The organism is Streptomyces megasporus (genome assembly GCF_000718985.1).
GTDB classification, from domain to species: Bacteria; Actinomycetota; Actinomycetes; order Streptomycetales; family Streptomycetaceae; genus Streptomyces; species Streptomyces megasporus.
The window spans coordinates 1-57,671 of sequence record NZ_JODL01000021.1; the positions used below are offsets into that span (position 1 = coordinate 1).

Here is a 57,671-nt window from a genome sequence, read left to right on the forward strand (position 1 = left end):
CTTCCCTTCGCTGTTCCCGACTCTATCAGAACCCTTTTCGGTTTCCGAATCCCCGGTCGGCGGGGTCCTGCCTTTTCCTGCACGCCGTTTCCGGCGCGGCCCTCACCGTAGCGGATTTCCCCGCCGGCTCCTAATCGAGCCGCTCCGGAAACGCATTACGGCATGCCGTAATCCACCCCGGAAGGGTTGTCACACGAGTGAGTGGTCGCCGCAGGACGCGGCAGAAGATTGCCGGGAGAACCGTTCCGGCCCCTGGCAACTCGGAGAACCTTACGGATCGGTCCTCGCGCTGTCAAGCCCGCTGGAGCCGACCGTCAGTCCAGGTCGCTGAGTCGGCCGTCCGCGTCCGGTTGGGCGTCCTCCACCCGGCGCAGGAGGCGTGTCAGCAGCTCTCCCAGGGTGCCACGTTCCTCGCTCGACAGGTCCTGGAGCAGATCCTCCTCGAAGGCGGAGGCCATCCTCATGACCTGGAGCCACTTCTCGCGCCCCTCGTCCGTCAGCTCGACGATGACCCGGACCCGGTTGTTCTCGTCCCGCTCTCGGGTGACCAGGCCGGTGGCGACCATGCGATCCATGCGGTGGGTCACGGCGGCGGGGGTGAGTCCCAGGCGCTTGGCCAGGGCTCCCGGACCGAGCCGGTAGGGCTCGCCCGCCATCACCAGTTGCTTCAGGACCTCCCACTCGGCCTGGTTGAGACCAAGCGTCGCGAGCTGGCGTCCGTACGCGACGCTCATGCGTCGGTCGAGGCGGCTGAGCGCGTTGACGACCTTCTCGACCTGGGGGTCCAGATCACCGTATTCGCGCTGGTAGATGGCGATCTGCTCGTCGAGCGTGGGCTCGCGCGTCCGACCGGGCGAGGGCTGCTCATCAGGCATGGGCCGGAGTATGACACGAAAGACTTCGCGCTGAAGCGTTTCTCTATGTAGTCTTTAGCGTCGAACCTTTACTTCAAAGGGTGTGGAGCGTCACACCCTTTGTTTCTTTGGCAAAACGAGGCTTTGAGGTAGGTGAGTGTGACCTCCGCGACAAACGCAGCACTGCGCCGCATCCAGATGGGCAACGCACTGAGCGCGTTCGGCAACGGCTTCACCGTTCCGTTCCTGTTCATCTACGTGGCACAGGTGCGGGGCCTTGGCGCGAGTACCGCCGGGACGGTGCTGGCGCTGTTCGCCGTGGCCGCGCTGGTCGTGCTGCCCTTCACCGGGCGGGTGGTCGACCGGCGGGGTCCGCTTCCCGTGGCCGTCGCAGGGACGGTCCTCGCCTCCGTCGGCTCGCTCGGCATCGCGCTCTCGACGGGCGTGGCGGCGATCTTCGCGTCCGCCGCCGTGTTCGGCGCGGGCATCGCCGTGATCCAGCCCGCACTCGCCACGATGATCGTGTGGTGCTCCACGACGTCGACGCGGTCGCGCGCCTTCGCCACCCAGTTCTTCCTCAACAACCTCGGCCTCGGCGTCGGCGGTCTGCTGGGCGGGCTGGTCATCGACACGGAACGGCCGGCGTCGTTCCTGCTCCTGTTCGGGATCGAATCGGCGATGTACGTGCTCCTGGGCGTGACCGTCGCGACCGTCCGGCTGCCGAAGGGGCCTCGTGTCGAGGCCGCCGGCCGGGTCGAGAACGGCGCTCCGGAGCCGGGCGGCCGACGGTCGCTGATGTCCGACCGGGCGATGGTGACGCTGTGCGTGCTCGGCTTCATGGTGTTCTTCACCTGCTACGGACAGTTCGAGTCCGGGCTGTCGGCGTACGCCGTCGAGGTCTCGCGGGTCTCCCCCGCGACGCTGGGCGTCGCGCTCGCCTCGAACACGGCCGTGATCGTGCTGGCCCAGTTCGTCGTGTTGAGGGTCGTGGAGCGTCGGCGGCGCAGCCGGGTGATCGCGGTGGTCGGACTGATCTGGGCCGTGGCGTGGCTGGCGGCCGGGGTGTCCGGGCTGGTGGCCGAGCGGCACGCCCTGGCCGTCGCGGCGCTCATCTCCACATACGCGCTGTTCGGCCTGGGTGAGGTGCTCCTGTCGCCGACCGTGGCGCCGCTGGTGGCGGACCTGGCCCCGCCCCGGATGGTGGGTCGGTACAACTCGGCTTTCGCGCTGGTGAAGCAACTGGCCCTGGCGGTCGGCCCGGCGGTGGGCGGCCCGATGGGGGCCACGCTGCACGTGCCCTACATCGTGATGCTGGTGCTGTGCTCGCTCGGCGTCACCGCGCTGGCCCTGCTCCTGGGGAGGCGGCTGACCCCCGCGCAGGACAATCCGCTGCGGAACGTGGTCGTCGCCTCCTCCGTGCCGACCGGGGCGTCGGCCGGGGTGCCGTCCGGCTCCTCCCGGACGGCCGAGGCCGCTCAGACCGCCTGACCCGAGACGGACTCGGGCAGCACGAACTCGCACCACACCGCCTTGCCCCCGCCCGGGGTGCGCCGGGAGCCCCAGGCGGAGGCGATGGTCGCGACGATGGAGATGCCGCGGCCGGTCTCGTCCACGGGTTCCGCTCGGCGGCGACGCGGCAGGTGGTCGTCGCCGTCGGTCACCTCGATGATCAGACGCCGGTTGGTGCGGCGCAGCCGCAGACACATCGGTGGGGTGCCGTGCTGGAGGGAGTTGGCCACCAGCTCGCTGGTGGCCAACACGCCCAGGTCGTGCAAGTCCGAGGGGAAGCGCCAGCTCGTCAGGACGCCGGAGGCGAAGGCGCGGGCCCGTGGGGCGGCCTCGACCCCGCCGAGGAGGTCGAGCGCGGCGTTGTGGAAGAGCTCGGCCTCGTGCCCCGTGCGGACCGGGTGTTGGAGAGCGAGCAGAGCGACGTCGTCGTCGTGCGCGGCGGTGATGCCCAGGGCGCGCTGGAGCCGGTCGCAGATGATTCGCGGGTCGCCGGTGGCCCCGGCGAAGGCCTGTTCCAGGGCTTCGATGCCCTGGTCGATGTCGGCGTCGCGGCGCTCCACCAGGCCGTCGGTGTAGAGGACGGCGGCGGAGCCGGGACCGAAGGAAACCGAGGCCGAGGTGTGCAGCCAACCGCCGGTGCCCAGCGGGGGGCCGGTGGCGGCGTCGGCGCGGTGGACCGTGCCGTCCGGATCGCGGACGAGGATCGGCAGGTGGCCCGCGGAGGCGTACACCAGGTGGCCCTCGTTGGGATCGTGCACGGCGTAGACGCAGGTGGCGATCTGGTTGGGGTCGATCTCGGCGGCGAGCCCGTCCAGGAGTTGGAGCACCTCGTGGGGCGGCAGGTCCAGCCGGGCGTACGCGCGGACGGCCGTGCGCAACTGGCCCATGACGGCGGCCGCCCGCACCCCGCGGCCCATCACGTCCCCGATGACCAGCGCGGTGCGGCCCGCGCCCAGGGTGATGACGTCGTACCAGTCGCCGCCGACCGCCGCGTCCGTGCCGCCCGGGCGGTAGGTGGCGGCCACCCGCAGGTCGTCGGGCTGTTCGAGCTGCTGCGGCAGCAGGCTGCGCTGGAGGGTGACGGCCGCCTCGCGCTGCCGCCGCTCGCTGGCGCGCAGCCGTTCGGCGGCCTCGACCTGGTCCGTCACCTCGGCCGCGAAGACGAGGACGCCGTGTCGCGGTTCGGAACCCGACAGCTCGATGGGCGTGCAGGTGAAGGTGTAGTAGCCCGGGCGCGTGCGGCCGGGGGCGCCGAGGACGCGACGGGACTTGACCGTGCGGGGCCTGCCGCTGCGCAGGACCTGGTCCATCAGCGGGAGCAGACCCAGCTCGGCCAACTCCGGAAGGGCCTCGCGGGCGGGGGCGCCGGGGGTGCGGGGGCCAAAGGCGGCGGTGTAGGCCTCGTTGACGAACGCGACGTGGTGTTCGGGCCCGTGGACGAGGGCGACCAGGGCCGGGAGGTGCCCGAGCAGGTCGTGTGCGGACAGGGCGTCGATGCTGCGTCTCGCCCCGTCGACGGCCGGAGCGGACGAGTCGCCGCGCTCACCGTGCTCGGCGTGCTCGTCCCGGGCCGCCGGGACGGCGCCGGTGGGGGTGGCCGGTGCCTTGCGCTGCCGTCGTACCGCCCGAGCGGCGGTGCGTCGCTGTGTGCCGGGCAACCGAGCGCTCCAGCGCGTGAAGTTCACTGCGTGCGGTCCGATCCGATTCCGATGCGTCTGTTGTGCCTGTGCCTGCTCTGCCTGCCGTGCCCGCCGCCCCCGCTGGTGACTCTTCGCTGACACGAGCCCACCCATGGTCACATGACCAGTGTGGCCGACGGCACCGACATCCGTCAGGGCCCCTCGGGATGGCGGCCGGTGCCCGCGGCGAGCTCGAACTCGGCGCGCGGGTGTTCCAGCGAGCCGAGCGAGACGATCTCACGCTTGAACAGCCCGGCCAGCGTCCACTCCGCGAGGATGCGCGTCTTGCGGTTGACCGTCGGCACCCGGCTCAGGTGGTACGCGCGGTGCAGGAACCAGGCGGGGTAGCCCCTGAGCTTACGGCCGTAGACCTGGGCGACGCCCTTGTGCAGGCCGAGGGAGGCGACGGAACCGGCGTAGGCGTGCCGGTACGCCTTGAGTTCCTCTCCGCGCAACGACGCCACCAGGTTGTCGGCCAACAGGCGGGCCTGACGCACCGCGTGCTGGGCGTTGGGAGCGCACTCGCGGCCCGGTTCTCCCCCGGGGCCCCCGGCTCCGGAGGCGCCCCCCGCCGCCAGGTCCGGGACGGAGGCGGCGTCCCCGGCGGCCCAGGCGTGCTCGACGCCGTCGACGCGCAGGGTCGCGGTGCAGCGCAGCCGGCCGCGTTCGTCGAGGGGGAGGTCGGTCTCGGCGAGGACGGGGTGGGGTTTGACGCCCGCGGTCCACACCAGGGTCCGGCAGGGGTGGCGGGAGCCGTCGCTGAGGTGGGCGACGCGGTTCTCGCAGGAGTCGAGGCGGGTCTCCAGGCGCACGTCGATGTTGCGGCGGCGCAGTTCGCGCACGGCGTAGCGGCCCATCGCCTCGCCGACCTCGGGGAGGATGCGGTCGGTCGCCTCGACGAGGATCCATTTCTGGTCCGCGGGGCGGATGTTGTGGTAGTAGCGGCAGGCATGGCGGGCCATGTCCTCCAGCTCCGCCAGTGCCTCGACACCCGCGTAGCCGCCGCCGACGAAGACGAAGGTGAGGGCGGCGGCGCGGACGTCGGGGTCACGGGTGGAGGAGGCGATGTCGAGTTGTTCGAGGACGTGGTTGCGCAGCCCGATGGCCTCCTCGACGGTCTTGAAGCCGATGCCGTGGTCGGCGAGGCCGGGGACCGGGAGGGTGCGCGAGACGGAACCGGGGGCGAGGACGAGTTCGTCGTAGGGCACCTCGATGGGGCCGGTGCCCGCGTGCTCGGTGGCGAGGGTCTCGACGGTGGCGACGCGTCGGGCGTGGTCGATGGACGTGGCCTCGCCGGTCACGACCCTGCAGTGGGGCAGCACGCGGCGCAGGGGCACCACGACGTGGCGGGGGGAGATGGAGCCGGCCGCCGCTTCGGGGAGGAAGGGCTGGTACGTCATGTACGGATCGGGACCGAGCACGACGACCTGCACGCCGCCTCGCCCCTCTCGCGCACTCCGCAGCTCCCGTTTCAGGCGCTGCTGGAGGCGCAGGGCGGTGTACATGCCGACGTAGCCGCCGCCGACCACGAGAATGCGCGCGGGTTCCTTCGTCACCTGTCCATGACGCACCCGCGGACGGGCGTTTGTCCACAGGCCCGGGGAATCGTATGACCGGCAAAAGGACCGCTTCCGAGATGTGCGCTCCTCTCGGGGGCGTGGTGTTTTCGCAGCTCATCGGGGGTTTGGTGGCCGCGTGGGAGGGGTGGCGGGGGCGCCGGCGGACGGGTACTCCGATCGAGGGCGGACGTGGCGGAACACCCCCTACTCCCGCGGCTCGGTCGCGACTATGTTCGTAGGGCGTCGGGGCGAAGTGCGACCGTGCCCCGACGGCAAGGGCGGGGGGTCTCCGGGGGGAGACTGCCACTACCGGGGGAATACAACATGCATATTCATGGCATTCAGAGCTCTCGTTGGTCGACCGCCGTCGCGGAGCCGTCCGAGGGCGACGGGTCGGCGCGCACGGTCGACGGCGGGAGCGGGCGCACCGCTCCGCTTCGGGTCGACGCCCAGCGCAATCTGGAGCACGTGTTGCGGGCTGCCCGCGAGGTCTTCGGCGAGTCGGGGTACGGCGCCCCGATGGAGGACGTGGCCCGCCGGGCGCGGGTCGGGGTGGGCACGGTCTACCGGCGTTTTCCCAGCAAGGACGTGTTGGTGCGGCGGATAGCCGAGGAGGAGACCACGCGGTTGACCGAGCAGGCGCGGGCGGCGCTGAGCCAGGAGGAGGAGCCGTGGTCGGCGCTCTCCCGGTTCCTGCGCACCTCGGTGGACTCGGGGGCGGGCCGGCTGCTGCCGCCGCGCATACTCCGGGTCGGCTCGTTCGCCGACGGGCCGGTCGAGACCGCCGGTGTCGCCTCCGGCAGGGCGCGCACGGCGCAGGGCGGTGGGCACGGGCAGCCGGGTCTGCGGCTGGTGGACGACCGGCCCGTGGCGGAGGCCGAGCCCGCGGAACCCGACCCGAAGGGCTCCGCGGAGGACCCGAGCGCCGCCGAACTGCTGGATGTGGTGGGGAGATTGGTGGAGCGCGCTCAGGAGGCGGGTGAGCTGCGGCCGGACGTGACGGTCGCGGACGTGCTGCTGGTGATAGCGACGGCGGCGCCCTCCCTGCCGAACCCGGCGCAACGGGCGGCGGCCTCGGCACGGTTGCTGGACATCCTGCTGGAAGGGCTCAGGCCTCGGGGGCCTCGGGTCGCGAAGCCCGCGGGAGTCTGAGGAGGCGGCGATTCGGTGGCCGTCGCGGAAGCGCGGACGCCGAATCCCGATCCGATGTCAGGGCGATTTTCGGTCATGTTCGAACCGCTGCCGCTCGGCCCCTCGAAAACTCCGTTACCTCACGAGTGCACTCCGTGCGCACCGTTCTGCGATTCATCGCCCCGGATGAGTGATTGAGGCGCACGCCCGGGATCGTGCAGCCGCCGCTGTGTCACGCTGTGCCGGTGTTCGCTGGCAACGGTGTGTACGGGGGTTCTCGCTGTGCGTGTTGATGGACGGGAGGGGGCTGCCGGTTCGGGGGGTTCGGACGAGGCGGGCGGACCGGACAGAGAGGTGCCCGGTGCGTGCGCCCCGCCCTCTGGTCCCACCCGGTCCGATGCCGTTTCCGTGGGGGAGGCGTCGGGGCGGGCGGCCGAGGAGCCGCCGAGCGACACGGAGTTGCTCGCTCGGACGCGCGGTGGGGACGCCGGCGCGTACGAGGAGCTGCGCCGGCGGCACGGTGAAGCGATCCTCCGCTACGCCCGTCACTGCTGCCGGGACGAGACCACCGCGAGAGCCCTGACGGACGAGGTCTTCGCACGGGTCCTGGCGGCCGTGCGTGCCGGCTCGGGGCCCGACACGGCGATGCGCGTCCACCTGCTGGCGACCGTCCGGCGGGTGGCCGCGGTCTGGGGCGGGTCGGCCGGGTGGGAACGGCTGGCCGACGGGTTCGCGGTGTTCGCGGTGGCGGCCGGCTCGTCGGAGAGCGGGGAGTCCTTCGAGTCCGACGCGGATGTGCGGGCCATGCGGAAGGCCGAGCGGTCGACGGTGGTGCGTGCCTTCCGCGGTCTGCCCGAGCGGTGGCAGGTCGTGCTCTGGCACACCGTGGTGGAGGGCGAGTCACCGCGGGAGGTCGCACCGCGGCTGGGCCTGACGCCGGGCGCGACGGCGATGCTGGCCTACCGGGCGCGGGAGGGGCTGCGGCAGGCGTACCTCCAGGCCCACATCAGCCGGTCGCGGGCGGTGACGGGTGACTGCGCGCGCCACGTCGACCGGTTGGGGACGTACGCCCGCGGAGCCCTGCGGGCGCGGATGGACCGTGGGCTGCGCCGGCACGTGGAGCGGTGCGCCGACTGCCGGTCGGCGGCGTTGGGGACCTGGGAGGTCTGCGAGCGGCTGCGCGCCCTGCTGCCGGTGGCGGTCGTCGGCTGGGGCGCGAGGACGTACCCGGCCGGGGAGGCCGGCGCGCCGGGAGCCGAGGGTGCCGCCGCGGACACTCCCGTGGCCGCCGGGGCCTCGGGGACGGCGTCCCTCCCGCTGTCCTTCCCCCTGGTCGGGGGCGCGATGGACACGCCGGAGCCGGCGGTGCCCGGCACCGCCGGCGCGGCCGGGAGCGGTGCCGCGGTGTTCGAGGGGCTGGGGGCCACGGCGAAAGCCGGCGTCACGGCGGGTGTGATGGCCGCCGCCGTGGCCACCGCGCTGACCCTGGCGCTGGTGGCCGACGGTCAGCGGCCCGACGGTCCACGGCCCGGATCGCCGCCGTCGGTGGCGAGTGTGCCCGGCGTGCCCGGGTCCGGGGCGGCGGACGCGAGGGCGGGAGGGTCGGAGCCGCTGGGCGTGCTGTCGTCGGAATCGGCGGGGAGTTCCGGGGGCGGCACACCAGTCCTGCCGCCCGGCGCCGAGTCGGCGCCGGGCCCGCGAGCGGGTTCCTCGTCCCGGCCGGAGACCGGCCCGGGGTCCTCGGGGCCGGGTCCGGAGTCCGGGCCGGGAGCGGAGTCGTCCCTCCCCGGGCCCGCGCCGACCGGCCGGGTGCCGGCGCCGACGGCGTCCCCTAGCCCCTCGACGCCGTCCGCGTCCACCGTCCACCGGCTCGACCGGTTGGCCCGGAACTCGTCCGCCGCGCCCTCCCTGCGCAGCGGTGAGAGCGGCTGGATGTGGCCGCGTTCCGGGCTGCGCATCGGCGGACGGGACCGGGGCCACGGGGTGACGGTGCGCGCCCGTTCCACCCTGACGGTCGGCCTGGGCCGTTCCTGCACGGCGTTCGACGCCCTCGTCGGGGTCGACGACCTGACGGCGGTGCCCGCCGCGGTCCGTTTCTCCGTCTACGGCGACGGCGTTCTGCTGTGGCGGTCGGACGTGGTCCGCCGGGGCGACGCCCCGGTGCCGGTCCACGTCTCCCTCTCCGGCCGCGAGACGCTCCGGTTGGTGGTCGAGCCGCGCACCGCCCTGGACGCGGCGGCGCTGGCGGGTTGGGCGCAGGCGCGGATCACCTGCGGCTGATCCCGCGTGCCGCGTTCCGTCCTCCCGCTCCCCGTCCCCGCGCTCCCCGTCCTCCCGCGCCGTGTGCCGCGTGCCGTCGGCGGGACGGTTCACAGGCTCGGACGATGCGGCACCCCTCCGGCCACCGCGCGCTGTCGCGGCGCCGCCGTGCCCGTCCAGCAGCTTCCGCGGCGGGCCAGCAGGCGGCGCAGCCAGACCTCGGTGGAGACCAGTTCCGCCAGCCCGTCCAGCGGCAGCGGTTCGCCCTCGGCCGCCGCGCGCAGGGCCTTGCGCACGACGCGGGCCTCGATCAGCCCGGCGTCGGCGAGCAGGGGCGCGTCGAAGAGGTCGACGAGTTCGCCGATCCGGGACCGCAGCCCCGTCCGCACGGCCGCCACCTGCGTCGCCTGGGAGGGCGTGCCCCAGCCGGGCGGCAGGTCGTGGATGCCCGCGCCCGCCAGGACGGCCCGCAGGACGGACGCCCGTGCCCCCGGTTGGACGCGCAGGGACTCGGGAAGCGCGCGGCAGGCCCGGACGACCTGGTTGTCCAGGAAGGGCGCGTGCAGTCGCTGGCCGCGGACCTCCGCGGCCTGGTCGAGGACCCGGTGGTCGGCCGCCAACCGGGCGAGCGCGGCCCGCGCCCGTCGTTCGCCCGGACGCGCCCCGGCCTCCGGGGAGGCCGGGCGCAGGGCCGCATGCTCCAGGCGAATCGATACTTCGGCCAATACCTCTCCGGTCAGCCAGCCTGCCGCGGGCCCCGGACGGCACCAGGCGAGGGCGGCGAGCGAGGCGTCCAACACCCCGAGCGTGCCGTCGGGCCCGGCCTCCCACGCGACATCGCGTTCCCGCAGTCGCCGCGCGGCCTCCAACACCCCGTCCCGGTAAGGGGTACGGGCCAGTCTGCGCGCCGCGCGGTAGACGGTGAGCGGGACGAGCACCGCCCGTCCGGCCGTTCCCTCCGCCCGCGCCAGCGCCGTGACCGGCCGCAGCAGGTGGCGGCGGCGCCGGTCGAGCAACAGGTCGGCCAGCCGGGCCGGGTGCGCGTCGAGCGCCTGGCGGGCGCCGTGGCCGGTCAGATGGTCGGCGCTGCCCGCGGCCAGGCGCCGTCGGTGGCGTTCGGCGACGACCAGCGAGGGGCCGGGTTCGTCGGTCAGCGGTCCGTCGAGGAGCGAGCCGCCGTCCGGCCCGGCGTACGGCAGGGCCTCCTCCCCCGCCGCGACGACGACGTGGTGCAGCCGGGGGTTCTCGGCGATGCCGCGGGCGCGTTCCAGTTCGGCCTCGCGGCCCGAACGGGGGTCAAGCGTCAGGTCGTTGAAGGTGACGGCGAGCAGCCGCTCGCCCGCCGACGTCCCCGGTGTGCCGTACACCGTGCCCGGCATCCCCGGCAGTCCGGCAGCCAGCAGCGCGAGCGTCGCCGACGCGCTGCCGCCGGAGAGGTCCGCGCCGACGCCGGGCGCCGGTCCTCTCACCGGCCGGCCCGCGCGGCGCTGGGCGGGTCCCATGCCGGGGATCGGTCCGGGGTCGAGGGTGTCGAGGTCGGGCACGGGCGCGTGGCGCGGACTGGCCAGCCGCACCCGGACGGCCTCCACCAGCGCGTCGCGGACGCCGGCGACCGCGGCGTCCGCGTCCACCGGAGGCGCGGCGACGACGGTGGGCACGGCGGGTTCGTAGCCGGCGATCTCGCGGCTGCGGCCGTCGCGCATGATCAGCGCGTGACCGGGCGGTACGCGGCGCACGCCCGCATAGGGGGTGCCGTCGCCCAGGGCCTCGGGCGCGTCGGGGCAGGCGAGCAGGGCGGCGAGGTGACCGACGTCGAGTTGGGCCTCGATCAGGTCGGCGAGCGGCAGCGCGGCGGTGGCGTAGGCGGTGCCGCCCGCCCACGGGGTGTGGAAGACGGGCCGGGCGCCGGCGAGGTCGGTGGTGACGGTGACGCGGCGGCCGACGCGGACCACGACGGTGTAACTGCCGGGCCAGGCGGTGAGATGGCGCAGGGCACCGCCGCGGGCGGCGTACAGCGCGGTGCGCAGCGCGTCGTCGGAGGCGCCGCAACAGCCCAGGACCGCGAGCTTGTTGCCGCCGTCGACCTCGACCATGCGCACCTCGTCGGGCCGCCAGTCGCCGACGGCCCACAGGGGGTCGGGGCCACCCCACAACTGTCGCGCGCCGACCGGCTGGATGGTGTGCCCGGGACGGGGAACGGCGATGCTCGCGCCGTGTGCGTTGTCTGCGGCCCATCCGACCAACCACCGCATCGCCGCCTCCGCATGGGCCATCAAGCCGTCGTCGGCGATCGCGGATCGCCGCGACCCCCGTCGTGTGCGGACCATGCTGCCACGGGATGGGCGTACAAGAGGCGCACGGGAGCGCGGACGCGCGGACATCGGTGCCGCCTCGCGGCCCCCGACGCCGCCGGCCGAGCCGCCCGCGGCGAACAGCGGCATTCGGCCAAATATCCGCTGTGAGATATGCCGTGCGAAACATCGTCAGCGGTCCGGGAGGTGACGTCACCTCCCGGACCGAACCGCCGTTCGCGGGGAATGGAACGGCGGTATTCCCCCAGCCCACTGTTTCCTGTGCAGTGGGCCGACCCACGCAGCACCCATGGAAGCGCTTCCCCTCCGCACCGCACAGAGCGCACGGACAGGCGCACCGGCACACACCCGGAGCACACGCCAGGGGCGCATGCGCGGCGTACTCCACGGTGGTCCGCGCGCCGTCCACGCGTTGCCGATTGCGCACTCTTGTGCGGAGTCGATTCCCGCCATCCCCGATGCCGCCCCTTAACGGTAGGGATGCGGCGAACTACGCTGGGTTGACGAACGCCCCGCGGGTACGGTGCGGGGCGGCCGTCGGCTGTGTGTCAGGGGTGCGCATGTCCAGGGAGCCACGCGGGCCGAACGAGAAACTCGGCGCCGTTCTCGCCCTCGCGGGGATCAGCAACGCCGGACTCGCCCGCCGGGTCAACGACCTCGGCGCGCAAAGGGGATTGAACCTTCGCTACGACAAGACATCGGTCGCCCGGTGGGTCTCCAAGGGCATGGTGCCGCAGGGTGTCGCCCCCCACCTGATCGCCGCCGCGATCGGCAGCAAGCTGGGCCGCCCCGTCCCCCTGCACGAGATCGGGCTGGCCGACGCCGATCCGGCGCCGGAGGTGGGCCTGGCCTTTCCCCGCGACGTGGGGGCGGCCGTGCGGTCGGCGACCGAGCTGTACCGGCTGGACCCGGCCGGACGGCGGGGCAGCGGCGGCATCTGGCAGTCGTTGGCGGGCTCGTTCTCGGTGAGCGCCTACGCCGTGCCCACCTCGCGCTGGTTGATCAAGCCGGCCGACAGTTCGGTGGCCCGGGACACGGCGGCCCCGACGAAGGCCCGCGAGACGGGCGGGGGGAAGGCGGCCCCGAGCGTGCCCGCGGCGCCGCCCCCGCCCGCCCCGACGTCCCTGCGCGTCGGCCACAGCGACGTGGCCAAGCTCCGCGAGGCGGCGGAGGAGGCCAGGCGGTGGGACTCGAAGTACGGCGGCGGCGACTGGCGTTCGTCGATGGTGCCCGAGTGCCTGCGCGTGGACGCCACCCCGCTGCTGCTGGGTTCCTACAGCGACGAGGTGGGGCGCGCGCTGTTCGGCGCCACCGCCGAACTGACGCGCCTGGCGGGGTGGATGGCCTTCGACACCGGCCAGCAGGAGGCCGCGCAGCGCTACTACATCCAGGCGCTGCGGTTGGCGCGGGCGGCGGCGGACGTGCCGTTGGGCGGGTACGTCCTGGCCTCGATGTCGCTCCAGGCGACGTACCGCGGTTTCGCCGACGAGGGCGTGGATCTCGCGCAGGCCGCGTTGGAGCGCAACCGGGGTCTGGCCACGGCCCGCACCATGAGCTTCTTCCACCTGGTGGAGGCGCGTGCCCATGCCAAGGCGGGCGACTCGGCGGCCTGCGGCATGGCGCTGGCGGCGGCGGAGAGCTGGCTGGAGCGCTCCCGGGACGGCGATCCGGACCCGTCCTGGCTGGACTTCTACTCCTACGACCGGCTCGCCGCCGACGCCGCCGAGTGCTACCGGGACCTGAACGCGCCGCGCCAGGTGCGCCGGTTCACCGAGCAGGCACTGTCGCGCCCCACAGAGGAGTTCGTCCGCTCGCACGGCCTGCGGCTGGTGGTGTCGGCCGTCGCCGAGCTGGAGTCGGGGAACCTGGACGCGGCCTGCGCGGCGGGCACCCGTGCGGTGGAGGTCGCGGGCCGGATCTCCTCGGCGCGGACGAAGGAGTACGTGCGGGACCTGCTGCACCGGCTGGAGCCGTACGGCGACGAGCCGCGCGTGGCGGAACTGCGGGAGCGGGCACGGCCGCTGCTGGCCGCGCCGGCGTGATCCCCGGCGGCGTCCCGGCGTGATCCCCGGCGGGGCCGGGCGGGCCGCGTTCGGGTCCGCGCCGGCCCCGGATCGGTCCGCGGCAGCCGCCGAACGGGTCACACCGTGGGCCGTCCGAGGGTTGTTTGTCGGTGGTCCGGGCCATGATGGAAGGCGTGTCCACTGTCTCCACGGCTCCCTCCATGGTTCCCGCGAGGCGCGCGGCGTACGACTGCGACGTGCTGGTGGTCGGCGGCGGGATCGTCGGCCTGTCGACGGCGTACGCGCTCACCCGCGCCCGGCCCGGCACGCGGGTGGTGGTGCTGGAGAAGGAGCCCGGTCCGGCCCGGCACCAGACCGGCCGCAACAGCGGAGTGATCCACAGCGGCGTCTACTACCGTCCCGGCTCGCTCAAGGCCCGGTTCGCGGTGCGGGGCGCGGCGGAGATGGTGAAGTTCTGTGCGGAGCACGACATTCCGCACCGGGTGACGGGGAAGTTGATCGTCGCCACCGAGCGGGGGGAGCTGCCCCGACTGCACGCGCTGGTGCAGCGCGGCCGGGAGAACGGCATCCCGGTGCGCGAGTTGGGCCCGGCCCAGATCGCCGAGCACGAGCCGCACGTCAACGGGTTGGCGGCCATCCACGTCGCCACCACCGGTGTCTGCGACTTCGGCGCGGTCGCCGCGGAGTTGGCGCGGCTGGCCTGCGACGCCGGCTCGGAGGTCCGCTACGGCGCCGAGGTGACGGTGGTGGACCGCCGTCCCGGAGTGGGCGTGGCCGTCCGGACGGCGACGGGTTCGGTGGTGCGGGCCCGGGTTATGGTCAACTGCGCGGGGCTGCACTGCGACCGCGTGGCGCGGCTCGCCGGGGACGCGCCGCCGGTGCGGATCGTCCCGTTCCGGGGCGAGTACCACGAGCTGTCCCCGGCCCGTGCCGGGTTGGTGCGGGGGCTGGTCTACCCGGTGCCGGACCCGGCGTTCCCGTTCCTGGGCGTCCACCTGACGCGCGGTGTGGACGGCTCGGTCCACATCGGCCCCAACGCCGTGCCGGCCCTGGCCCGTGAGGGCTACCGGTGGGCCACCGTCCGTCCCCGCGACCTGGCCGAGGTGCTGGGCCGGCCCGGCACCTGGCACCTCGCCCGCCGCCACTGGCGGTACGGCGCGGGCGAGTTGCGCCGCTCGTTGTCCAAGGCGGCCTTCACCGAGGCCGTACGCCGTCTGCTGCCGGAGGTGTCCGCCGAGGATCTCGTCCCGGCCCCGGCGGGGGTGCGGGCCCAGGCGGTCGGGCCGGACGGGACGCTGGTGGACGACTTCCTGATCACCGAGGCCCCGCACACCGTCCACGTCCTCAACGCGCCCTCGCCGGCGGCGACGGCCTCCCTGCCGATCGGGCGGGAGGTGGCGGACCGGGCGCTGGCCGCGCTGGACGCGACGCGCTGAGCCCGGCCGGCGGTGCGTCCGTCGGCCCGCCCGCCGGGGAGCGCCCGTCGAAGGAGCGCCCGTCGAAGGGACGGCCGTACACTCGTACCCACTGTGTCCGAGAAAGCGCCAGAGAAGACGATTCCCACGCCCCCCGTCGAGGCGTCCGCCGCGTCGCCGGCCGTGCCGGTCGCCGAACGCCGCCGGGGGAGCATGTTCCCCGACGGCACCGGCCCCTCCGCCAATCCGGCCGGGGAGCGCCACGAGCGCCGCATCCGCAGCTTCCAGCCCCGTCGCAGCCGCGTCACCGCCAACCAGCGGGACGCCCTGGTGCGGCTGTGGCCGAAGTGGGGGGTGGAGATCGACGGCGACCGCACGCTGGATCTCGACGCGCTCTTCGACACCCTCCCGCCGGGGTCGCCCGTGGTCCTGGAGATCGGTTTCGGGATGGGCGAGGCCACCGCGGAGATGGCCGCCGCCGACCCCGGCACCGGCATCCTCGCCGCCGACGTCCACACCCCCGGCCAGGGCAACCTGCTGGGGCTGGCCGAGCGGAACGGGCTGACGAACGTCCGGGTCGCCAACGGGGACGCGATCATCCTGCTGCGCGAGATGCTCGCCCCGGACAGCCTCGCCGGGATTCGCGTCTTCTTCCCCGATCCGTGGCCCAAGAAGCGCCACCACAAGCGCCGCATCATCCAGCCCGAGTTCGTCGAGCTGGCCGCCTCCCGGCTGGTGCCGGGCGGGTTGCTCCACTGCGCCACCGACTGGGAGCCGTACGCGGAACAGATGCTCCTGGTGCTCGGCGACTGCCCGGCGCTGGAGAACACCCGGCCGGACGGCGGGTACGCGCCCCGTCCCGACTTCCGGCCGCTCACCCGCTTCGAGCAGCAGGGCCTGTCCAAGGGCCATGTCGTCCGCGACCTGGTCTTCCGCCGTCGCGTCCCCTGAGCGGGGACGGTCGGGGACGGCCGCCGCGCGAACGGCCCGAGGGGCGGCTTGATCCGTGCGGGGAGACACGGAGCGCCGGGGCCGGAACTGGCTTTCCGGTCTCCGGTGCGTTAAAGCTCGTCGGGTGCGCCAGAAGGTTTCCACGCCACCGGCGGACGGGCGCGGTGCGCGTCTCGCCGCGGCCGTGGGCACGGCTGCCCTGACGGTGCTGCTCGGGCTGTGCGGCGCGGTGATCCTGGGACTCGTCCACCAGCAGACCGGCTCCGAGGGTTTCCTCGTCGGCCTGGGGCTGGCTCTCCTGCCGGTGCCGGTGCTGCTCGGCGCGTTCCACTGGCTCGACCGGGCCGCGCCCACGCCCCGGCGGAACCTCCTCTTCGCCCTCGGCTGGGGCGCCTGCGCGGCCACCCTGGTGTCGATCACCGTGAACGGCTTCGCCACCGAGTGGCTGGCCTCCAGCGTCCTGCCCCGGGCCCCCGACCGGGCCGACGCGCTGGGCGCGACCGTGGTCGCGCCCTTCGTGGAGGAGACGGCGAAGGCGGGCGCGATCCTGCTGCTGTACCTGCACCGGCCGCGGGACTTCGGCGGTGTCGTCCACGGCGTCGTCGTCGGGGGCGTCGCCGCCACGGGGTTCGCCTTCACCGAGAACGTCCTCTACCTGGGCAGGGCCTTCGGCGACGACCTGGCGTTCGGACACGTCGGCCTGGAGTCGACCACATTGGGGACGTTCCTCCAGCGCGCGGTGCTGGCCCCTCTGGCGCATCCCCTCTTCACGGTGCTGGTGGGCCTGGGGTTCGGCGCGGCGGCGTCGGTGGCCCGGCGCCGGCGGGCGCTGCGCACGGCGCTGCCGCTGCTGGGCCTGGCCGCGGCCGTCACGCTGCACGCCGTGTGGAACGGTGCCGCGACCCGGCCGACGGAGGTCTTCCTCGCCGTCTACGGCCTGTTCATGGTGCCCGTGCTGGGCGTGGTGGTCTGGGTGACGCTGTGGGCGCGACGCCGGGTGCTGCGCACCGTGCGCGCCACGCTCCCCCAGTACGTGGCGGCGGGCTGGCTGACGGTTCCCGAGCCGTACGCCCTGTCGTGCCTGCGCACCCGCGTCCTGGCCCGGGAGTTGGCGCGCCACCGGTACGGGCGGCGGGCCGCCCGCGAGGTCGCCGAGTACCAGCGGGCGGCCGTGTGTCTGGCGCTGCTCCGTGCCCGCGCGGAGCGCGGTGCCCCACCGCCGGGTTTCCTCGCCCACGAACGCGACCTTCTCCGCGTCCTCTGGCACCACCGTCCACTGGCCTCCCCGGCCACCGCCTCGGCGGCGGTCCATGCCGTCCCGCACGCGGCGCACCGGCGCTGATCCGCCGTCCGCGCGCACCGGTCCCGGCGTCGGACGGGTGGTCGGCGTCCGTCAGTTCCACCTCGTGGCCTGCGCCGGCATGGCCCGGAAGCGTTTCCGGGCGTGTTCCAGGGCGGTGTCCGGGTCGTGGCCGTGGGCGCGGAGCCAGTGGAGGACGTCGGTGATCAGGTGGACGGCGGTCTCCGCGGTCGCGGCCCTCGTCGCCCGGACGGCGCCGTGCCCCGAACCGTGCCCGGAGCCGTGCCCCGAACCGTGGTCGGAGTCGCAACCGGAGCCGTACAGGGTGAGCAGCGCGTCGGCCCTGGTGACGTGCGCGCCGCCGGTGAGGCCGGTGTCCAGCTCGCACCACGTCACCTTGGCGCCCGGGCGCAGGTAGACGCCCCAGCCGGCGGTCACGGCGTCGAGGAGGGCCAGTCCCCGACCCGACTCGTGGTCGTCCGGCGCGCTCAGGAGGGTGGGCAGTGCCCGCGTGTCCGGGTCGGCCAGTTCGATGCGCAGCCGCGTCCGGTTCGTCGAGACGGAGAGGGTGACCGGTGTGCCCGCCCCGACGTGCGTGATGACGTTCGCGACGAGTTCGCTGACGCAGAGCTGGGCCTCGTCGATGAGTTCCGGGAACCCCCAGAGCGTCAACCGCGTCCGAACGGCGCGCCGCAGAGCGGCCACCTCCTCCGGCTCCGCCGGAAAGGGCAGTTCCCACCGCCTCATGGACGGACAGTGATCGAGACGCATGGACGCCATCCCTCCGACCCCGGTTTCCCGCTCCCGCCGTCCTCGGTGACCGCGACGGCACACCGAGTGACGAACGCATGAGAGTATTACACGGTAATTCTCACTGTGTAACTCTCAACAGAGAATCCCCCTCGAATCTCCTCCTCCGTGAACTACCTTGTTCCGGCGACGCATTCGGAACACGGACGGGCGGGCATCCGGCGCCTGGCGAAGGGAGAGGTGGCCGGCCATGGCTACTGGACCGACGACACGGCGCCGACAGCTCGGCGCCCACCTGCGCAGACTGCGCCGGCAGAAGGGACTGTCACTGGAGGAGGCCGGTGAACTGGTCGGCCTCTCCAAGGCCACGGTCAGCCGCTACGAGACCAAGGACGGGTCGGTCAAGTGGGCCTTCGTCGACGCCCTGTGCCGCGCGTACGGCACGTCGGACGAGGAACGCGCCCACCTCGTCGAACTCGCCAAGGACGCCAGGGCCGAGGGGTGGTGGCAGTCGTACTCCGAGGCGATCCCCGACCGGATGACCCTCTTCCTGACCCTGGAGAACGAGGCGGTCCGGGAGGACCACTACGCGGCCGTCCAGGTGCCCGACCTGCTCCAGACCCGCCGCTACGCGGAGGCGCTGCACCGCACCGACCTCGACGCGCCGGACGAGGAGCGCCTCCGGGCCGTCCTCGACGTCCGCATGAAACGGCAGGAGGTCCTCACCCGTCCCGATCCCCTTGAGCTGCGGGTCGTCCTGGACGAGTCGGCGGTCCGACGCGCCGGACCGCCGGACGTCCACAGGGAGCAGTTGGCGCACCTGGTCGAGTGCGCGCGCCTGCCCAATGTGGACCTGCGCGTCCTGCCGTTCGACAGGGGGTTCTCGTCCTCCGCGCTCGGCACGTTCCTCGTCCTGGTGGGCACGGGACCCGTCGCTGGACGTCGTGTACCAGGAGAGCCTGACCGTCTCCCTCTACCTGGAGAAGGAGGCGGAGGTGGAGGAGTACCGCAGGGCGTTCGCCGACCTGTGGCACAGGGCGCTGGAGCCGGACGCCTCGATCGCCGTGCTCGACGAGCTGCGCAAGGAGGCGTGACGCCCCCCGCCCCCCCCCCGCCGCCCGTGTGACCGCACGGCTCGGCCCCGAGGCGGGGCGAGGAAGGCCCGGAGATCGGCGGCGAGGAGGTGGTCCCCCAACCCTCCACCCGCACGGGAGAACGCGGTCCGAATCCCCTTGACCTCAAGGGAACTCGAGGTGTGAGAGTGGTCGGCGAACGCGACGGACACACCTGTGACCAGCGGAGGAGGCCCACCGTGCCCGCATACCCCGACCCCACCCGTCCCGACGTCGGCGCCGCGCTCTTCAGCACCTGGGACGTGGGGACGCCCGAGCGACAGCGTGCCGCCGTGGAGGCGATCGCGACCACGTGGGGGGAACGCCCCTGGCCGACGCCGGAGTTGCAGACGTACACCGTGTACGCCGGAACCGACGGCCGGACGCTGCTGCACCACTCCCAGTGGACGAGCCAGGAGGCGTACGAGGATTTCGTCCGCGACCACCGGCAGGAGCGGAACGACGAGATCGACGCCGCGGTGCCGGGGATCGAGCGGGTCGAGTTGGTGCGCACCCGGCTCTACCGCAGCTTCCCGCCCGTCCGGGAGGGCGAACGGCCCGAGCCCGGCTGCATCGTGATCGTGAACGTGGTGTTCGAGGGCCCGGACGAGGCACGGCAACGGGCGTGGGTCGACGCGGTCTGCGAGGCGCTCGCGACCGACGAGGGCCTGCCGCCCGGAGGTATCGCCGCCCATTTCCACCTGAGCTTCGACGGCACACGCGTCGTCAACTACGCGGAGTGGGAGAGCGAACAGGCCCACATCGACGCGCTGAGGGCATCCGGCCGGGGCATCGGCTCGACGACCCCGCAGTGGCACCGCGTCCAGAACTTCCCCGGGCTGCTGAGCGGCGATGACGTCAAGCGCTACCACCTGCGGTTCGCCGCCGCCCGGCCCCCGGAGCCGGCCGGCTCGTCGGCGCGCTGAGGCACGCCGGCCGTACCGCGCGCCGGTGAAGGGTCCCACCGCGACCGAAGAACCCCGCGACCGAAGAGCCCGAGGACACCGGGAGCGCCGGGAGCACCGGGATCACCGGAAGAGACCGACGACCCTGGTGTCGGGGGGGGTGGGTCACCAGGGTCGCCGGGGCATGGGGGTGCGGGGGCAGGGGGCGTTGACCACACGCCACCGCCACCGCCTCCGTCTCCGTCTCCTCCCGGAGCGGCGGCGCTCCACGCGCACCGACCGGTGCGCGTGGAGCGGTGGCGCGGAGGCGGTGGGAGGAGGTGTGTCAGATGTTCTGGCCCTTGCCGCGGAACCAGGCCAGCGGATCGATCGGGTCGCCGCCGCCCGGACGGACCTCCAGGTGGAGGTGCGGGCCGGAGGAGTTGCCGGTGGAGCCGACGCGGCCGATCACGTCGCCGGTCGTCACCTTGCCGCTGGTCCTGGTCATCGACGACAGGTGGCTGTACCAGATCTCGGTGCCGTCGTCGAGCCTGAGGATGATGCGGTAGCCGTAGGAGCCGGCCCAGCCCGCCTCGACGATCTCGCCGCTGTGGACGGCCTTGACGGGGGTGCCGGAGGGCGCCGCGAAGTCCAGGCCGGTGTGGGTGCTGGCCCACATCGAACCGGACTGACCGAAGGTGGAGGTCAACTGGTACGAGGAGAGCGGGAGGGTGTAGCTGGCGGCGAGCTTGGCCAGACGCTCGGCCTCGGCCTTCCGCTTGGCCTCCTCGGCGGCCTTGCGCTTGCGCTCGGCCTCCTCCTTGGCGGCCTTCTCCGCCGCTTCCTCGGCCGCCTGGGTCGCGGCCTGGTCGGCGGCGGCCTCCACGGCCGCCTGGGCGGCGTCCGCCTGCTGCTGGTCGGCCTGCTGGAGGATGCGCGCCCGCAGGGCCTCGCCCGCGTCGGCGGTCAGGGTCTCGGTCGTGGTCTCGCCGCCCAGGTCGGCCCGCTCGGCGAGGGTGTCGGTGCCGCCGGAGTCCTGGTCGTCGGAGCCCGAGTCGGCCAAGAGGCCGCCGATGCCGGGCAGGTTGTCGGCGACGGCGCCCAGGTCCGGCATGGAGATGGGGGCCGGGGACTTCTCCTTGGCCGTGGCGATGCCGCCCGCGCCGACCGCCGCGATCATGCCGACGCCGAGGACCGCTCCGCTGCGCGCCATGCCGTTGCGCTGCTTGACCACACGGTGCCTGCCGCGGACCGGGCGTATGGAGTCCTCGGTGGGGTTCCACGCCGTCCGGTGCCCGTCCTCGGCCGGGCCGAACGGGGTGAGGGAGGCGGTGTGCGGATCGTGCGAGACCTCGGGGGCCGGACTGCTGGACGCCACGGAGGCGCTCTCCTTTCCTTCCTTCTCGCCTACCGGGTTAGCTGACGGGTTCGGAGCAGGAAGGTCTCCTACGGATCGCACTCGTGGTGCGGCCCGATTCACCCCAATTGGTGGTTCCCCGGTTCCCTGGGCACGGCCTCTCGGTGCCGCGAGACCGCGCGTTCGGGATTCGGCGACGGCGCACGGTGCCGCCTCTTGCGGCGGCGGTGACGGCCGCGCTGCGTTATCGAACGTTAATAGAGGGACGCACGGGATTCCAAGTCTCCCCTTTAAAGCGGAAGTAATTTCAGGGAGGACTTAACCACTCAATAAGGGACTGATTCGGGCGAGTTGGCCACGGAAATTCAACGGAGAGACGCGTCACATTCCCTGACGTTGCGTCAAATGTTATGCGGAGGGGTGCGCCCCGGATACGCACGGTGATCATGCCGCGGGCGACGGGACGGGGTCGCGCATGACCGCCAACAGCGCCATGTCGTCGTCCGTGCCCCCGCCCGTGTACGCCTCGACGTCCGCGACGAGCGTGTCCAGGAGCTGCTCCGGCCCGGTGAAGCGGCGGCCCCGCAGACGGGCCACCGGATCGTAGAAGACGCCCTCGGCGTCCCGTGCCTCGGTCACCCCGTCCGTGTAGAGCAGCAGCAGGGCGCCCGGCGGGAAGGGCACCGGCTCCGCATGGCCGCCGCCGCTCGCCAACTCCCCAAGCCCCAGCGGCAGCGCGTACGATTCGGGCTCCAGGACCCGCAGGGACGAGCCGTCGGCGGAGAGCAGCAGGGGCGGCGGGTGGCCCCGGTTGACGACCCGCAGGGTCTCCGGCCGCTCGGCCGGGATCTCGGCCAGGACGGCCGTGACGAACCCCTCCATCCGGCCGTTCCCCTCCCGCTGCTCCCCCTCCCGCAGCAAGGAGTGCTCGATCCGGTCCGCGACCGCCGCCAGGTCCGGCTCCGTCTCGGCCGCCTCCCGGAAGGCCCCGAACATCACGGTGACCGAGGCCACCGCGTCCAGCCCCTTGCCGCGTACGTCGCCCACCAGCATCCGGACCCCGTACGGCGTCTGCTGCACGCCGTACATGTCGCCGCCGATCAGGGCGTTCACCTGGGTCGCCTCATAGCGCACCGCGAGCTTCAGGTCGCCGATCCGAGCGGGCGGGACGGGCAACACGGCGAGCTGGACCGCCTCGGCGACCCGACTGACCGAGGCCAGCCGCAGTTCGCTGTGGTGCAGGGCGTGGTGGACGGCCACGGCCAACACGCTGACGGCGGTGATCGCCATCAGTCGCAGGGCGCCCTCCAACACGGTCAGCTCGTCCACCCACAGCGCCAGGGCGGCGACCGTGGCCGCCGAGGCGATCCCGGTGAGTACGGTCCCGCGTCCCGTCCACAGGGCGGCGGCGGCCATGGGCGCGGCGAACATCAGACTCGACAGCAGGCTGGTCGGCGTCAGGAAGTCGATGATCACCCCGAACACGATCAGCAGCAGGGGGAGCAGCCACGGCGGACGTCCGACGCCCGGAATGGCGCGCAGCCGGGCCCTGCCCCCACCACCCGTCCCCTGCCGTGTGTCGCCGTACACCTCTCCACTCTCCACGACGACCGGCCCTCCGGCGAGTCGACCGGCACCGGCGGGGTTACGTCCGTGATCCGTGGTGCCGAAGGGACGTATGCGGCGGTGGTCGCGGGCACCCGGAGCCGATGTCGGCTCCGGGTGCCCCTCGACGGGGCGGGCTCCGGCGGTGGGAAGGAGAATCCGCTCGCCCGCGCGAGTCTGCCGTGGCCGCCGCCGCGCCGGCCACCGGTTCGGCGTGGTGCGGGCCCCCAAGCGGCCCCGGAGACGACAGAACCCCCGCTGACGCAGGTCAACGAGGGTTCCGACCCCGAGGGGGCCGGTAGGCCGTGTGGGACTCGAACCCACAACCAATGGATTAAAAGTCCACTGCTCTGCCAATTGAGCTAACGGCCCGCCCCCGAAGCATAGCCCGGAGGCGGGCCGGGCTTCGAAGGCATTGCGCACGACGTGACGGCAGTGCCCACCGATGGACCCACGGCCCCGGCCCGGCGGCGGACACGCCGAGGGCCCGCTCCTGAACGGGAGTTCGGAGCGGGCCCTCGGTCAAGAGCGCCGGTCAAGGGCGCGGGACGTCAGCCGTTGCGCTTCCAGCGCGGCTTGTCGGACCGACGGTCGTACGAGCGCCCACCACCGCGGTGGTCGTCGTGACGGCCGTAGGGACGACGGTCGTCACGGTCGCGGTTGAACGGACGGTCGTCGCGCCGGTCGCGGTTGAACGGACGGTCGCTGCCGCGGTGACCGAAGTCGCGACGGTCGTCACGGCGGTCGAAGTCGCGGCGGAAGCCGCCCCGGTCGTCACGGCGGTCGTACGAGCGCCCACCGCCGCGGTGGTCACTCCCGCGGTGCCCGTCACGGCGGTCGTCGCGCCGGTCGTCACGGCGGTCCCGGTTGAACGGACGCCGGTCGTCGCGCCGATCGTCGCGCCGGTCGTCACGGTCCCGGTCACGGTCACGGCCGTAGGGACGACGGTCGTCACGGTCGCGGTTGAACGGACGGTCGTCGCGCCGGTCCCGACGCTCGTACGACCTCTCCTCCCGTGCCCGCCGCGCCTCGGCCTCGGCCTCGGCGGCAGCCGCCTCGGCGATGGCCTCCGCCGCGGCGGTGGCGGTCGCCTCGGCCACCGCGGCCACCGCGGCCTCGGGGTCGTCGCCCCGCTCGCGGGCGGCGCGGGCCGACAGGCGGTCGGCCTCCTCGCGGAGTTCGGCGGCACGGCGCTGCGCGCGCTCCAACTGCCGGGTGATCTCGGCCACCTCGCGCTCGGCCTGCTTGGCGGCGTTCAGCGCCGACTCGGCCTGGACCTCGGTCAGCGACCGGGCGCCCGTGATCTCGACCACGTCGTCGTCGAAGGCGTCGCCGCGGCCGATGATGTGGCGCGAGGCGTCCACGCCGGCGTCCTCCATCAGCCGGAAGATCTGCCGCCGCTGGTGCGGCAGCGCCAGCGAGACGACCGTGCCGGAGCGGCCCGCGCGGGCGGTGCGGCCGGAGCGGTGCAGGTAGTCCTTGTGGTCGCCGGCCGGGTCCACGTTCAGCACCAGGTCGATGCCGTCGACGTGGATGCCGCGCGCGGCGACGTCGGTGGCGACCAGCACGTTGACGCGACCGTCCTTGAAGTCGGCCAGCGTCCGGGTGCGGGCGCCCTGCGTCATGCCGCCGTGCAGCGCGTCCGCGCGCACGCCCGCCTCGCGGAGCTGCTCGGCCACGCGGTCGGCGCCCATCTGCGTGCGGACGAAGACGATCGTGCGGCCCTTGCGCGCGGCGATCGCGGCGGTGACCGGCGCCTTGTCGCGCGGCTTCACGATCAGCACGTGGTGGCTCATGGTGGTGACCGCGCCCTGGGCGGCGTCCACCTCGTGGCTGACCGGGTCGACGAGGTAGCGCCGGACGAGGGTGTCGATCTCGTTCTCCAGCGTGGCGGAGAACAGCATCCGCTGACCGCCCTTGGGGAGCATGTCGAGCAGTTCGGTGACCTCGGGCAGGAAGCCCAGGTCGGCCATCTGGTCGGCCTCGTCCAGGACGGCGATCTCCACCTCGTCCAGCGAGCAGGAGCCCCGGTTGATCAGGTCGCGCAGCCGGCCCGGGGTGGCGACGAGGATGTCCACGCCGCGCTCCAGGGCGCTGATCTGGTTGGCCATGGACGTGCCGCCGCAGACGACCTTCAGCTTCAGGCCGAGGACGTCGCCGTACGGCTGGAGCGCGTCACTGACCTGCATGGCCAGCTCACGGGTGGGGGTGAGGATGATGCCGCGGGGGTGCTTGCGGCCGGTGTGCCCGCCCGCCAGCCGGGCGAGCAGGGGGAGGCCGAAGCTCAGCGTCTTGCCGGAGCCGGTGCGACCGCGGCCGAGGACGTCCTTGCCCGCCAGCGCGTCCGGGATGGTCGCGGCCTGGATCGGGAAGGGGACGGTGACGCCGTTGTGCGCGAGCTTGCGGACGATCTCCCCGGGGAGCCCGAGGTCGGCGAACGTGGTCGTCTTCTCGTCCACGGGCAGGATGACGTCAGGGGTGGTTACGGACATGCGAAATGAAAACCTTCCGAAGTCATGGCACGCGCCCACAACTCCGTGTTCTTCGCATACGACCGCCTCGATGCGGTCAGCCACGGCTCAGCCAAGGAACGCGCCACGCGGCGCGCTGTCAAACGGCGCCGGGCAAATGGGATCAAACGATCTACCACCATACGGCCCGGCGCCCCCGGGCGCAAATCCCTTCCGCGGGAAGACTCTTGTGACGACGGTCACGACCGGTCGGCGAGTCTACCGACCCGTCCCGCCGAACCCCCCACCGGGGCCGTGCGGGAAGGGGAGGCCGGCGCCGAGCCCCTCGGCGGGCCGGCCGGTCCCTCCGACGTCGGCCTCGTAGGAGGCGTACACCTCGCGCGGGTCGCTCTCCGCCCCGATTCCTCCCGCGGGGCCGTCGGCCCCGTCACCCCCGCCCTCGTCCCCTCCCCCGCCGCCGGAGTCACCGGAGCCACCGCCGTCGCCGCCGCCGTCCCCACCACCGCCGGACGGAGGCGGGTCGGCGGGCGGAGGCGTGGGCTTCGGAGGAGGCGGGGTGCCGGCACCGCGCGTGGGCGAGGGGGGTGCGGACGGCCGGCCGCCCTTGCCGGCCGACGGCGACGGCCGCGCCGAGCGCGACGCGCTCGCGGACGGGGAGGAGGACGCGGACGGCGAACCGGACGTCTCGCGGTCCTTCCTCCCCTTGTCGTCCCCGCCCCTCGCCGGCTCCCCGCGACCGTCGTCCCGCCCTCCTTCCCCACCGCGCGGCACCACCGCGCTCCCGGTGGGAACGCCGTCGGTGCCCCGGGACTCCCGGTGTCCGACCGGACGGCGTTCGGCGCCGTCCCCGTCGGGCGGTGGGCCGACCGTCACACAGCCGCCGAGGGCGGCGAGCAGCAGGGCGCCGGCGGCCGTGCGGACCCCCGCGCGCCCACCGGTGCGGACGGACGTGCGGGACGGGATGCGGGGAGCGGTTCGGTCTCGGCGCACGGGGCGGCACCTCCGGGAAAGGGAACTGGGACGGGCTCACTGCCCAACTCCCGTCAGCCGGCCAGGTAACGCGCGAGGGCCAGGCCCACCCAAACCGCCCCCAGGGCGACCGCCGCGGTGACCACCGCGTATGCCGCCGCCATGCGCCGCCGGCCGCGTTCGGCCAGCCGCAGCGTCTCGTAGGAGAAGGTCGAGTACGTCGTCAGCGCACCGCACAGCCCCGTGCCGAGCAGCGCCCGCGCCTGCGGCCCGACGGCGCCCCAGGCCGCCCCGGCCACCAGCCCCAGCAGCAGACTGCCCACCACGTTGACGGTGAGGGTGCCCCAGGGGAAGACCGACTCGTGCCGCGCCTGCACCGCGCGGTCCACCACGTACCGCAGGCACGCCCCGGCCGCCCCGCCGAGCGCCACCAGCGGCCAGTCCGGCGCGCTCACCGCGCCACCGCCGCCCGGGTCGCCGCGGCGGAAGCCCACACGGCGCCGAGCGCGACGGCGAACGTGCCGCCCAGATACGCCAACGCCAGGGCGGCGCCCGTCCCGCCCCGCTCCAGCAGCCGCACGGCGTCGAGCGCGTGGGCGGAGTAGGTGGTGAAGCCGCCCAGCACGCCCACGCCGAGGAAGGGCCGCGCCAGCGGATGCCGCACCCGGCCGTGCTCACTCACCAGCACCATCACCACGCCGATCAGCGCGCAGCCCACCGCGTTGACGACGAGAACCGCCCAGGGGAAACCGCCCGGCGGGGTGGGCCAGGCGAGCGTGAGACCGTGGCGGGCCGTCGCGCCGAGCGCCCCGCCCGCCGCGATCGCAGCGAGGACCGCCCGGGCACGCCCACCGGCGGTCTCGGCCCGCTGGGCGGGCACCCGCAGATCGACGTCCGGGTCGACGGGCTCGCCCGACCCGTCCTCCCGCCCCCCGTGGCTCACCCGTAGCCCAGGGCGTGCAACCGCTCGTCGTCGATGCCGAAGTGGTGGGCGATCTCGTGCACGACCGTGATCTCCACCTCTTCGACGACCATCTCCCGGCCGCCACCGTCCCGCTCGCACATCCGCAGGGTGGGGCCGCGGTAGACGGTGATCCGGTCCGGCAGGACCCCCGCGTACCACTCGCCGCGCTCGGTCAACGGCGTGCCCTCGTACAGCCCGAGCAGCTCCGGGTCGTCGGCGGGGGGCTCGTCCTCCACGAACACCGCCACGTTGTCCATGAGCCGCGTCAGTTCCGGAGGAATCCGGTCGAGCGCCTCGGCGACCAGTTCCTCGAACTCCTCGCGCGTCATCTCCAGCACGCGCCCATTGTCCGCCACGCCGCCCGGTCCCGGAACCGCATAGTCCCTGGACGAGCAGGGCATATGGCACGGCATGAGCCGTGAACCACTCCGGCCGCTCCGGGGTCTCGCCCGCAGCGCCGCAGCCGTTCCCCGCTCTCTTCGGCGCTCCCTCCGACGCTCTCCCCGACGCCGCCGGGCACACCGCCCGACGCCGACCCTCTCCCTCGTCCACACCCCCCGTCCCTGGGCTCGCGCGCTCGCGCTGGTCGCCGTCACGCTGCTGGGCGCCTGGCTCGGGCTGCTCGTCGTGGGCAGTGTGAAGGCCCCCGTGGGGCCGGTGGACACCAGGATGTCGCTGCGCCCCTCGTCCGCCGGAGGGACGGAGATCGAGGTGCCGCCGCTGGGCGCGCTCGAACTGGACAGCCACGTCGCCCCGCTCGGCCTCCACGTCGGCATCGACCGGCTCGACCCCGAGCGCGCCCGGGCCCTGGTCGACCACCCGGAACGGATCAGCGGCCTGGAGGAGGAGATCACGCGGGACGTCCGGACCGGTACGCGGGACCTGGCCGTGCGGTCCTGCGTCGCGGTGCTCACCGGTGCCACGGCGCTCGGCCTGGCCGTCTACCGGCGCCCGCGGCGCGCGCTCGCGGCGGGCGGACTCGCCCTGGCGCTGCTGGCCGCGTCCGGCGCGACGGCGTACGCGACGTGGAACCCGAAGTCGGTGCTGGAGCCGAGGTTCTCCGGGCTGCTGGCCGGCGCGCCGAGCGTGGTCGGCACCGCGCGGAGCATCGTCACCGAATTCGACGTCTACCAGCAGGAGCTGGCCCGGCTGGTGACCAACGTCACCAAGCTGTACGACGCCACCTCCACCCTTCCCACCTACCGGCCCGACCCGAGCACCATCCGGGCGCTGCACGTCTCCGACATCCACCTCAACCCGGCCGCGTGGCACATCATCGCGTCCCTGGTCGAGCAGTACGACATCGACGTGATCATCGACACCGGCGACACCATGGACCACGGCACCGCCGCCGAGAACGGCTTCCTCGACCCCGTGGAGGACCTCGACGCGCCGTACGTGTGGGTGCGCGGCAACCACGACTCGGAGGTCACCCAGGAGTACCTGGAGGGCCTGGAGAACACCCACGTCCTGGACGACGGCGAGTCGGTCGTCGCGGGCGGCGTGCGGATCGCCGGCATCGGCGACCCGCAGTTCACGCCGGACCGCTCGGTGGTGGCCAAGGGCGACCCGGCCGAGCGCACCGCCGGCCGCGAGCTGGCCAGGGCGTTGCGCGAGAGCGAGGGGAGGGGCGAGCCGGTGCACATCGCGGCGGCCCACAACCCGATGGCGGCCCAGGAGACGGACGGCGACGTGCCGCTGGTCCTCGCAGGCCACACCCACCAACGCGAGACGCGGGTGATGGAGGACGGCACCCGGCTGATGGTGATGGGCTCCACGGGCGGCGGCGGCCTGCGCGCCGTGGAGGGCGACGAGCCGCAGAAGGTGACGGCCACCGTCCTCTACCTGGACCAGGAGACCAAGCGGCTCCAGGCGTGGGACGAGATCACCCTTGGCGGCCTGGGGCTGACGACGGCCGAGGTCAGCCGCCGGTTGCCGGAGGAGGCGGAGCCCGGCTCCCCCACCCCGACGCCGTCCCCGACTCCCTCGCCCACCCCCTCACCGACCCCCTCCCGAACACCGTCCGACTAGCTTCCGCGGACCTCCGTCGGGCTCCCTTCCGAGACACCTCCGACAAACGGTTTTGGCGAACGGTCCCGCCATCCCATATGCTTCTCACGTCCCCGACGCGCTGAGAAGCGCCCAGGTGGGCCATCAGCCCTCATCGTCTAGTGGCCCAGGACGCCGCCCTTTCAAGGCGGTAGCACGGGTTCGAATCCCGTTGGGGGCACGCACCACCCTGTGCGAGACTAGTGCTCGTACAATCTGGTCCTGTGGAGCAGTTTGGAGTGCTCGCCACCCTGTCAAGGTGGAGGCCGCGGGTTCAAATCCCGTCAGGACCGCTGCGGCTGGGTAGCTCAGTTGGTACGAGCGTCCGCCTGAAAAGCGGAAGGTCGCCGGTTCGACCCCGGCCCCAGCCACCGCAGGAAAGCCCCCGTGCGAGCCCGCTCGCCGGGGGTTCTTCCGTATCCGAACACTCTCGGCACCCACGTCTTTCCACCCGGCAAGGCCGCGGAATCCTCGTGCGCGAGCCGGGACGGCTCCTCCGCTCGGAAACACCGCCACAGGACATCGCCGGGCGCCTGAACGTGCCAGGCCATGAGCCGGCACAGATCGCCTCGATCTACCTCCGGTAAGACGAGACGCAGGGCACCGCGCATGCGGCCCAAGACCGGCCCGCACGGCGTCTACGGGCGACTCGAAGAGCCGGGGCACGTCATGACCCGCGTGCGCGACGAGATCAGCGCTCGCATGCCGACGCCGGAGGAAGCCGCCGTCTTGGAGCTCCTGCCCGGTGTCCCGGTCCTGGAAGTGCCGCACACCAGCCTCGACCAGGACGGCGTTCCCTTCGAGGTCTCCCGCTACGTGCACCGCGCGGACCAGACCGGATTACTGTACGAACTGCCCGTCGAGTAGCCAGGAGTCCGCATGGAAAGCCCGAGAGTCCGCCCGTTCGAGGAAGCCGATCTGCCCGGCACAGCGGCGGCACTGGTGGAGGTGCACGCGACGGACGGGTATCCCGTCGAAGGGGTCGCCGACCCGGAAGCCTGGCTGCGGTCGGATGACGTGTTGGCTTCCTGGGTGGCAGAGGCCGACGACCAGGTCATCGGACATGTGGCAGTGATGAGCCCCAACGGCGAGGACGCCGTGTCTCTCTGGACCCGGCAGAGCGGAGAGAGTCATGAGCGCGTGGCCGTACTCGGCCGACTCTTCGTGACCAAGAGCGCCCGGAAGCAAGCCCTGGGCGAGAAGCTGATGCGGACCGCGACGACCTACGCGCAGGCCCGTGGACTCCGCCTGGTGCTCGACGTCATGACGAAGGACACCGCCGCCATACGCCTCTACGAGCGCCTTGGGTGGCGCAGGATCGGCGAGACCACGCACCACTATGGCGACGGCCAACAGACCAGCGCCCTTTGCTACGTCTCGCCATCCAGCTAGTCTCCTGAGTCGGGAATTCTGTTCAGATATGCAGCGAGGCGTTCGAGGATCTCGTCCGCGGTCTTGGTCCACACGTAGGGCCTGGGGTTGGTGTTCCACCTGGCGATCCAGTCGCGGATGTCGCGTTCGAGGGCCTGGACGGAGCGGTGGACGCCTCGCCGTATCTGTTTGTTGGTCAACTCGGCGAACCACCGCTCCACCAGATTCAGCCAGGACGCCCCGGTGGGGGTGAAGTGCAGGTGAAACCGGGGATGAGCCAGCAGCCACTTCTTGATCGCGGGGGTCTTGTGGGTGGCGTAGTTGTCCAGCACCAGGTGGATGTCCAGACCGGCGGGCACTTCCTTGTCGAGCTTGACCAGGAACTTGTTGAACTCCTCGGCGCGGTGCCGGCGGTGCAGGGAGCCGATCACCTTCCCCGTGGCCACCTCCAGGGCGGCAAAGAGGGTGGTGGTGCCGGCGCGGACGTAGTCGTGGGTGAGCCGCTGCGGAACTCCCGGCATCATCGGCAGCACCGGCTGGGAGCGGTCCAGCGCCTGGATCTGGCTCTTCTCGTCCACACAGAACACCAGCGCCCGCTCGGGCGGATCGAGGTAGAGGCCGACCACGTCGTGCACCTTGTCGACGAAGTACGGGTCGGTGGACAGCTTGAAGGTCTCGGACCGGTGCGGCTGCAGGCCGAAGGCCCGCCAGATCCGCGAGACGGTCGACTGCGACAGACCCATCTCCTTGGCCATGGACCGCGTTGACCAGTGCGTGGCGTTCCGCGGCGCGGTCTCCAGCGTCTTGGTGACGACCGCGGCGACCTGCTCGTCGCTCACCGATCTGGGGCCTCCAGAGCGCGGCATGTCCCCCAATCCGGCGATGCGGTACAGCACGAACCGGGCCCGCCACCGGCCCACCGCATGGGCCGTGGTGCCCAGCCGGGCCGCCACGTCCTTGTTCGTCGCTCCCTCGGCGCAGGCCAGGATGATCCGGCAGCGCAGCGCCCAGGCCTGCGGGGTGGAACGGCGCCGCACCCAGCCCTCCAGCGCGGCCCGCTCCTCGTCCGTCAGGATCAATTCGGCCTTTGGCCGCCCGGTACGCGCCATGCGCCGAGCCTACACTTCTGAACAGAACTCCTGACTCAGAAGACTAGATGATCTGCTGCTGTCCCTGTTGCGGCTGGTCAAGTTGCTGTTCCCTCATGCGCTGTTCTGCGCGCAGTTTTTCCACAGCGGTGGCAAAGTTTTCGAGGTTTATGGATTCTTCAGCCGCATTGTACGGAGCAATACCCAAATCCAAAGCAGTCGCGTGTTCCTCGATACTGTCTGCCGTTTGCTGAAGATTGAAGGCTCTCTCTCGCGGCTTGAAGTATCCAGCCGCTGCAGTGATCACCGTAACAGTGAAGCCAAGAGCGATTAGCACTCCCTTTCCGGGTTGAGGCGGATCGTACCAAGCGGTTACTGCGGAGACCCCTGCCGAGCTAAGGAAAAGTAGCCACTGCATCACGAGATGAACACGCCGATAGTGTCGTGACTCTGCGCGCAACCGGGCTACCTCCGCTGGCAGCCTTTCCTTATATGATGCCTGTCGGTCGACAGGAGGAGGAGTGCGCCGTCTAGCTTCTAGGATGTGCCACTCCTCAGCCAAAGAAAGCTCAAGAAGGAGCTTCCTGACCGGGGTCTTAGCATCTCTCCAGGTTGCAGGTTCAGAGAACTCGGCGATCGCCTGGGCAATAAAGGCGATAACTAAAATCAAGGTAGCGCCGCCGAATATTCCGTTAATTGCAGTCGGAGTGTCCGAGTTCAGCCAGACGAGAACCTTTAGACTGACCCAAGTAAGCAGCGTGGCAGCGATGACGATTGGAGTGCCGTAAAGTCCGGCAATCTGCAGGCGGCGATTTCTGATGCGCTCCTTGAAGTCGGCAATCTCGCGACGATGCTCGATTAGAGCATCAGTGGTTACTGCGGTAACAATGGTTCGTGCTGGTCCAGTCATTAGCTACTTTCCCCCCTTCAGCAGGGATCCCAGGAGAGGAGAGCGGATCGTGGTCCCCCGAAGCCAATTACTCATTCGCGGGTTCAGAGCATCCGGCATGCGTCAGATCATACGGACGCCGAAGAGAGTAAACGATGGTGTTGGCTGAACTGCCGTACAGCAGGCTGGGAGACACCACCGGCCTCTCAGAGTCTGTTGTGGGGTGTCATGGAACACTATTGCGCGAAGTTCAAACGCCCACGTGACCGCACCAGATGGCAGACCGCCCGGACGACCCGTTGGAGCCCTCCCGCACTCATGGCTCTTCGACTCCTGACATCAACGACAGCGCACAGCCATACCCTGGAACGGTCTAGTAGAACAGTAGGAGGCCCCAACACCTATGAGTGCACAGCTTCAGTGATCGAACTTACAAGGCAGTGATCGCACCAGTAACTGAGCAGTTTTGGGCCTCCTGAGCCGTTATCGCAGCTAATGGCCCTCCTGCGGTTGACCCACAGCGCTACTCCAACGCCTCGCTCACGGAGGCCGAGTGCTCCGGGCAGTAGACGGGAGGCGCCTTGATGACCATCACTCGGCCTGCCTCTCCCGGGTATCCGCCCTGCATGGTCTCGACCACCTCCTCCGGGCTATCGCCCATGTCCAGCAGCGTGCACACGGCCTGCCCCTGAGCACCGAGAGCACCGTCTTCCGCGCGTGCCAGCGACGGTGCCTGTGCCTTGACCGCAGCCGCATAACGAGAGTCCCGCTCGGTTGCCTGCGTCGAGTCGTCTGTCTCGGGCGACTCGCTGGCCCCGGAAGGCTTTGACGGTACTTCGGGCGTCTCCTCATCGGGGGGTAGCCCGCACTCCTGCCGGCTCGCCGCCACGGTGAACGAGGCCGCCTGCCCGTTGACCTCTTGGCCGCACACCACCCATGAGTCGTACTCAGGGCCGCTTCGGTACTCCTTCTCCGTGTCTCGGAAGCCGAACAAGACCCCTGAGTCGCTCAGGGCAGCCTCTGTCTCTCCCTTGGTCCTGCCCACGAAGTTGGCGATAGACGGGCTGGCAGCGACGGTCTCTCGCCCCCCCGTCCTTGCTGGCACATCGGTGGAGTCCGAGGAGCAGCCCACCAGAGCGGCAAGCGCAGCGGCACAAAGCACGACCGTACGGATGCGCACAGAGATTCCCCCACCGAAAATGACCACTAAACCAGCGTGCGCGCACAGTAGCGTGCCATACCAGGGCTTGTCTGGCTCTTGAGGGCTTTGCCCGCATTCCCTTGGGTGTCTGGTTACAGCTCGACGCCGTACCAGAGCTGACATCTATGCCTGACGCCAACAGCAGTGGACAGGCGCAGACCTGAATGGCGCGCTACGGAGCGGGAGCGCGCCCCGGGGCGCGGCAGTCCAGCATTGACCGGCGCATCGATCGAACTTGTACGGCGGCGGTCAGGTCGGTCTGTGCGCATCAACCGGGCCGTCACCGGACGCGGCTGACGGCAGTCTGACGGCAACGTCAGCGAACGCCGCCGTACGCAGCCGTACGTCATGAGCTGTCAACCTCGGTCGTTGCCGGGCCGGAAGGTGATCCACTCCGTACGATCAACTCGCCTGAAAAGCGGAAGGTCGCCGGTTCGCCCCCGGCCCCAGCCACCGCAGGAAAGCCCCCGTGCGAGCTCGCTCGCCGGGGGTTCTTCCGTATCCGAACGCTCTCGGGGACCACATCTTTCCGTCCGGCGGCCCGTATGGCTGCCCCTGCTACCCCAAGACCGAGGCACGCCGGCTACCGCCTGGAGGCGAGCTGTCGTCCGAATGGGCATTGGCCGAGCACCACGGCCCTGCGGGGAGCGGGCGGCACTGACCACGGTGTGCCCCGGCCACGCCGCCCCCGATCTCCCGCAACGGCGAAGGAGGGCGGTGTTCGGCGGAGGGCGCGTCAGGAAATCCACATCAGTACGGTGTCGCCCTCGCGGGCCGCGGCGGTGAGGAAGCGCCTCGGCTCCCCGTAGTGCCCGCGCACGTACTCCGGCACGCTCTCCCACCTCGTCCCGGATGGACGGGTACACGTCCGCCTCGGCCGGGTCGGCCGCGCGGACCTCGCGTGTCAGTGCCTCGAACGGCAGCCCGGCCGGGGACTCCGCCGCGGCGGCCACGCGCTCGGGGACGAGGTGGCGGGGCGGGGTGTGACCACCCGGTCGCCGGCGCCCGGGATCGCCTCCTCGCCGAAGACGATGTCGACGGGAAGGCGGGGAAGGCGGCGCGCTCCAGCAGGACGCGGATGGCGTCCCGCACCTTGTCGACGTCCAGGCAGCGGGCCTCCTCGGCGGACGTCTCGGTGCCCCAGGCCGCCTCGCGCAAGGCGAGGACGAACCCATGCGCCCACTCCGAGTCGCCGAGCATCCACTCGAACTCGTCCGGGGTGAGGCGTGCGTGCTCCCCGATCGCTCCCATGCCGCGAACGGTGGGGGTGGCACCGACAACCACGTCCGGCCGGCCGCTACGGGCCGTCGGTCTCGCGTCCGCCCGGGTGACGGTGGCGCCAGACCCAGAAGACGGCGCAGGAGACGATCGCCCAGCCGGCCAGCACCAGGTAGGGCTGGACGTGCCGGTGGCCGGGGAAGTAGACGGCCGTGTGCTGGGCGTTGACGGAGGCGCCCGGGGGAAGCCAGCGGCCGATCGTGCCCAGGGGCGAGGGCAGCAGGGGCCAGGAGACGGCGCCTCCGGAGGAGGGGTTGCCGATCAGGACCATCAGGCCCCAGGTGGGGAGCATGGCCCAGCGGCCGATCAGGGTCTGGAACATCGTGAAGACCATGCCGGAGGCGAACATGGTCAGGGCCAGGATCATCCAGGAGTGGACGAAGGGGAAGTCGACCGCGCCGAGCCCCCAGTCCACGATGGCGGTGATGGAGAAGCCTCCGAGCAGGGAGTACGCGGCCGTGAAGGCGATCCGCTCGGGCGGGTTCAGTGCCTTGGCGTTGACGCTGAGCTGGATGGCGCCGATGAAGCCGGCGACCACCGCCGCGAGGGTGACGTAGAACAGGGCCAGGCCGCGCGGGTCGCCCGGGTCCAGCGGTTTGACGTCCCGCACCGTGACTCGCAGCCCGGTCTCCTCGCCCACGGCCCGGGCGGCCTGCGTCAGCAGCTCGGCGACGGAGGCGCCGGACGCGCCGGAGACGTTCAGCACCGGCCGTTCCCGATCGAGGTCGGCGGGGACGAGAAGGACGGCGAAGACCTTCTGGGCCTCCAGGGCGTCCTCGGCCGCCGCGCGAGTGGGGTACTCGTGCAGTTCCAGGGAGGAACGCAGGTCCTCGCTCATGGCGTCCGCGAAGACCTCCGCCCGCTCCTCGTGCGCCGCGGTGTGGCCGACGACCGCGACGGGGATGCGGCGCGGGGTGGGGTCGGCCATGGCGTAGGTGTACGAACCCGCGAAGAGCCCGGCCGCCGCACCGATGATCAGCACCAGCACGGTGGCGGGCAGGAAGGGCGACTCCTTGAAACGCCCCCACCACCGGGACACGGTTCCACCGTGGGCACGGGCATCATGTGAGTCGGGCGTACCGCGCGGACCGTGCGAGAGGGGGTGGCGCTGGTCGCTCATGCGCCTCACCCTAGCCAGACAAATGCCCCACAAGACCGCATAGCGCCCGAAGGTCCCGGTGAATTGATTCGCTCGGCACTCGGCGCGGGTGCGATCCTGGAGTCCGTATGTCCACTGTGTCTGATCCCACCCTCCCCGCCCTCCTGGAACGGCTGACCGAGCTGATGCCGCGCGACCGGCAGCGGCTGGGGCGGCGGCTGGACGGCACCCGCCGCATCCGCAAGCCGGAGGCGCGGCAGGCCGTCCTGGCCGAGATCGCCTCCGAGATCGAGCAGGCAGAGCTGCGCGTCGCCGTGCGGCGGGACGCCGTGCCCGCGATCGACTACCCCGAGCAGCTCCCCGTCAGCCAGAAGAAGGACGAGATCCTGGCGGCGATACGGGACCACCAGGTGGTGATCGTCGCCGGTGAGACGGGCTCGGGGAAGACCACGCAGATCCCCAAGATCTGCCTGGAGCTGGGGCGCGGGGTGAAGGGCCTGATCGGCCACACCCAACCGAGGCGGATCGCGGCCCGCACGGTGGCCGAGCGCGTCGCCGAGGAACTGCGCACCCCGCTGGGCGAGGCGGTGGGCTGGAAGGTCCGCTTCACCGACCAGGTGGGTGAGAACACCCTGGTCAAGCTGATGACGGACGGCATCCTGCTCGCCGAGATCCAGACCGACCGCGAGCTGCGCCAGTACGACACGATCATCATCGACGAGGCACACGAGCGCAGCCTCAACATCGACTTCCTGCTGGGCTACCTCGCCCGGCTCCTGCCGCGCCGTCCGGACCTGAAGGTCGTGATCACCTCCGCGACCATCGACCCCGAGCGGTTCTCCCGACACTTCGGCGACGCCCCGATCATCGAGGTGTCCGGCCGCACCTACCCGGTGGAGGTCCGCTACCGGCCGCTGCTGGAGGAGGAGGGGGACAACCCGGACCGGGACCAGATCACCGCGATCTGCGACGCGGTGGACGAGCTCCAGGCGGAGGGGCCGGGCGACATCCTGGTCTTCCTCTCCGGTGAGCGGGAGATCCGCGACACCGCCGACGCGCTGAACAAGAAGAACCTCCGCTTCACGGAGGTGCTGCCGCTGTACGCGCGGCTGTCGCACGCCGAGCAGCACCGCGTCTTCCAGCGGCACAGCGGGCGGCGGATCGTGCTGGCCACCAACGTGGCCGAGACGTCGCTGACCGTCCCGGGCATCAAGTACGTCATCGACACCGGCACCGCCCGCATCTCCCGCTACAGCCACCGCACCAAGGTCCAGCGGCTGCCCATCGAGCCGATCTCCCAGGCCAGCGCCAACCAGCGCAAGGGGCGCTGTGGACGCACCTCGGACGGCATCTGCGTCCGGCTGTACTCCGAGGAGGACTTCCTCTCCCGTCCGGAGTTCACCGACCCGGAGATCCTGCGGACGAACCTGGCGTCCGTCATCCTCCAGATGACCGCGGCCGGGCTCGGCGACATCGAGCGCTTCCCCTTCATCGACCCGCCGGACCACCGCAGCATCAAGGCCGGCGTGCAACTGCTGGAGGAGCTGGGTGCCCTCGACCCCAAGCAGAAGGACCCGCGCAAGCGGTTGACGGAGACGGGCCGGAAGCTGGCCCAGTTCCCGGTGGACCCGCGGCTGGCCCGGATGGTGCTGGAGGCCGACCGCAACGGCTGCGTCCGCGAGGTCATGGTGATCGCCGCGGCCCTGTCCATCCAGGACCCGCGCGAGCGTCCCGCCGACAAGCAGCAGCAGGCCGACCAGCAGCACGCCCGTTTCCGGGACGAGAACAGCGACTTCATCACCCTGCTCAACCTGTGGAAGTACGTGCGGGAGCGGCAGAAGGAGCTGTCCTCCTCGGCCTTCCGTCGCATGTGCAAGTCGGAGTTCCTCAACTACCTGCGCATACGCGAATGGCAGGACATCTACCTCCAGCTCCGTCAGGTCGCGAAGTCCATGGGCATCCACCTGAACGACCAGGAGGCGGCCCCCGACCACGTCCACCAGTCGCTGCTGGCCGGACTGCTGTCGCACATCGGGCTCAAGGACGCCGGGGGCGAAGGCGCGAAGAACGCCACGAACAGCACCACGAAGAACGCCGCGAAGAACAACGAGTACCTGGGCGCGCGCAGCGCCAAGTTCGCGATCTTCCCCGGTTCGGCGCTGTTCAAGAAGCCACCGCGCTGGGTGATGTCGGCCGAACTGGTGGAGACCTCGCGGCTGTGGGCGCGGGTCAACGCGAAGATCGACCCGGACTGGATCGAGCCGCTCGCCGGGCACCTGGTCAAACGCACCTACAGCGAGCCGCACTGGGAGCAGCGGCAGGCGGCGGTGATGGCGTACGAGAAGGTGACGCTCTACGGCATCCCGATCGTCGCGCAGCGCAAGGTGAACTACGGGCGCATCGACCCGGAGACCAGCCGTGACCTGTTCATCCGTCACGCGCTGGTGGAGGGCGACTGGCGCACCCACCACCAGTTCTTCCGGGAGAACCGCAAACTGCTGGACGAGGTCGAGGAGTTGGAGCACCGGGCCCGACGGCGCGACATCCTCGTCGACGACGAGACGCTGTTCGACTTCTACGACCGGCGCATCCCCGAGCACGTGGTCTCCGGCGCGCACTTCGACTCCTGGTGGAAGAAGAAGCGCCACGACGAGCCGGACCTGCTCAACTTCGAGAAGTCGATGCTCATCAACGAGCGGGCCGAGGAGGTCACCAAGGCCGACTACCCGGACGTCTGGCAGCAGGGGCAGCTCAGGCTCCGGGTGACGTACCAGTTCGAGCCGGGCACGGACGCCGACGGCGTGACCGTCCACGTCCCGCTCCAGGTGCTCAACCAGGTCGCCTCCGAGGGGTTCGACTGGCAGATCCCGGGCCTGCGCGAGGACCTGGTCACCGAGCTGATCCGCTCCCTGCCCAAGGCGATCCGCCGCAACTGCGTGCCCGCGCCCAACTTCGCCCGGCGCTTCCTGGAGATGGTCTCCGACGGCGGCCGGGTGCCCGAGCGGACGCTGCGGGAGCCGCTGACGGCCGTGCTGGCGCGCGAGTTGACGCGGATGACGGGCGTACGGGTGGAGCAGGACGACTTCGATCTCTCCAAGGTCCCCGACCACCTGAAGATCACCTTCCGGGTGGTGGACGAGCGTCGCCGCAAGCTCTCCGGCGATTCCGAGAGCAAGGACCTGGAGGAGCTGAGGGTCGCCCTGCGGCCCCGCACCCGGGCCGCCCTGTCCAAGGCGTTCGACTCCGCGAAGGAGGGGCCCCGCGTCGAGCAGCGCACCGGGCTGACCTCCTGGACGATCGGCACACTCCCCCGTACTTTCGAGACCCGGCGGGCGGGGCAGCCGGTCAAGGCGTATCCGGCGCTGACGGACGACGGCGACTCGGTGTCGGTGAAGCTCTTCGACACCGAGGAGGAGCAGCGGCAGGCGATGTGGCGCGGCACTCGCCGGCTCGTCCTGCTGAACCTGCCCTCCAACCCCGCCAAGTTCGCCCAGGACCGGCTCTCCAACCACGACCGGCTGGCTCTCGCGGCCTCCCCGCACGGCAGTGTCCAGGCCCTGTTCGACGACTGCGTGACGGCCGCCGCCGACCGCCTGTTGGCGGCGCACGGCGGTCCGGCCTGGGATGAGGAGGGCTTCCGCAAGCTCTTCGACGCGGTGCGCGCCGACATCGTCGACGCGACGGTGGCGACCGTCCGCCAGGTACGGGAAGTGCTCGCCGCCTGGCAGACGTGTGAGCGCCGCCTGAAGACTCCTCAACTGTCGGGCAGTCCGGCACTCGTGCCGAATCTGGCGGACGTGCGGGAGCAGCTCTCGGAGCTGATCCGCCCCGGCTTCGTGACCGAGCACGGCGCCAAACGCCTGCCGGACCTGCTGCGTTACCTGGTGGCCGTGGACCGCCGTCTCCAGCAGCTCCCCACCAACGTCGATCGGGACCGTGCCCGGATGGCGAAGGTGAAGGAGATGCGGGACGAGTACGAGTGGCTGCTGGAGCAGTTCCCGCCGGGGCGGCCGGTGCCGCGCGAGGCGAGGGAGATCCGCTGGATGATCGAGGAACTGCGGGTGAGCTACTTCGCGCACGCCCTGGGCACGGCGTACCCGGTGTCGGACAAGCGCATCGTCAAGGCCGTGGACGCGGCGGCGCCGTAGCGCCACGACCACGGTCGGTGAGTTCGCCTAATGACCCTGAGCTGCTGTAGAGTCTCTTCTCGCAGCTCGGAGATCCGACGGAGATCCGACTGTGGTTTCCAGGTCCTGTGGAGCAGTTTGGAGTGCTCGCCACCCTGTCAAGGTGGAGGCCGCGGGTTCAAATCCCGTCAGGACCGCCCTCGCAACGGCCCGAGTCCCCAGCGGACTCGGGCCGTTGGCTGTTCTTCTCCCCTTTCCCGTCCTTCCGCGCCCCTCCTCGCCCCTCCCTCCCTTTCCCGCCGTTTTCCCGTCACCGCTCCGGCACCTTCCCGTGCCATGTGCCGGCGGGCCGTCTTGACGCCCCGGCGGGGTGCGGGTACCCCTGCTACAAGGGAGGTGGGCGCCATGCCGACTACTCCGAATCCCCCTCGCTCCCCGCGGCACGAGATACGGGCCCTGCTGAGGGCCCATCTGGCGGCCGCGGCCCGCTACGGTCACGCGACCCACCGTTGTCCGGTCTGCCACCGGTTGCGGCTCCTGGCGATGGAGCCGGCGAACGAGCGCCCCCGGGCGCGTCCCGAACCCGAACTCTCCCCCGAGCCTTCCCCCGACGGTCCTCCGTCTCCGTCTCCGTCGCCGGCGGTCGCCACACCGGGTGAGGCGGTGGCGGACGAGGAACAGGGCGAGGGTGAACCGGCCACCGTGGGCGGGCGGTGAGCCGGCCGACCGCATGCCGCTTTCCGGCCGTCATGGCCCCGGAAGCGAGCCGTCGTACGCTTATTTCCCATTACCGCACGGTAGTTGCCGCGAGCAAGAGGTGTGCGCTGTGACGGGAGTCACCGAATCGGTTCACCAAGAGGGGGAATTCACCCCCTTCTCCGGCTCGCCAAATTTAATATGTGCCATTGCACAGCTCGCTCCCGGCGGCCTTCCCCACGGTCCCGCCGCACTCCCCGCGCGGCCGAAGGACACTCGACGGGTGATCAACTTGCCGCTGGAGCACGTCAGTTGACGCGTGGAGGCCCCTGTGGCCGGAGGCTTTCGACCTCCGGCCACAGGGGCCTCCACGCATACGAAAGACCGCACTGGGCCCGGCGGAGCCCAGCGCGGTCGATGTTCAGACCACGTGGGGGACACTGGCCTGACAGGTGGTGCGGACGGGCGATGGAGCGGGATGGGGGTCCCTGTACGCCCGTTTTCTACGGGGTTGTTCAGCCCTCGCTGCGCTGCTGCGGGATACCCGCCAGCAGGGCGCGCACCTCCGCCTCGCGGTAGCGGCGGTGCCCTCCGAGCGTGCGGATGGACGTGAGCTTGCCTGCCTTGGCCCAGCGCGTGACCGTCTTCGGGTCCACACGGAACATGGTGGCGACCTCAGCCGGGGTCAGCAGCGGCTCGGCATCAGGGGTGCGAGCGGTCATGAGCGGCCTCCTCGGGAGAACCGAACCATCACGGTTCTTTCCTCTAAATTCTGCACCTTGACCCACGTTGCCCGAAATGGCGGACGCGGGCCGAGTCGGTTATAGGACGAACGGCTTGTCCTCGGCACTACAACTACACCATCTGTCCAGCCACGTCGGCCAAACCGATGGAATTGCCCTCGCAGGTGTCCAACCTCGGCGGAACCCGATGGACCATGCCATAACGGACAGTCACTCCATCGTGACGATCGGTTACAACGTGAGCAGAGCCCTTCAGCCCCCGAGGAGACGTGCAATACCGATGGTTCCGACCTTGGTTGGCCGGATGAAGCCCTCTCCGGACTCCTTGTCCTATTTTGACACGAGAGGTGACCTTGATGACAAGACCCCGGTAAGTGCTTTCCATCACGCTTGAGCCGATAACCCGGATCGCGAGGATCGAGAAGGCCCTTCACGCGCGGAGCGCACGCGCCCCCAAAACACCGTCACCGGCACGCCTCAACTGGCCAGCCCTCGTTGGCGCACCGCCCGCCAGCGCTCGGTCAGCCGCTCGTACGCGGCACTCGCCCGCTCCCCGTCCCCCTCGCGCAGTGCCGCCAGGCCCTCCGCGGTGTCGGCCGCGGAGTGATCCGCGGCGAGTTGCTCCTCGGAGATGGTATACACCAGTCCGCCGTAGTCCAGTTCCACCAGCGAACGGGGGTGGAACTCCTCGAGCCAGCGCCCCACGTCCACCAGCGCCTCGACGAGCGGATTGTCCTCCAACTTCTCGCGCAAAACCTTCAGTCCGCGCGCCACCCGCCGCCGGGCCTGCACCATCGGGGTGCGGTACCGCAGGACGAGCGACTCCTCCCCGCCGCTCCCGACGCCTCCGCCCGTCCCCTTGCCGTACTCGCGTTCCTCGTCCGCGAACAGCACGAACCAACGGATCGGGACGTGCCACGCCGCCGAGCGGATCCACGGCCTGGCGTCCGGGTTCCGCTCGCGCCAACGGTCGTAGTCCGCCGCCGCCTCACGCCGCACCACCGGTGGCACCGCCGCGTCCAGGACCGGCGCCGGCAGTTCGTCGCCGACCCGGGACAGCGCCTGCCAACCGCGCAGCCTGGTCCGCCAGGGACAGACGCAGAGCACCCCGTCCACCTCGGCGACGAACGCGTCCGCGCTCTCGCGCACCGGCACCACCACGGGCGGCACCGGCACCAGATCCGCCAGGGATCGGCGCAGTTCGTCCTGGGCGCCGGGCAGTCGATCGCGTCTGGCGTAGCGGGCCCAGTGCGAGCGCTCCGGCTCGGGGAAAGCGGCCAGCGGTTCGTAGACCCGCAGGTACGACGCGTACGGGACGACCACCGGAGTAGTGAGGGCCACGGGTTTCTTCCTCCCGGAGCGGTTGGTCGAGCGTGGACGACGGCAGTTCGATACCCCGATCGTGGCACCGATTCCGCTTCGCTGTACCCCCGGGGGCCGGCAAGCCGTACCCTCGTGCCATCCGGCCCGCCCCCGTGGTCTCCGCCACAAGCGGGGAGAATCGGGAGGGCATCCCTTCCGCGACATACAGGAGTCACCACCGTGACTGACGTACGTCCCGCCGTCAGCGCCGACGGACCGGTCGAAACCAAGGCCCTGCACACCCTGTTCCACTCCGACCAGGGCGGCCACGAACAGGTCGTGCTCTGCCAGGACCACGAGAGCGGTCTGAAGGCCGTCATCGCCATCCACTCCACCGCCCTGGGCCCGGCCCTCGGCGGCACCCGGTTCCACTCCTACGCCTCCGCCGACGATCCCGAGGAGGCCGCCGTCCTGGACGCGCTCAACCTCGCCCGGGGCATGTCGTACAAGAACGCCCTCGCAGGACTGGAGCACGGCGGCGGCAAGGCCGTGATCATCGGCGATCCCGACCAGCTCAAGAGCGAGGCGCTGCTGGAGGCCTACGGACGCTTCGTGGCCTCCCTCGGTGGCCGCTACGTCACCGCGTGCGACGTGGGCACCTACGTGCAGGATATGGACGTGATCTCGCGCACCTGCCGCTGGGTCACCGGCCGCTCCCCCGAGAACGGCGGCGCGGGCGACTCCTCGGTGCTCACCTCCTTCGGCGTCTTCCAGGGCATGCGGGCCAGCGCGAAGCACCTGTGGGGCGAGCCCACGCTGCGCGGTCGCAAGGTCGGCGTCTCCGGCATCGGCAAGGTCGGCCGGCACCTGGTGGAGCACCTCGTCAAGGACGGCGCCGAGGTCGTGGTCACGGACGTGCGCCCCGAGGCGGTGGACGCCATCCGCGCGGCGCACCCGGAGGTGACCGCGGTCGCCGACACCGACACGCTGATCCGCACCGAGGGCCTTGATGTGTACGCGCCCTGCGCGCTCGGCGGTGCCCTGAACGACGAGACCGTTCCGGTCCTCACCGCCAAGGCGGTCTGCGGCGCGGCCAACAACCAGCTCGCCCATCCGGGCGTCGAGAAGGCCCTCGCCGACCGGGGCGTCCTCTACGCGCCGGACTACGTGGTGAACTCCGGCGGCGTGATCCAGGTGGCGGACGAGCTCCACGGCTTCGACTTCGCTCGTGCGAAGGCAAAGGCCGAAAAAATCTACGACACCACCCTCTCGATCTTCGAGCGCGCCAAGGCCGACGGGGTGCCCCCGGCGGTCGCGGCGGACCGCATCGCCGAGCAGCGGATGGCTGACGCCCGACGGGCCGGCCGGTCCTGACCCACGGGCCTCACGCTGACCGAACGCCCACCGGGACGTCACTCACGGTGACGGGTGGTGAGGGGGAGACATCCCTCACCACCCCTGGGCGGGTGACCGGGCGGACAGAAGGTAAAATCGTCACTGACCAGCGAAGAAATGGTCACCAGGCGGGGCGGGCACCTGCCGTGTCGTGCGGGCGGCGTACCGTACGGGCACGGAAGCAGGTACCGTTGAAGCTCCACGGACGGTCTCTCGATCGCATCGAGGGTCCGCTCCGCATCGTGAACGCGTGTCAAGACTCTGGGGCCGTTGAGCCCCGTCGTTGAGGGGGTCGAGCCATGGGGCGCGGCCGGGCCAAGGCCAAGCAGACAAAGGTCGCCCGCCAGCTGAAGTACAACAGCGGTGGGACTGATCTTGCACGCCTGGCTGAGGAGCTGGGCGCATCGACGTCGAGTCAGCCGCCGAACGGCGGACGGTTCGAGGACGATGAGCTGGACGACCCGTACGCACGGTACGCGGATCTGTACAACGACGACGATGAGGACGCGGAGGACGACGACCAGTCGCCCGACGCGCGCCACTCCTCCTCCCAGTCGAACCACCGACGCCGCGCCTGACGCCGTCGTCCACTGAACACAGCGGTCTCATACCGATCACCACCACCCGGTCCGGGTCACACCGGACCGGGTTTTGGTGCACTCTCGTTCCGGTCATGCCGCTCGCTCAGGACGCGTAGTCCCCGGTGAGGGCCACCGCCTCGGCGTGGTCGCCCCGCTCGGTGATCTCGCCGGCCGGCCAGGCGTCCACGCCTCGCTCCCGCAGCAGGGCCAGGGAGGCGTCGACGGACTCCGGCGGCATGACGGCGATCATGCCGACGCCCATGTTGAGGGTCTTCTCCAGCTCCGCCCGCTCGACCCGTCCGAGTCGGCCGACGGTGTCGAAGACCGGTCCCGGCGTCCAGGTGGAACGGTCCACGGTGGCGTGCAGGCCGTCGGGGACGACTCGGGCCAGGTTGCCGGCGAGTCCGCCACCGGTGATGTGCGAGAGGGCGTGCACCTCGGTGGCGCGGATCAGCGCCAGACAGTCCAGCGAGTAGATCTTGGTCGGCTCCAGCAGCTCCTCGCCCAGGGTGCGGCCGAACTCCTCGACGTGCCGGTCCAGCGTCCAGCCCGCCCGTTCGAAGAACACGTGCCGGGCCAGCGAGTACCCGTTGGAGTGAAGACCGGAGGCCCCCATCGCGACGACCACGTCACCCTTGCGGATGCGATCCGCGCCCAGGACCTCGTCGGCCTCGACGACGCCCGTGCCCGCGCCGGCCACGTCGTACTCGTCGGGGCCCAGCAGCCCGGGGTGTTCGGCGGTCTCCCCGCCGACCAGCGCGCAACCGGCCAGGACGCAGCCCTCGGCGATGCCCTTGACGATCGCCGCGACCCGCTCGGGGACGACCTTGCCCACGCAGATGTAGTCCGTCATGAACAGCGGCTCGGCGCCGCAGACCACCAGGTCGTCCACCACCATCGCCACCAGGTCGTGGCCGATCGTGTCGTGGACGTCCATCTTCTGCGCGATGGCGACCTTGGTGCCCACGCCGTCGGTGGCGGAGGCCAGCAGGGGGCGCCGGTAGTCCTTGAGGGCGGAGACGTCGAAGAGTCCGGCGAAGCCGCCCAGGGCGCCGATGCTCTCGGGCCTGCGGGCCTTCTTCACCCACTCCTTCATCAGCTCGACGGCGCGGTCGCCCGCCTCGATGTCCACTCCGGCGGCGGCGTAGCTCGCGCCCTGGCCGGCCGCGGCGGGATTGGTGGAGGTCATGATCTCCCTCTGTGACGGACGGTGTGGCTCACGTGACTCGGCGCGGATCAGGGCCTGCGCAGCGCGTCGGCCGCGCCGGCGCCGCCCAGCAGGGTCTTCACGCCGTCGGGATCGGCGCTCGCCGCTTCGGCCGTCTCCGACTCCAGCAGGTGCTTGCCCAGCAACTGCGGGTCCGGCAGTTCCATCGGGTACTCCCCGTCGAAGCAGGCCCGGCACAGGTTGGGCTTGGCGATCGTGGTGGCCTCGACCATCCCCTCCAGGGAGATGTAGGCCAGGGAGTCCGCGCCCAGCGAAGTGCCGATCTCCTCGACCGACAGGCCGTTGGCGATCAGCTCGGCGCGGGTGGCGAAGTCGATGCCGAAGAAGCACGGCCACTTGATCGGCGGGGAGCTGATCCGCACGTGCACCTCGGCCGCGCCCGCCTCGCGCAGCATCCGCACCAGGGCGCGCTGGGTGTTGCCGCGGACGATCGAGTCGTCGACGACCACCAGGCGCTTGCCGCGGATGACCTCCTTGAGGGGGTTGAGCTTGAGGCGGATGCCGAGCTGGCGGATGGTCTGCGAGGGCTGGATGAACGTCCGGCCCACGTAGGAGTTCTTGACCAGGCCGCTGCCGTAGGGGATGCCGCTGGCCTCCGCGTAGCCGACGGCGGCGGGGGTGCCGGACTCCGGGGTCGCTATGACCAGGTCCGCCTCCGCCGGCGCCTCGGCGGCCAGCCGGCGTCCCATCTCCACGCGGGAGAGGTAGACGTTGCGGCCGGCGATGTCGGTGTCGGGGCGCGCCAGGTAGACGTACTCGAAGACACAGCCCTTCGGCTTCGCTTCCGCGAACCTTTGCGAACGGAACCCTTCCTCGTCGATGGCGACCAGCTCGCCCGGCTCGATCTCCCGGATGAAGGAGGCGCCGACGATGTCGAGCGCCGCCGTCTCGGAGGCGACCACCCAGCCGCGCTCCAGCCGGCCGAGCACCAGCGGACGGATGCCCTGCGGGTCGCGGGCGGCGTAGAGGGTGCGCTCGTCCATGAAGACCAGGCTGAACGCGCCCTTGACCTTCGGCAGGACCTCGGGGGCCGCCTGCTCCACGGTGAGCGGCCTGCCCCCCTCGTCGACCTGGCCCGCCAGCAGGGCGGTGACCAGGTCGGTGTCGTTGGTGGCGGCGACCTGGGTGGCCCGTCCGCCCGTGCTGGGCAGGGCGGCCACCATCTCGGCCAGCTCCGCGGTGTTGACCAGGTTGCCGTTGTGGCCGAGCGCGATCGAACCCTGCGCGGTGGCCCGGAAGGTCGGCTGGGCGTTCTCCCACACCGAGGCGCCGGTCGTCGAGTAGCGCGCGTGACCGACCGCGATGTGGCCCTTGAGGGAGCCGAGGGAGGTCTCGTCGAAGACCTGGGAGACCAGTCCCATGTCCTTGAAGACGAGGATCTGCGAGCCGTTGCTCACCGCGATGCCCGCAGACTCCTGTCCCCGGTGCTGCAGCGCGTACAGACCGAAATAGGTGAGCTTGGCGACCTCCTCCCCCGGGGCCCAGACACCGAAGACGCCGCAGGCGTCCTGGGGGCCCTTCTCACTGGGGAGCAGGTCGTGGTTGAGTCGTCCATCACCACGTGGCACGTCCTCGAGTCTAGGGCAGGTCCCGCGGTGCTCCGAACCGGGGAGCACCCCCGCCCGCCCTTCTCACCGTGCGGCATCAGCCCAGTACAGGGAGGTGGCCACGGAGATCGGCGCGTTCGCCGCTCGCTGTGAGATGCGCCGCATCCAGCTCCTTCTCCCAGCTCGTGCGGCCGGTGGCGAGACGGATCCAGGTGAGCGGATCGGTCTCCACGACGTTGGGCGGGGTGCCGCGGGTGTGCCGGGGCCCCTCGACGCACTGGACGACCGCGAAGGGCGGGATGCGCACCTCCACCGCGCTCCCGGGCGCCTTGGCCGCCAGGGCGTCGGCCAGCAGTCGCACGGTGGCGGCCAGCGCGTGCCGGGCCGGCGGGACGCGGACGCCGGTGGCTCGGGTGAGGTCGTCGCCGTGGACGACCAGCTCCACCAGGCGGGTCACGGTGAAGTCCAGGGCGCGCATGGCGCCGAAGTCGTGCGGCAGCAGCACATCGGTCCGCACGGCCTGCTCCAGGACGGGCTCCAACTCCTCGACGGCGGCGTCCACGGCGTCCGCGGCGTTCGGGAACGTCTTGGCGTGCCGGCGGGTCGCCTCGTCCAGTTCGTGGGCGACGCCGGCGGTGGACACCGCCCAGGCGCTGAGGTCCGTCTCCGGCACGTTCGCGCGGGGCGGGGGCTCGGCGAGCAGTCGGGGCAGCGCCTCGATCTGCCCGGCGATGTGGACCACGAGATGGTGCACGTCCCAGCCCGGCAGCCCGGAGGGCCGGGTCATCTGGTCGGGCGTGAGCCTGTGCACCGCGTTGCGTACGGACTCCACCTGCCCGATGAGCCCGGCCCGCACCAGGGCCGGGTCGTACGTCCTGGGCTTGCGCTTCACCGGAGGCATGGCGTCAGCGTAGAACGCCACGCGCCGGGAACCGGTGCTTACCCGCCGGTCGGCCGGCCGTGAGGCTCAACTCTCCGCCCGGTAGTCGCTCTTCGCGGGCAGGACGACGTCCGTACAGCCGCGCCGCTCCGCGACGTCCTCGACGTAGGCGCGGAAGACCGGCTCCAGGTGGCGTCCGACGGCCTCGGAGTACGGGTAACCGGCGGTGAGGACGTGGACGGCGGGCTTCCCGTCGCACACGGAGGTGGCCCACCAGGCGTTCGCGCCGCCGTCGAACCCGCCCCGGCCGGGTATGGCCACTCGCTCGTCGTCGATGGGGTCGGTGGCGACGTGGACGGCGGCGTCCCCGAAGAAGCTCTCGGCACTGAGCCACCAGTTCCTGCGGCCCTCCCCGGCTTCGGCCTCGCGGAACTCCCGGTAGGCGGGGTCGTCCACGTGTCGGTCGTACGCCTCCCTCCGGGCGTCCCTGCTCACGGAGAGCAGGCAGCGTTCCTGCCACACCCTCTCGTCCGCGCGGGCCTCCAGCACCCGGTCCGGCAGCCAGCCGGAGGTGTTGACCGGGCTCTCGTCCAGTCCGGCCCGGCCGTACCAGGCGCAGGTGCCCTCCGCCTCGTCGGGGGCGACGGGCTCGGTGTTCAGCGCCGGTATGCCGTCGGGCGGCTCGGGGAGGCGCTCGGGGCAGCCCAGTTCGTCGGCGAGGTTGTTGGCGGTGGCGACCGCGATGTCGGCCAGCCGGTCGCGGTCGGCCTGGCGGAGTTGGCCGTCCGGCGCGAAGGCGCGGTAGAAGGCCAGGTCCAAGGTGGCGGAGGCCCGTACCGCGGCGATCCCCGCGCCCCGGTGCTCGCCGCCGGGGCAGGGCAACCGGACGGTGACCGAGTTCTCGGTGACCTTTCCGGCGATGCCGCCGCCGAGTGGCTGGGGGACCACCGGAACGCGGATGTACGGGTTGGAGGGGTCCAGCGCGTCCTCGAAGCTGTCGTCAACCGGCTCGGACGTCCACCTGGTGGGCTCGGTGGCGACTTGGGCGATGAAGAACTGCCTGGTCCCCGACTTCCTCCCCGCCGCCTCGGCGACCTCCTCGCTGCGCAGGACGCAGCTCTGCGGCAGCGGCGCGTCGTCCAGGTGGATGCCCTCCGTGATGTTGTCCGCGGGAGTGATCTCTCCCCCGCTTCCGGACAGGGCCAGTACCTCGCCCACCGGGACCAGGCCGCCGCACGCCTCGTCCACGGTGTGCCGGCGGTCCCACAGGCCCCACAGCGTCCAGCCGCTCAGCCCGATGGCGAAGACGGCCGTGCCGCACAGGACCCGGTTGAAGAGCGTCCGTCGCCGTTCGCGGTCCATCCCCGCCCCCTCGGTGTCGTGCGGTCGACGCGTCGTCGGCGGTGAAGTTACCAGCGCCCCGCCCCCGGGAGGGGCGGGGCGCCGGGCGAGCGGGTGCGACCGTCAGGCGCGCGCGTCGGAGAGCAGGGCCGGGATCGTGCTCTCGTGCGCCTCGCGCAGTTCCGTCAGCGGGATGGAGAACCGCCCCTGGACCTCGATCGCGTCCCCGTCCACGACGCCGATGCGGGTGGCGGGCAGGCCCCGGACACCGCACATGTCGGTGAACCGCAGCTCCTCGCTCCGCGGGACCGAGACGATCGCGCGGCCCGCCGACTCGGAGAAGAGGAACACGAACGCGTCCAGCCCGTCGGGGACGATCAGCCGGGCGCCCTTGCCGCCCTTGAGGCAGGACTCGGTCAGCGCCTGGATCAGCCCGCCGTCGCTCAGGTCGTGCGCGGCGTCGATCATGCCGTCGCGGGAGGCGGAGATCAGGATCTCGGCGAGCAGCTTCTCGCGCTCCAGGTCCACCTTCGGCGGCATGCCGCCCAGGTGGTCGTGGATCACCTGGGACCAGGCCGACCCGCCCAGCTCCTCGCGGGTGTCGCCGAGGAGGTAGATCATCTGGCCCTCCTCGGAGAACGCCATCGGGGTGCGGCGGTTGACGTCGTCGATCACGCCCAGCACGCCGACCACCGGGGTCGGGTGGATGGCGGTGTCGCCGGTCTGGTTGTAGAGGGAGACGTTGCCGCCGGTCACCGGGGTGCCCAGCACCTGGCAGGCGTCGGCCAGGCCGCGGCACGCCTCGGCGAACTGCCACATGGCGCCCGGGTCCTCCGGCGAGCCGAAGTTCAGGCAGTCGGTGACGGCCAGCGGCTTGGCGCCGGTGGTGGCGACGTTCCGGTACGACTCGGCCAACGCGAGCTGCGCGCCGGTGTACGGGTCGAGCTTGGCGTAGCGGCCGTTGCCGTCGGTGGCGACGGCGACGCCCAGGCCCGTCTCCTCGTCGATGCGGATCATGCCGCTGTCCTCGGGCTGGGCGAGGACGGTGTTGCCCAGCACGTAGCGGTCGTACTGGTCGGTGATCCACGCCTTGGAGGCCTGGTTCGGGGAGCCGACCAGTCTGAGGACCTGCTCGCGCAGTTCCTCGCCGCTCTCGGGCCGGGGCAGCTTGTTCGCGTCGTCGGCCTGGAGGGCGTCCTGCCACTCGGGGCGGGCGTAGGGCCGGTGGTAGACCGGGCCCTCGTGGGCGACCGTGCGCGGGGGGACGTCCACGATCTGTTCGCCGTGCCAGTAGATCTCCAGCCGGTCGCCGTCGGTCACCTCGCCGATGACGGTGGCGATGACGTCCCACTTCTCGCAGATCTCGAGGAAGCGGTCCACCTTGTCGGGCTCGACGATGGCGCACATGCGCTCCTGCGACTCGCTCATGAGGATCTCCTCGGGCGAGAGCGTGGAGTCGCGCAGCGGCACGGTGTCCAGGTCGACGCGCATGCCGCCGGAGCCGGCGCTGGCCAGTTCGGAGGTGGCGCAGGACAGGCCGGCGCCGCCGAGGTCCTGGATGCCGACGACCAGCTTCTCCTTGAAGATCTCCAGGGTGCACTCGATGAGGAGCTTCTCCTGGAAGGGGTCGCCGACCTGGACGGCCGGGCGCTTGGCCGGGCCCGTCTCGTCGAAGGTCTCGGAGGCGAGGACGGAGACGCCGCCGATGCCGTCGCCGCCGGTCCGGGCGCCGTAGAGGACGACCTTGTTGCCGGTGCCGGACGCCTTGGCCAGATGGATGTCCTCGTGCCGCATCACACCCACGCACAGGGCGTTGACCAGCGGGTTGCCCTGGTAGCAGGGGTCGAAGACGACCTCGCCGCCGATGTTGGGCAGGCCCAGGCAGTTGCCGTAGCCGCCGATGCCGGCGACGACGCCGGGCAGGACGCGCTTGGTGTCGGGGTGGTCCGGCGCGCCGAAGCGCAGCGGATCCATCACGGCGACCGGGCGGGCGCCCATGGCGAGGATGTCGCGGACGATGCCGCCGATCCCGGTGGCCGCGCCCTGGTAGGGCTCGATGTACGACGGGTGGTTGTGCGACTCGACCTTGAAGGTGACGGCGTAGCCCTGGCCGACGTCCACGACGCCGGCGTTCTCGCCGATGCCCACCAGCAGGGCGTCGGACTCGGGGGCCTTCTCGCCGAACTGCTTCAGGTGCACCTTGCTGGACTTGTAGCTGCAGTGCTCGGACCACATCACGGAGTACATGGCCAGCTCGGCGCCGGTCGGGCGGCGGCCGAGGATCTCGCGGATGCGGTCGTACTCGTCCCGCTTGAGGCCGAGCTCGGCCCAGGGCTGCTCGACGTCCGGGGTGTCGCTCGCGTGCTTGACGGTGTCGAGGGTCATGAGGTGGCGACCAGCTTCTTCAGAACCGAGGTGAAGAACCCGAGCCCGTCGGTGGTCGGGCCGGTGAGGGCCTCGACTGCGTGCTCGGGATGGGGCATGAGGCCGACGACGTTGCCGGCCTCGTTGCAGATGCCGGCGATGTCGCGGCGGGAGCCGTTGGGGTTGACGTCCAGGTAGCGGAAGACCACCCGGCCCTCCGCCTCCAGCTCGTCCAGGGTGCGCTCGTCGGCGACGTAGCCGCCCTCGCCGTTCTTGAGCGGGACGGTGATCTCCTCGCCCTCGGCGTAGTCGCCGGTCCACGCGGTGGCCGTGTTCTCCACGCGCAGCCGCTGGTCGCGGCAGACGAAGTGGAGGTGGTCGTTGCGGGTGAGCGCGCCGGGCAGCAGGTGCGACTCGCACAGCACCTGGAAGCCGTTGCAGATGCCGAGCACCGGCATGCCGGCGCGGGCCTGCTCGATGACCGTCTCCATCACGGGGGAGAACCGGGCGATGGCGCCGCACCGCAGGTAGTCGCCGTAGGAGAAGCCCCCGGGGAGGACGACGGCGTCCACCTGGTGGAGGTTCTTGTCGCCGTGCCACAGGGCCACCGGCTCGCCGCCCGCGAGACGGACGGCGCGGCGGGCGTCCACGTCGTCGAGGGAGCCGGGGAAGGTGACGACTCCGATACGGGTCGTCATGCCGTGGTCACCTCTTCGTCCTCTTCGACGCGGACCGTGAAGTCCTCGATCACGGTGTTGGCGAGGAAGGTTTCGGCGAGTTGACGAACCCGGGCGAGGGCGGCGTCGTCGACGGGCCCCTCCAGTTCGAGCTCGAAACGCTTGCCCTGACGGACGTCGGTGATCCCCTGGTAGCCCAGCCGGGGCAGAGCCCGCTGAACCGCCTGGCCCTGGGGGTCGAGGATCTCCGGCTTGAGCATGACGTCGACTACGACGCGAGCCACAGGTACTCCCGGTGGGTGTTGGTGCTGGAGACTGCGTGCTTCAGCCTACCGGGCGGAAAATTCTACTCGCGTAGATACGGGCGGGTTCGATCATGGTCGGGTATCGGCGCCCCGAAACCACCGAGAAGTCCCGCGTGAAAGAATGGTGAAAAACAAGGTCCGGTTCACGGCATGACACGCGGGTGGGAATTATCCGCTTCACCGAACAATGCCTGCCGCTGTACAAAGGAAAAAGGCATTGACCCCGACCGTTCGGAACGCCCGCGTCGCCGCATGTCGAGCGGCGATTCCGCGGGGCTTTGAGCAGCGTTCCTCCCGAAAGGACCGATATCCGTGGCACAGCGCGTAGTGGTCACGCTCTCCGACGACATCGACGGCGGTGAAGCATCGGAAACGGTCTCCTTCGGCCTCGACGGCAAGTCGTACGAGATCGATCTCAACCGAGAGAACGCGAAGAAGCTCCGCATGGGCCTCGCCCCGTACGTGCGGGCCGGCCGCAAGCGCTCCCGATCCGGCAAGGCGTTCCAGCGGACCTCCATCGCGCCCGACCCGGCCGCGGTGCGCGCCTGGGCCCGGTCGCACGGCTTCGAGGTGCCGCCGCGGGGGCGCATCCCCAAGCGGATCTACGACGCGTTCAACGAGGCCCACTGAGCGGTCCGTTGACCCGACTTGCCAGCCACCCCGGGTGATCGGCTAAAGTCTGGAGCACACCGCAGGGAACGGCCGGAAACGGCCGGGACCGAGGTGGACACGCGGGTGTAGCTCAGTAGTAGAGCGCCCTCTTTCCAAGAGGGAGGCGCAGTGTGCGATTCCTGTCACCCGCTCCACTCGCTCCACCGATCTTCCGGGATCGGGTAGAGTGAAAGACGCGCCGCTCGGTGAGAGCCGGGTGGTGGCACGCGGACGTAGCTCAGTTGGTAGAGCGCAACCTTGCCAAGGTTGAGGTCGCGAGTTCGAGCCTCGTCGTCCGCTCGGTGGTCAAGGCCCCGATCCCCAAGGGATCGGGGCCTTGTTCGTGTCTCCGTGTGCCCGTGTGTTCGGGCGGGCCGGGCGTCCGCGTTCCTCCCCGCCCTCCCCGCCCGAGCGATGCCCGGTTGACATTTGTCACACGCACTCGTGACAGCCCGCACTGCTCGCCCTCCGATTCCCGCGAAACCCTGGGCCCATGGACAACGGAGAACAGGTCATCGAGGTGAGCGGGTTGCGCCGGCGCTACGGCCCGGCGAAGGGGGACGGCTTCGAGGCTGTGAGGGGAATCTCGTTCTCCGTGGCGCGCGGCGAGGTGTTCGCGCTGCTGGGGACGAACGGGGCGGGCAAGACCTCCACCGTCGAGCTGTTGGAAGGGCTCGCCGAGCCCAGCGGCGGCCGGGTGCGCGTGCTCGGGCACGACCCGTACCGCGACCGGGCCCGAGTGCGGTCGCGGATCGGGGTGATGCTCCAGGAGGGCGGTTTCCCGTCCGAGTTGACCGTCGCCGAGACCGCCAGGATGTGGGCCGGGTGCACCACCGGGGCCCGCCCCGTGGGGGAGGCGCTGGAGACGGTGGGCCTGGCCCCCCGCGCGAACGTCCGCGTCAAGCAGCTCTCCGGCGGCGAGCGGCGGCGACTGGACCTGGCGATGGCGCTGCTCGGCCGGCCCGAGGTGCTCTTCCTGGACGAGCCGACGACCGGGCTGGACGCCGAAGGGCGGCGGGACACCTGGCGGTTGGTGCGGGAGCTGCGCTCGACGGGCACGACCGTGCTGCTGACCACGCACTACCTGGAGGAAGCCGAGCAGTTGGCCGACCGGCTCGCGATCATGCGGGCGGGACGGATCGTCGTCTCCGGCACCCCCGCCGAGGTCACCGCCACACGGCCCTCCCGCATCCGCTTCACGCTCCCCGAGGAGGTGCCGCCGGCGCGGCTGCCGCTGTCGCTGCGGGCCGCCGCGGACGGGCGGCGGGTGGAGATACGCACCGAGCGGTTGCAGGAGGCGCTGACCGAACTGCTGCTCTGGGCCCGCCGGGAGGACGTCGAGCTGGAAGGACTGGACGCCCGGTCGGCGTCCCTCGAGGAGGCCTTCCTGGAGATCGCCCACGGAGATCCCGCGGACCACGAGGGGCTCGGGGGACACGAGGAGACCACGGACGCCACCCACACCGCGCGGCCGGCGAAGGCGGGAGCACGATGAGCGCGACGGACACCACACCCACCACGGACACGTCCCCCGGAGAGGCGACCGCCTCCCTGCGGCGGATGCGGGCGCTCGCCCGGGCCGAGCTGACGCTGCTCGTCCGCAACCGCACCGCGATGTTCACCGCCCTGCTGATGCCCCTGGCCATGGTGCTGTTCATGCGCTCCACGGTCGAGCAGCTCTCGCTGGGGAACACCGGCCTGAGCACCACCGGCCTGGTGATGACGGGCGGGATCGCCATGGTGCTGATCTTCGTCGTCTACACCAACCTCATCCCCACCTACGTCTCCCGCCGCGAGGAGTTGGTGCTCAAGCGGCTGCGGACCGGCGAGGTGCGCGACGGGGAGATCCTGGCCGGCACCTCGCTGCCGGTGACCGTCCTGGCCCTGCTCCAGTGCGTGGTGCTGGTCGCGGCGGGCGCGACCCTGCTGGACATGTCCCCGCCCGAGCGGCCCGAACTGCTGCTCCTGGGCGTGCTGCTGGGCCTCGTCCTGATGGTGTTGGCCGCCGCCGTGACGGCCGTCTTCACCAGGACCGCGGAGAGTTCGCAGATCACCGCGCTGCCATTGGTGATGGTCTCGTTCATCGGCTCCGGGGTGTTCGTTCCTCTGGAGGTCATGCCGGACCGGATGGCCGACGTGATGCGGCTGCTGCCCATGACACCGGTGATCGACCTGGTGCGGTACGGCTGGTTCGGCGGCGGGGAGCCCGGTGAGGTGCTGCGGGCCGTCGGGGTCGCGGTGGTCTGGTCGGTGGCCTCGGTGTTTGCTGTACGGCGGTGGTTCCGCTGGGAACCGCGTCGGTGAGCCGGGGCTGAGCAAGGAGTGAGCGTGGCGGTGGCGGCGGGAAGCGCGGGGAGCGCGGGAAGAGGCGCGTTGGGCTGGCTGGAGCGGGCGAGACGGGCCAGCGGGCCGGTCCGCTTCCACCAGTACACCCGCTTCACGCTCTACGCCTTCGCCGCCTTCGAGGCCGCGCTGCTGACGTTCTGGTGCGTGGCCCAGCGCGGAGGCGTGCCCACCTGGCTCGCCGTCCCGCTGATCGCGCTGTTCGCCGCCCACTGCGCCTGTCACCTGTCGCTGGTCCGGGCCGGGCTGCGGCACTACCTGGGCACGGCCGGGCGGCCGGACGGGCTCGTGGTCGCGTATGTCGCGCTCACGGTCGTCGGGGTGGCCGTCCTCCACACCGCGGCCGGCGTCGGGGCGCTGGACGGAGGGGCGATGGCCGCCGGCGCCTGGCTGCTGATGTTCGCGGCCGGGCCGCTCCTGCTGGTCCTGTCCGTCCGGGGCGGCACCGCCCTGATGGCGCTGCTCATCGCGGCCTCCGCGCTGTCCGCGGCGCCGCTGGGAGCGACCGCCGGGGACCTGGGCTACCACGTGAGCGCCGCCGTCTTCGGAGCGGTGGTCTTCGGCTTCTCCTACCGCTGCTCCGCCTGGGCGTTGCGGGTCGTCGAGGAGCTGGAGGCCGCCCGGGAGACCCAGGCCCGGCTGGCGGTGGCCGAGGAGCGGCTGCGGTTCGGCCGGGACCTCCACGACGTGCTGGGCCGCAACCTGTCGGTGATCGCCCTCAAGAGCGAGCTGGCCGTCCAGCTCGCGCAGCGCGGCTCGCCCTCCGCCATGGACCAGATGACCGAGGTGCAGCGCATCGCGCGGGAGTCCCAGCGGGAGATGCGGGAGGTCGTGCGCGGCTACCGGGAGGCCGACCTGCCCACGGAACTGGTCGGCGCGCGGGGGGTGCTGCGGGCCGCCGGGATCGACTGCCGGATCGAGAGGACCGGCAGGAAGGAGCTGCCCGAGTCCCTCCAGTCGGCGCTGGGATGGGTGGTCCGCGAGGGCACCACCAACGTGCTGCGACACGCCGACGCCCGGTGGTGCGCGATCCGGCTGCGGACCGGGGTGGACGGTGGGCCGGCCGGACCGGTCACCGAGCTGACCATGGAGAACGACGGGGTTCCGCCGTCCCGGACCACCACGGGGGGCGGCTCGGGGCTGGCCGGACTCCGCGAGCGCCTGGCCGCCCTCGGCGGCACACTGACCGACGAGCGGCGCGACGACGGGACCTTCCGGCTGACGGCCCGGGTGCCGAGCCGGCCGGAGGGCGACAGCGAGCCGGTCGGGGGAGACGCTCCGGGGAATGTCGTGGAGGACGCCGTGAGGGATGTCACGGAGAGGGGAGAGCGGTGAGGGAGCACGGCCGGGACTCCGGCGGCGGCGAGCGTCCCCTACGGGTGCTGCTGGCCGACGACGAGCACCTGATCCG

The 57,671-nt window shown here is 71.7% G+C and carries 46 protein-coding genes, 7 tRNA genes, 1 pseudogene and 1 riboswitch (1 of these 55 running past the window's edge); of the genes and pseudogenes, 27 read left to right on the forward strand and 27 right to left on the reverse strand.

Going from position 1 to position 57,671, the window contains the following annotated elements:
• Positions 1–314: 314 nt before the first annotated feature.
• On the reverse strand, positions 315–875 hold the full coding sequence (locus IF47_RS0118135) for a MarR family winged helix-turn-helix transcriptional regulator (protein WP_031509867.1): 561 nt from the start codon (positions 873–875) through the stop codon (positions 315–317).
• A gap of 138 nt (positions 876–1,013) precedes the next feature.
• Between IF47_RS0118135 and IF47_RS0118140 the strand changes: the two genes are divergently transcribed.
• Positions 1,014–2,342 (forward strand): MFS transporter, encoded by a 1,329-nt coding sequence (locus IF47_RS0118140; RefSeq protein WP_031509868.1) that lies wholly within the window; start codon positions 1,014–1,016, stop codon positions 2,340–2,342.
• Here the strand turns inward: IF47_RS0118140 and IF47_RS0118145 are convergent.
• Both IF47_RS0118145 and IF47_RS0118150 read right to left on the reverse strand, forming a co-directional pair.
• Positions 2,330–4,048 carry an ATP-binding SpoIIE family protein phosphatase gene (locus IF47_RS0118145; RefSeq protein WP_031509869.1) on the reverse strand — a complete coding sequence of 573 codons (1,719 nt, stop codon included), beginning with the start codon at positions 4,046–4,048 and terminating at the stop codon, positions 2,330–2,332. The two genes, IF47_RS0118140 and IF47_RS0118145, sit on opposite strands and share 13 nt — an antisense overlap.
• Before the next feature lie 146 nt (positions 4,049–4,194).
• Complete coding sequence (locus IF47_RS0118150; RefSeq protein ID WP_051717853.1) at positions 4,195–5,547, reverse strand: NAD(P)/FAD-dependent oxidoreductase; 1,353 nt, start codon at positions 5,545–5,547, stop codon at positions 4,195–4,197.
• A gap of 378 nt (positions 5,548–5,925) precedes the next feature.
• Here IF47_RS0118150 and IF47_RS0118155 point away from each other — a divergent pair, with 378 nt between their 5' ends.
• Positions 5,926–6,753, forward strand: coding sequence for a TetR/AcrR family transcriptional regulator (locus tag IF47_RS0118155; protein ID WP_031509871.1), 828 nt, complete (start codon positions 5,926–5,928; stop codon positions 6,751–6,753).
• A 387-nt stretch (positions 6,754–7,140) separates the two neighbouring features.
• On the forward strand, positions 7,141–9,012 hold the full coding sequence (locus tag IF47_RS0118160; RefSeq protein ID WP_031509872.1) for an NPCBM/NEW2 domain-containing protein: 1,872 nt from the start codon (positions 7,141–7,143) through the stop codon (positions 9,010–9,012).
• 89 nt (positions 9,013–9,101) lie between these two features.
• Here IF47_RS0118160 and IF47_RS0118165 read toward each other — a convergent pair whose 3' ends face one another.
• Complete coding sequence (locus IF47_RS0118165) at positions 9,102–11,243, reverse strand: asparagine synthase-related protein (RefSeq protein WP_031509873.1); 2,142 nt, start codon at positions 11,241–11,243, stop codon at positions 9,102–9,104.
• 620 nt (positions 11,244–11,863) lie between these two features.
• Between IF47_RS0118165 and IF47_RS0118170 the strand changes: the two genes are divergently transcribed.
• The 4 genes from IF47_RS0118170 to IF47_RS0118185 all read left to right on the forward strand — a co-directional run bounded on the left by IF47_RS0118170 (position 11,864) and on the right by IF47_RS0118185 (position 17,035).
• On the forward strand, positions 11,864–13,345 hold the full coding sequence (locus IF47_RS0118170; protein ID WP_031509874.1) for an NsdA family TPR-like regulatory protein: 1,482 nt from the start codon (positions 11,864–11,866) through the stop codon (positions 13,343–13,345).
• A gap of 146 nt (positions 13,346–13,491) precedes the next feature.
• Complete coding sequence (gene lhgO / locus IF47_RS0118175; RefSeq protein WP_425423616.1) at positions 13,492–14,763, forward strand: L-2-hydroxyglutarate oxidase; 1,272 nt, start codon at positions 13,492–13,494, stop codon at positions 14,761–14,763.
• Between the two features lie 162 nt (positions 14,764–14,925).
• Entirely contained in the window at positions 14,926–15,693 is a 768-nt protein-coding gene (trmB, locus tag IF47_RS0118180; protein WP_245641159.1) for a tRNA (guanosine(46)-N7)-methyltransferase TrmB, read from the forward strand.
• Positions 15,694–15,817: 124 nt separating this feature from the next.
• Positions 15,818–17,035, forward strand: a complete 1,218-nt coding sequence (locus IF47_RS0118185) for a PrsW family intramembrane metalloprotease (protein ID WP_157840000.1) — start codon at positions 15,818–15,820, stop codon at positions 17,033–17,035.
• Positions 17,036–17,086: 51 nt separating this feature from the next.
• On the opposite strand, the gene IF47_RS0118190 is transcribed toward IF47_RS0118185, so the two are convergent.
• Positions 17,087–17,740 carry an ATP-binding protein gene (locus tag IF47_RS0118190; protein ID WP_031509878.1) on the reverse strand — a complete coding sequence of 218 codons (654 nt, stop codon included), beginning with the start codon at positions 17,738–17,740 and terminating at the stop codon, positions 17,087–17,089.
• A gap of 253 nt (positions 17,741–17,993) precedes the next feature.
• On the opposite strand from IF47_RS0118190, the gene IF47_RS27970 reads away from it, so the two are divergent.
• A complete protein-coding gene (locus IF47_RS27970) occupies positions 17,994–18,869 on the forward strand; it encodes a helix-turn-helix domain-containing protein (RefSeq protein ID WP_425423613.1) in 876 nt (291 codons plus the stop codon).
• A gap of 186 nt (positions 18,870–19,055) precedes the next feature.
• Positions 19,056–19,781, forward strand: coding sequence for an antibiotic biosynthesis monooxygenase (locus IF47_RS0118200; protein ID WP_051717854.1), 726 nt, complete (start codon positions 19,056–19,058; stop codon positions 19,779–19,781).
• Between the two features lie 304 nt (positions 19,782–20,085).
• On the opposite strand, the gene IF47_RS0118205 is transcribed toward IF47_RS0118200, so the two are convergent.
• The 8 genes from IF47_RS0118205 to IF47_RS0118240 all read right to left on the reverse strand — a co-directional run bounded on the left by IF47_RS0118205 (position 20,086) and on the right by IF47_RS0118240 (position 27,443).
• Entirely contained in the window at positions 20,086–21,117 is a 1,032-nt protein-coding gene (locus IF47_RS0118205) for a M23 family metallopeptidase (protein ID WP_031509880.1), read from the reverse strand.
• 11 nt (positions 21,118–21,128) lie between these two features.
• A riboswitch (cyclic di-AMP (ydaO/yuaA leader) is annotated at positions 21,129–21,265 on the reverse strand.
• A 275-nt stretch (positions 21,266–21,540) separates the two neighbouring features.
• Positions 21,541–22,686, reverse strand: coding sequence for a PP2C family protein-serine/threonine phosphatase (locus tag IF47_RS0118210; protein ID WP_078591938.1), 1,146 nt, complete (start codon positions 22,684–22,686; stop codon positions 21,541–21,543).
• A gap of 314 nt (positions 22,687–23,000) precedes the next feature.
• Positions 23,001–23,073: transfer RNA gene (locus IF47_RS0118215), tRNA-Lys, on the reverse strand.
• A 179-nt stretch (positions 23,074–23,252) separates the two neighbouring features.
• Entirely contained in the window at positions 23,253–25,193 is a 1,941-nt protein-coding gene (locus IF47_RS0118220) for a DEAD/DEAH box helicase (protein ID WP_051717848.1), read from the reverse strand.
• A gap of 237 nt (positions 25,194–25,430) precedes the next feature.
• Entirely contained in the window at positions 25,431–26,162 is a 732-nt protein-coding gene (locus IF47_RS30785) for a hypothetical protein (protein ID WP_037732887.1), read from the reverse strand.
• Positions 26,163–26,215: 53 nt separating this feature from the next.
• A complete protein-coding gene (gene crcB, locus IF47_RS0118230; RefSeq protein ID WP_031509883.1) occupies positions 26,216–26,596 on the reverse strand; it encodes a fluoride efflux transporter CrcB in 381 nt (126 codons plus the stop codon).
• Positions 26,593–27,084: a fluoride efflux transporter FluC gene (locus tag IF47_RS0118235; RefSeq protein ID WP_031509884.1), complete on the reverse strand. Its 492-nt coding sequence runs from the start codon at positions 27,082–27,084 to the stop codon at positions 26,593–26,595. Before IF47_RS0118235 ends, crcB begins: the two co-directional genes overlap by 4 nt.
• Positions 27,081–27,443: a metallopeptidase family protein gene (locus IF47_RS0118240; protein WP_031509885.1), complete on the reverse strand. Its 363-nt coding sequence runs from the start codon at positions 27,441–27,443 to the stop codon at positions 27,081–27,083. Before IF47_RS0118240 ends, IF47_RS0118235 begins: the two co-directional genes overlap by 4 nt.
• 73 nt (positions 27,444–27,516) lie before the next feature.
• On the opposite strand from IF47_RS0118240, the gene IF47_RS0118245 reads away from it, so the two are divergent.
• The 6 genes from IF47_RS0118245 to IF47_RS0118270 all read left to right on the forward strand — a co-directional run bounded on the left by IF47_RS0118245 (position 27,517) and on the right by IF47_RS0118270 (position 30,546).
• Positions 27,517–29,136 carry a metallophosphoesterase family protein gene (locus IF47_RS0118245; protein ID WP_051717849.1) on the forward strand — a complete coding sequence of 540 codons (1,620 nt, stop codon included), beginning with the start codon at positions 27,517–27,519 and terminating at the stop codon, positions 29,134–29,136.
• Between the two features lie 126 nt (positions 29,137–29,262).
• Positions 29,263–29,335 (forward strand) — tRNA-Glu (locus IF47_RS0118250).
• Between the two features lie 37 nt (positions 29,336–29,372).
• Positions 29,373–29,447, forward strand: a tRNA-Asp gene (locus IF47_RS0118255).
• 4 nt (positions 29,448–29,451) lie between these two features.
• Positions 29,452–29,525, forward strand: a tRNA-Phe gene (locus tag IF47_RS0118260).
• Positions 29,526–29,763: 238 nt separating this feature from the next.
• Positions 29,764–30,021, forward strand: coding sequence for a UTRA domain-containing protein (locus tag IF47_RS30275; protein WP_425423614.1), 258 nt, complete (start codon positions 29,764–29,766; stop codon positions 30,019–30,021).
• A 12-nt stretch (positions 30,022–30,033) separates the two neighbouring features.
• On the forward strand, positions 30,034–30,546 hold the full coding sequence (locus IF47_RS0118270) for a GNAT family N-acetyltransferase (RefSeq protein ID WP_031509887.1): 513 nt from the start codon (positions 30,034–30,036) through the stop codon (positions 30,544–30,546).
• Here IF47_RS0118270 and IF47_RS0118275 read toward each other — a convergent pair.
• From IF47_RS0118275 to IF47_RS0118290, 5 genes and pseudogenes are all read right to left on the reverse strand, one after another.
• A complete protein-coding gene (locus IF47_RS0118275) occupies positions 30,543–31,634 on the reverse strand; it encodes an IS630 family transposase (RefSeq protein WP_031509888.1) in 1,092 nt (363 codons plus the stop codon). The genes IF47_RS0118270 and IF47_RS0118275 overlap by 4 nt on opposite strands.
• Positions 31,635–31,677: 43 nt before the next feature.
• Positions 31,678–32,523, reverse strand: a complete 846-nt coding sequence (locus tag IF47_RS30790; protein ID WP_157840001.1) for an SLATT domain-containing protein — start codon at positions 32,521–32,523, stop codon at positions 31,678–31,680.
• 502 nt (positions 32,524–33,025) lie between these two features.
• The gene (locus tag IF47_RS0118280) at positions 33,026–33,547 is read right to left on the reverse strand and encodes a DUF732 domain-containing protein (RefSeq protein ID WP_157840002.1); all 522 of its coding nucleotides are present in this window, start codon (positions 33,545–33,547) and stop codon (positions 33,026–33,028) included.
• Between the two features lie 1,058 nt (positions 33,548–34,605).
• Positions 34,606–34,878 (reverse strand): annotated as a pseudogene (locus IF47_RS31620) (hypothetical protein); the annotation flags it as partial.
• 122 nt (positions 34,879–35,000) lie between these two features.
• Positions 35,001–36,101: an ABC transporter permease gene (locus IF47_RS0118290; protein ID WP_425423615.1), complete on the reverse strand. Its 1,101-nt coding sequence runs from the start codon at positions 36,099–36,101 to the stop codon at positions 35,001–35,003.
• A 107-nt stretch (positions 36,102–36,208) separates the two neighbouring features.
• On the opposite strand from IF47_RS0118290, the gene hrpA reads away from it, so the two are divergent.
• The 3 genes from hrpA to IF47_RS31625 all read left to right on the forward strand — a co-directional run bounded on the left by hrpA (position 36,209) and on the right by IF47_RS31625 (position 40,924).
• A complete protein-coding gene (hrpA, locus tag IF47_RS0118295; protein WP_031509892.1) occupies positions 36,209–40,228 on the forward strand; it encodes an ATP-dependent RNA helicase HrpA in 4,020 nt (1,339 codons plus the stop codon).
• Between the two features lie 101 nt (positions 40,229–40,329).
• Positions 40,330–40,404, forward strand: a tRNA-Asp gene (locus tag IF47_RS0118300).
• A 208-nt stretch (positions 40,405–40,612) separates the two neighbouring features.
• Positions 40,613–40,924: a DUF6274 family protein gene (locus tag IF47_RS31625; protein ID WP_078591940.1), complete on the forward strand. Its 312-nt coding sequence runs from the start codon at positions 40,613–40,615 to the stop codon at positions 40,922–40,924.
• A gap of 494 nt (positions 40,925–41,418) precedes the next feature.
• On the opposite strand, the gene bldC is transcribed toward IF47_RS31625, so the two are convergent.
• Both bldC and IF47_RS0118310 read right to left on the reverse strand, forming a co-directional pair.
• Entirely contained in the window at positions 41,419–41,625 is a 207-nt protein-coding gene (gene bldC / locus IF47_RS0118305; RefSeq protein WP_020869672.1) for a developmental transcriptional regulator BldC, read from the reverse strand.
• 498 nt (positions 41,626–42,123) lie between these two features.
• The gene (locus tag IF47_RS0118310; RefSeq protein ID WP_031509893.1) at positions 42,124–42,987 is read right to left on the reverse strand and encodes a DUF8083 family protein; all 864 of its coding nucleotides are present in this window, start codon (positions 42,985–42,987) and stop codon (positions 42,124–42,126) included.
• Between the two features lie 201 nt (positions 42,988–43,188).
• On the opposite strand from IF47_RS0118310, the gene IF47_RS0118315 reads away from it, so the two are divergent.
• The gene (locus IF47_RS0118315; protein ID WP_031509894.1) at positions 43,189–44,322 is read left to right on the forward strand and encodes a Leu/Phe/Val dehydrogenase; all 1,134 of its coding nucleotides are present in this window, start codon (positions 43,189–43,191) and stop codon (positions 44,320–44,322) included.
• A gap of 320 nt (positions 44,323–44,642) precedes the next feature.
• Positions 44,643–44,921 carry a DUF3073 domain-containing protein gene (locus tag IF47_RS0118320; RefSeq protein ID WP_031509895.1) on the forward strand — a complete coding sequence of 93 codons (279 nt, stop codon included), beginning with the start codon at positions 44,643–44,645 and terminating at the stop codon, positions 44,919–44,921.
• A 106-nt stretch (positions 44,922–45,027) separates the two neighbouring features.
• On the opposite strand, the gene purM is transcribed toward IF47_RS0118320, so the two are convergent.
• The 7 genes from purM to purS all read right to left on the reverse strand — a co-directional run bounded on the left by purM (position 45,028) and on the right by purS (position 53,245).
• Positions 45,028–46,113 (reverse strand): phosphoribosylformylglycinamidine cyclo-ligase, encoded by a 1,086-nt coding sequence (gene purM / locus IF47_RS0118325; RefSeq protein WP_031509897.1) that lies wholly within the window; start codon positions 46,111–46,113, stop codon positions 45,028–45,030.
• A 47-nt stretch (positions 46,114–46,160) separates the two neighbouring features.
• The gene (gene purF, locus IF47_RS0118330; RefSeq protein WP_031509898.1) at positions 46,161–47,720 is read right to left on the reverse strand and encodes an amidophosphoribosyltransferase; all 1,560 of its coding nucleotides are present in this window, start codon (positions 47,718–47,720) and stop codon (positions 46,161–46,163) included.
• 76 nt (positions 47,721–47,796) lie between these two features.
• A complete protein-coding gene (locus IF47_RS0118335; protein WP_031509899.1) occupies positions 47,797–48,600 on the reverse strand; it encodes a maleylpyruvate isomerase family mycothiol-dependent enzyme in 804 nt (267 codons plus the stop codon).
• 66 nt (positions 48,601–48,666) lie between these two features.
• Positions 48,667–49,941, reverse strand: coding sequence for a hypothetical protein (locus tag IF47_RS0118340; RefSeq protein ID WP_031509901.1), 1,275 nt, complete (start codon positions 49,939–49,941; stop codon positions 48,667–48,669).
• A gap of 102 nt (positions 49,942–50,043) precedes the next feature.
• A complete protein-coding gene (purL, locus tag IF47_RS27985; protein WP_037732892.1) occupies positions 50,044–52,305 on the reverse strand; it encodes a phosphoribosylformylglycinamidine synthase subunit PurL in 2,262 nt (753 codons plus the stop codon).
• Entirely contained in the window at positions 52,302–52,982 is a 681-nt protein-coding gene (gene purQ / locus IF47_RS0118350) for a phosphoribosylformylglycinamidine synthase subunit PurQ (RefSeq protein ID WP_031509903.1), read from the reverse strand. Before purQ ends, purL begins: the two co-directional genes overlap by 4 nt.
• Positions 52,979–53,245: a phosphoribosylformylglycinamidine synthase subunit PurS gene (gene purS, locus IF47_RS0118355; RefSeq protein ID WP_031509905.1), complete on the reverse strand. Its 267-nt coding sequence runs from the start codon at positions 53,243–53,245 to the stop codon at positions 52,979–52,981. The genes purQ and purS overlap by 4 nt, the downstream gene beginning before the upstream one ends.
• 333 nt (positions 53,246–53,578) lie before the next feature.
• Here purS and IF47_RS0118360 point away from each other — a divergent pair, with 333 nt between their 5' ends.
• The 7 genes from IF47_RS0118360 to IF47_RS0118390 all read left to right on the forward strand — a co-directional run.
• Entirely contained in the window at positions 53,579–53,896 is a 318-nt protein-coding gene (locus IF47_RS0118360) for a histone-like nucleoid-structuring protein Lsr2 (protein ID WP_031509906.1), read from the forward strand.
• Positions 53,897–53,997: 101 nt separating this feature from the next.
• A tRNA-Gly gene (locus IF47_RS0118365) sits at positions 53,998–54,072 on the forward strand.
• Between the two features lie 72 nt (positions 54,073–54,144).
• A tRNA-Gly gene (locus IF47_RS0118370) sits at positions 54,145–54,217 on the forward strand.
• A 193-nt stretch (positions 54,218–54,410) separates the two neighbouring features.
• A complete protein-coding gene (locus tag IF47_RS0118375; protein ID WP_078591941.1) occupies positions 54,411–55,412 on the forward strand; it encodes an ABC transporter ATP-binding protein in 1,002 nt (333 codons plus the stop codon).
• Positions 55,409–56,221, forward strand: a complete 813-nt coding sequence (locus IF47_RS0118380; protein ID WP_031509909.1) for an ABC transporter permease — start codon at positions 55,409–55,411, stop codon at positions 56,219–56,221. The genes IF47_RS0118375 and IF47_RS0118380 overlap by 4 nt, the downstream gene beginning before the upstream one ends.
• 24 nt (positions 56,222–56,245) lie before the next feature.
• On the forward strand, positions 56,246–57,595 hold the full coding sequence (locus IF47_RS0118385; protein ID WP_245641158.1) for a sensor histidine kinase: 1,350 nt from the start codon (positions 56,246–56,248) through the stop codon (positions 57,593–57,595).
• Positions 57,592–57,671, forward strand: the beginning of a protein-coding gene (locus IF47_RS0118390) for a response regulator transcription factor (RefSeq protein ID WP_037732893.1). The gene runs 565 nt beyond the window's last position; 80 of the gene's 645 nt are visible here — the first part of the coding sequence; the start codon lies at positions 57,592–57,594; its stop codon lies beyond the right edge, outside the window. Before IF47_RS0118385 ends, IF47_RS0118390 begins: the two co-directional genes overlap by 4 nt.

Excerpts from the sequence above, each read along its gene's own strand:
- IF47_RS0118135 (WP_031509867.1), bottom strand. The coding sequence starts at position 875 with ATGCCTGATGAGCAGCCCTCGCCCGGTCGGACGCGCGAGCCCACGCTC.
- IF47_RS0118150 (WP_051717853.1), bottom strand. The coding sequence starts at position 5,547 with ATGTACACCGCCCTGCGCCTCCAGCAGCGCCTGAAACGGGAGCTGCGG.
- IF47_RS0118155 (WP_031509871.1), top strand. The coding sequence starts at position 5,926 with ATGCATATTCATGGCATTCAGAGCTCTCGTTGGTCGACCGCCGTCGCG.
- IF47_RS0118165 (WP_031509873.1), bottom strand. The coding sequence starts at position 11,243 with ATGCGGTGGTTGGTCGGATGGGCCGCAGACAACGCACACGGCGCGAGC.
- IF47_RS0118170 (WP_031509874.1), top strand. The coding sequence starts at position 11,864 with ATGTCCAGGGAGCCACGCGGGCCGAACGAGAAACTCGGCGCCGTTCTC.
- lhgO (WP_425423616.1), top strand. The coding sequence starts at position 13,492 with ATGGAAGGCGTGTCCACTGTCTCCACGGCTCCCTCCATGGTTCCCGCG.
- IF47_RS0118190 (WP_031509878.1), bottom strand. The coding sequence starts at position 17,740 with ATGAGGCGGTGGGAACTGCCCTTTCCGGCGGAGCCGGAGGAGGTGGCC.
- IF47_RS27970 (WP_425423613.1), top strand. The coding sequence starts at position 17,994 with ATGGCTACTGGACCGACGACACGGCGCCGACAGCTCGGCGCCCACCTG.
- IF47_RS0118220 (WP_051717848.1), bottom strand. The coding sequence starts at position 25,193 with ATGTCCGTAACCACCCCTGACGTCATCCTGCCCGTGGACGAGAAGACG.
- IF47_RS0118245 (WP_051717849.1), top strand. The coding sequence starts at position 27,517 with ATGAGCCGTGAACCACTCCGGCCGCTCCGGGGTCTCGCCCGCAGCGCC.
- IF47_RS30275 (WP_425423614.1), top strand. The coding sequence starts at position 29,764 with ATGCGGCCCAAGACCGGCCCGCACGGCGTCTACGGGCGACTCGAAGAG.
- IF47_RS0118270 (WP_031509887.1), top strand. The coding sequence starts at position 30,034 with ATGGAAAGCCCGAGAGTCCGCCCGTTCGAGGAAGCCGATCTGCCCGGC.
- IF47_RS0118275 (WP_031509888.1), bottom strand. The coding sequence starts at position 31,634 with ATGGCGCGTACCGGGCGGCCAAAGGCCGAATTGATCCTGACGGACGAG.
- IF47_RS30790 (WP_157840001.1), bottom strand. The coding sequence starts at position 32,523 with ATGACTGGACCAGCACGAACCATTGTTACCGCAGTAACCACTGATGCT.
- IF47_RS0118290 (WP_425423615.1), bottom strand. The coding sequence starts at position 36,101 with ATGAGCGACCAGCGCCACCCCCTCTCGCACGGTCCGCGCGGTACGCCC.
- hrpA (WP_031509892.1), top strand. The coding sequence starts at position 36,209 with ATGTCCACTGTGTCTGATCCCACCCTCCCCGCCCTCCTGGAACGGCTG.
- IF47_RS31625 (WP_078591940.1), top strand. The coding sequence starts at position 40,613 with ATGCCGACTACTCCGAATCCCCCTCGCTCCCCGCGGCACGAGATACGG.
- bldC (WP_020869672.1), bottom strand. The coding sequence starts at position 41,625 with ATGACCGCTCGCACCCCTGATGCCGAGCCGCTGCTGACCCCGGCTGAG.
- IF47_RS0118320 (WP_031509895.1), top strand. The coding sequence starts at position 44,643 with ATGGGGCGCGGCCGGGCCAAGGCCAAGCAGACAAAGGTCGCCCGCCAG.
- purM (WP_031509897.1), bottom strand. The coding sequence starts at position 46,113 with ATGACCTCCACCAATCCCGCCGCGGCCGGCCAGGGCGCGAGCTACGCC.
- IF47_RS0118335 (WP_031509899.1), bottom strand. The coding sequence starts at position 48,600 with ATGCCTCCGGTGAAGCGCAAGCCCAGGACGTACGACCCGGCCCTGGTG.
- IF47_RS0118340 (WP_031509901.1), bottom strand. The coding sequence starts at position 49,941 with ATGGACCGCGAACGGCGACGGACGCTCTTCAACCGGGTCCTGTGCGGC.
- purL (WP_037732892.1), bottom strand. The coding sequence starts at position 52,305 with ATGACCCTCGACACCGTCAAGCACGCGAGCGACACCCCGGACGTCGAG.
- purQ (WP_031509903.1), bottom strand. The coding sequence starts at position 52,982 with ATGACGACCCGTATCGGAGTCGTCACCTTCCCCGGCTCCCTCGACGAC.
- IF47_RS0118375 (WP_078591941.1), top strand. The coding sequence starts at position 54,411 with ATGGACAACGGAGAACAGGTCATCGAGGTGAGCGGGTTGCGCCGGCGC.
- IF47_RS0118380 (WP_031509909.1), top strand. The coding sequence starts at position 55,409 with ATGAGCGCGACGGACACCACACCCACCACGGACACGTCCCCCGGAGAG.